This is a genomic window from Peribacillus sp. Hz7 (assembly GCF_042136355.1).
GTDB lineage: Bacteria > Bacillota > Bacilli > Bacillales > DSM-1321 > Peribacillus > Peribacillus asahii_A.
Genome location: NZ_JBHHJV010000014.1, coordinates 1 through 57,671 on the forward strand (window position 1 = coordinate 1; position 57,671 = coordinate 57,671).

46 protein-coding genes, 1 rRNA gene and 1 pseudogene (1 of these 48 running past the window's edge) are annotated in these 57,671 nt (G+C 37.7%); 7 read left to right on the forward strand and 41 right to left on the reverse strand.

The window, feature by feature from the left end; genetic code table 11:
* From ACE199_RS16600 to ACE199_RS16645, 10 genes and pseudogenes are all read right to left on the reverse strand, one after another.
* Nucleotides 1-103, reverse strand: a 16S ribosomal RNA gene (locus tag ACE199_RS16600); the annotation flags it as partial.
* Nucleotides 104-703: 600 nt separating this feature from the next.
* The gene (locus tag ACE199_RS16605) at nt 704-1,555 is read right to left on the reverse strand and encodes a VOC family protein (RefSeq protein ID WP_375350814.1); all 852 of its coding nucleotides are present in this window, start codon (nt 1,553-1,555) and stop codon (nt 704-706) included.
* Nucleotides 1,556-1,738: 183 nt separating this feature from the next.
* The gene (locus ACE199_RS16610) at nt 1,739-2,641 is read right to left on the reverse strand and encodes a cadherin-like beta sandwich domain-containing protein (protein WP_375350816.1); all 903 of its coding nucleotides are present in this window, start codon (nt 2,639-2,641) and stop codon (nt 1,739-1,741) included.
* 176 nt (nt 2,642-2,817) lie between these two features.
* Nucleotides 2,818-2,919: pseudogene (locus tag ACE199_RS16615) on the reverse strand (SEC-C metal-binding domain-containing protein); the annotation flags it as partial.
* Nucleotides 2,920-3,608: 689 nt separating this feature from the next.
* Nucleotides 3,609-5,483 (reverse strand): sigma-54-dependent Fis family transcriptional regulator, encoded by a 1,875-nt coding sequence (locus ACE199_RS16620; protein ID WP_375350817.1) that lies wholly within the window; start codon nt 5,481-5,483, stop codon nt 3,609-3,611.
* A gap of 252 nt (nt 5,484-5,735) precedes the next feature.
* A complete protein-coding gene (locus ACE199_RS16625) occupies nt 5,736-6,512 on the reverse strand; it encodes an acetoin reductase (RefSeq protein ID WP_375350818.1) in 777 nt (258 codons plus the stop codon).
* A 31-nt stretch (nt 6,513-6,543) separates the two neighbouring features.
* The gene (gene lpdA, locus ACE199_RS16630; RefSeq protein WP_375350820.1) at nt 6,544-7,923 is read right to left on the reverse strand and encodes a dihydrolipoyl dehydrogenase; all 1,380 of its coding nucleotides are present in this window, start codon (nt 7,921-7,923) and stop codon (nt 6,544-6,546) included.
* 18 nt (nt 7,924-7,941) lie between these two features.
* A complete protein-coding gene (locus ACE199_RS16635; RefSeq protein ID WP_375350821.1) occupies nt 7,942-9,171 on the reverse strand; it encodes a dihydrolipoamide acetyltransferase family protein in 1,230 nt (409 codons plus the stop codon).
* Nucleotides 9,172-9,232: 61 nt separating this feature from the next.
* Nucleotides 9,233-10,267 carry an alpha-ketoacid dehydrogenase subunit beta gene (locus ACE199_RS16640; RefSeq protein WP_375350822.1) on the reverse strand — a complete coding sequence of 345 codons (1,035 nt, stop codon included), beginning with the start codon at nt 10,265-10,267 and terminating at the stop codon, nt 9,233-9,235.
* Between the two features lie 23 nt (nt 10,268-10,290).
* A complete protein-coding gene (locus tag ACE199_RS16645; RefSeq protein WP_127758926.1) occupies nt 10,291-11,283 on the reverse strand; it encodes a thiamine pyrophosphate-dependent dehydrogenase E1 component subunit alpha in 993 nt (330 codons plus the stop codon).
* 355 nt (nt 11,284-11,638) lie between these two features.
* On the opposite strand from ACE199_RS16645, the gene ACE199_RS16650 reads away from it, so the two are divergent.
* Complete coding sequence (locus ACE199_RS16650) at nt 11,639-12,598, forward strand: bile acid:sodium symporter family protein (protein WP_375350823.1); 960 nt, start codon at nt 11,639-11,641, stop codon at nt 12,596-12,598.
* A gap of 54 nt (nt 12,599-12,652) precedes the next feature.
* Here the strand turns inward: ACE199_RS16650 and ACE199_RS16655 are convergent, their stop codons facing one another.
* The 3 genes from ACE199_RS16655 to ACE199_RS16665 are packed head-to-tail and all read right to left on the reverse strand — an operon-like array spanning nt 12,653 to nt 14,316.
* A complete protein-coding gene (locus ACE199_RS16655) occupies nt 12,653-13,453 on the reverse strand; it encodes a DUF4097 family beta strand repeat-containing protein (RefSeq protein WP_375350825.1) in 801 nt (266 codons plus the stop codon).
* Nucleotides 13,446-14,000 carry an HAAS signaling domain-containing protein gene (locus ACE199_RS16660; RefSeq protein ID WP_375350826.1) on the reverse strand — a complete coding sequence of 185 codons (555 nt, stop codon included), beginning with the start codon at nt 13,998-14,000 and terminating at the stop codon, nt 13,446-13,448. Before ACE199_RS16660 ends, ACE199_RS16655 begins: the two co-directional genes overlap by 8 nt.
* Nucleotides 13,993-14,316: a PadR family transcriptional regulator gene (locus ACE199_RS16665; protein WP_119115954.1), complete on the reverse strand. Its 324-nt coding sequence runs from the start codon at nt 14,314-14,316 to the stop codon at nt 13,993-13,995. Before ACE199_RS16665 ends, ACE199_RS16660 begins: the two co-directional genes overlap by 8 nt.
* Nucleotides 14,317-14,506: 190 nt before the next feature.
* Between ACE199_RS16665 and ACE199_RS16670 the strand changes: the two genes are divergently transcribed.
* The 4 genes from ACE199_RS16670 (at nt 14,507) to pepT (ending at nt 20,143) form a co-directional block, all read left to right on the forward strand.
* Nucleotides 14,507-15,571 carry a DUF2157 domain-containing protein gene (locus tag ACE199_RS16670; RefSeq protein WP_375350828.1) on the forward strand — a complete coding sequence of 355 codons (1,065 nt, stop codon included), beginning with the start codon at nt 14,507-14,509 and terminating at the stop codon, nt 15,569-15,571.
* A complete protein-coding gene (locus tag ACE199_RS16675; RefSeq protein WP_375350829.1) occupies nt 15,561-16,103 on the forward strand; it encodes a GDYXXLXY domain-containing protein in 543 nt (180 codons plus the stop codon). Before ACE199_RS16670 ends, ACE199_RS16675 begins: the two co-directional genes overlap by 11 nt.
* Nucleotides 16,104-16,424: 321 nt before the next feature.
* Entirely contained in the window at nt 16,425-18,686 is a 2,262-nt protein-coding gene (locus ACE199_RS16680) for an SH3 domain-containing protein (protein ID WP_375350831.1), read from the forward strand.
* Between the two features lie 221 nt (nt 18,687-18,907).
* Nucleotides 18,908-20,143, forward strand: a complete 1,236-nt coding sequence (pepT, locus tag ACE199_RS16685; protein WP_252292813.1) for a peptidase T — start codon at nt 18,908-18,910, stop codon at nt 20,141-20,143.
* 58 nt (nt 20,144-20,201) lie between these two features.
* Here pepT and ACE199_RS16690 read toward each other — a convergent pair whose 3' ends face one another.
* From ACE199_RS16690 to nirB (ACE199_RS16745), 12 genes are all read right to left on the reverse strand, one after another.
* Complete coding sequence (locus ACE199_RS16690; RefSeq protein WP_375350832.1) at nt 20,202-21,746, reverse strand: diguanylate cyclase domain-containing protein; 1,545 nt, start codon at nt 21,744-21,746, stop codon at nt 20,202-20,204.
* Nucleotides 21,747-21,994: 248 nt separating this feature from the next.
* Complete coding sequence (gene nadD / locus ACE199_RS16695) at nt 21,995-22,693, reverse strand: nicotinate (nicotinamide) nucleotide adenylyltransferase (RefSeq protein ID WP_375350833.1); 699 nt, start codon at nt 22,691-22,693, stop codon at nt 21,995-21,997.
* 19 nt (nt 22,694-22,712) lie between these two features.
* On the reverse strand, nt 22,713-24,182 hold the full coding sequence (locus ACE199_RS16700) for a nicotinate phosphoribosyltransferase (RefSeq protein WP_375350834.1): 1,470 nt from the start codon (nt 24,180-24,182) through the stop codon (nt 22,713-22,715).
* A 22-nt stretch (nt 24,183-24,204) separates the two neighbouring features.
* Entirely contained in the window at nt 24,205-24,756 is a 552-nt protein-coding gene (locus ACE199_RS16705; protein WP_375350836.1) for a cysteine hydrolase family protein, read from the reverse strand.
* 103 nt (nt 24,757-24,859) lie between these two features.
* Nucleotides 24,860-25,657: an NUDIX domain-containing protein gene (locus ACE199_RS16710; RefSeq protein ID WP_375350837.1), complete on the reverse strand. Its 798-nt coding sequence runs from the start codon at nt 25,655-25,657 to the stop codon at nt 24,860-24,862.
* A gap of 170 nt (nt 25,658-25,827) precedes the next feature.
* The gene (locus ACE199_RS16715) at nt 25,828-26,937 is read right to left on the reverse strand and encodes a CaiB/BaiF CoA transferase family protein (protein ID WP_375350838.1); all 1,110 of its coding nucleotides are present in this window, start codon (nt 26,935-26,937) and stop codon (nt 25,828-25,830) included.
* A gap of 274 nt (nt 26,938-27,211) precedes the next feature.
* Nucleotides 27,212-28,264: an anthranilate phosphoribosyltransferase gene (locus ACE199_RS16720; protein ID WP_375350840.1), complete on the reverse strand. Its 1,053-nt coding sequence runs from the start codon at nt 28,262-28,264 to the stop codon at nt 27,212-27,214.
* Nucleotides 28,265-28,311: 47 nt separating this feature from the next.
* Complete coding sequence (locus tag ACE199_RS16725; protein WP_375350841.1) at nt 28,312-29,070, reverse strand: sirohydrochlorin chelatase; 759 nt, start codon at nt 29,068-29,070, stop codon at nt 28,312-28,314.
* Nucleotides 29,067-29,852: a uroporphyrinogen-III C-methyltransferase gene (gene cobA, locus ACE199_RS16730; protein ID WP_127758912.1), complete on the reverse strand. Its 786-nt coding sequence runs from the start codon at nt 29,850-29,852 to the stop codon at nt 29,067-29,069. Before cobA ends, ACE199_RS16725 begins: the two co-directional genes overlap by 4 nt.
* Nucleotides 29,853-29,865: 13 nt before the next feature.
* A complete protein-coding gene (locus ACE199_RS16735; protein WP_375350842.1) occupies nt 29,866-30,714 on the reverse strand; it encodes a formate/nitrite transporter family protein in 849 nt (282 codons plus the stop codon).
* A 42-nt stretch (nt 30,715-30,756) separates the two neighbouring features.
* Nucleotides 30,757-31,080, reverse strand: coding sequence for a nitrite reductase small subunit NirD (gene nirD, locus ACE199_RS16740; protein WP_127758910.1), 324 nt, complete (start codon nt 31,078-31,080; stop codon nt 30,757-30,759).
* Nucleotides 31,081-31,100: 20 nt separating this feature from the next.
* Nucleotides 31,101-33,515: a nitrite reductase large subunit NirB gene (nirB, locus tag ACE199_RS16745; RefSeq protein WP_375350844.1), complete on the reverse strand. Its 2,415-nt coding sequence runs from the start codon at nt 33,513-33,515 to the stop codon at nt 31,101-31,103.
* 340 nt (nt 33,516-33,855) lie between these two features.
* On the opposite strand from nirB (ACE199_RS16745), the gene ACE199_RS16750 reads away from it, so the two are divergent.
* On the forward strand, nt 33,856-34,185 hold the full coding sequence (locus ACE199_RS16750) for a MerR family transcriptional regulator (protein WP_375350845.1): 330 nt from the start codon (nt 33,856-33,858) through the stop codon (nt 34,183-34,185).
* Nucleotides 34,186-34,546: 361 nt separating this feature from the next.
* Nucleotides 34,547-35,746 carry a nitrate/nitrite transporter gene (locus tag ACE199_RS16755; RefSeq protein WP_375350846.1) on the forward strand — a complete coding sequence of 400 codons (1,200 nt, stop codon included), beginning with the start codon at nt 34,547-34,549 and terminating at the stop codon, nt 35,744-35,746.
* Nucleotides 35,747-36,007: 261 nt separating this feature from the next.
* On the opposite strand, the gene ACE199_RS16760 is transcribed toward ACE199_RS16755, so the two are convergent.
* The 16 genes from ACE199_RS16760 to ACE199_RS16835 all read right to left on the reverse strand — a co-directional run.
* A complete protein-coding gene (locus tag ACE199_RS16760; RefSeq protein ID WP_375350894.1) occupies nt 36,008-36,163 on the reverse strand; it encodes a hypothetical protein in 156 nt (51 codons plus the stop codon).
* 296 nt (nt 36,164-36,459) lie between these two features.
* On the reverse strand, nt 36,460-38,595 hold the full coding sequence (gene nasC / locus ACE199_RS16765; RefSeq protein ID WP_375350847.1) for an assimilatory nitrate reductase catalytic subunit NasC: 2,136 nt from the start codon (nt 38,593-38,595) through the stop codon (nt 36,460-36,462).
* 59 nt (nt 38,596-38,654) lie between these two features.
* Nucleotides 38,655-41,012, reverse strand: a complete 2,358-nt coding sequence (gene nirB, locus ACE199_RS16770; protein WP_375350849.1) for a nitrite reductase large subunit NirB — start codon at nt 41,010-41,012, stop codon at nt 38,655-38,657.
* 253 nt (nt 41,013-41,265) lie between these two features.
* Nucleotides 41,266-42,039, reverse strand: coding sequence for a PepSY domain-containing protein (locus ACE199_RS16775; protein WP_375350850.1), 774 nt, complete (start codon nt 42,037-42,039; stop codon nt 41,266-41,268).
* Between the two features lie 12 nt (nt 42,040-42,051).
* Nucleotides 42,052-43,392 carry a sensor histidine kinase gene (locus ACE199_RS16780; protein WP_375350851.1) on the reverse strand — a complete coding sequence of 447 codons (1,341 nt, stop codon included), beginning with the start codon at nt 43,390-43,392 and terminating at the stop codon, nt 42,052-42,054.
* Between the two features lie 3 nt (nt 43,393-43,395).
* Nucleotides 43,396-44,085, reverse strand: a complete 690-nt coding sequence (locus ACE199_RS16785) for a response regulator transcription factor (RefSeq protein WP_252282928.1) — start codon at nt 44,083-44,085, stop codon at nt 43,396-43,398.
* A gap of 11 nt (nt 44,086-44,096) precedes the next feature.
* The gene (locus ACE199_RS16790; RefSeq protein WP_375350852.1) at nt 44,097-45,548 is read right to left on the reverse strand and encodes an SLC13 family permease; all 1,452 of its coding nucleotides are present in this window, start codon (nt 45,546-45,548) and stop codon (nt 44,097-44,099) included.
* A gap of 5 nt (nt 45,549-45,553) precedes the next feature.
* The gene (locus ACE199_RS16795) at nt 45,554-46,732 is read right to left on the reverse strand and encodes a glycerate kinase family protein (protein WP_375350853.1); all 1,179 of its coding nucleotides are present in this window, start codon (nt 46,730-46,732) and stop codon (nt 45,554-45,556) included.
* Between the two features lie 308 nt (nt 46,733-47,040).
* Complete coding sequence (locus ACE199_RS16800; RefSeq protein WP_375350854.1) at nt 47,041-47,964, reverse strand: AEC family transporter; 924 nt, start codon at nt 47,962-47,964, stop codon at nt 47,041-47,043.
* Between the two features lie 160 nt (nt 47,965-48,124).
* Nucleotides 48,125-49,417 carry a CitMHS family transporter gene (locus ACE199_RS16805; protein ID WP_127758899.1) on the reverse strand — a complete coding sequence of 431 codons (1,293 nt, stop codon included), beginning with the start codon at nt 49,415-49,417 and terminating at the stop codon, nt 48,125-48,127.
* Between the two features lie 226 nt (nt 49,418-49,643).
* Complete coding sequence (locus ACE199_RS16810) at nt 49,644-50,330, reverse strand: response regulator (protein ID WP_127758898.1); 687 nt, start codon at nt 50,328-50,330, stop codon at nt 49,644-49,646.
* Nucleotides 50,323-51,918, reverse strand: coding sequence for an ATP-binding protein (locus tag ACE199_RS16815; RefSeq protein ID WP_375350895.1), 1,596 nt, complete (start codon nt 51,916-51,918; stop codon nt 50,323-50,325). Before ACE199_RS16815 ends, ACE199_RS16810 begins: the two co-directional genes overlap by 8 nt.
* Before the next feature lie 774 nt (nt 51,919-52,692).
* Complete coding sequence (locus ACE199_RS16820; protein ID WP_375350855.1) at nt 52,693-54,081, reverse strand: L-cystine transporter; 1,389 nt, start codon at nt 54,079-54,081, stop codon at nt 52,693-52,695.
* Nucleotides 54,082-54,310: 229 nt separating this feature from the next.
* Nucleotides 54,311-54,667, reverse strand: a complete 357-nt coding sequence (locus tag ACE199_RS16825; protein ID WP_375350857.1) for a PqqD family protein — start codon at nt 54,665-54,667, stop codon at nt 54,311-54,313.
* Nucleotides 54,657-56,549: an OPT family oligopeptide transporter gene (locus ACE199_RS16830; protein ID WP_375350858.1), complete on the reverse strand. Its 1,893-nt coding sequence runs from the start codon at nt 56,547-56,549 to the stop codon at nt 54,657-54,659. Before ACE199_RS16830 ends, ACE199_RS16825 begins: the two co-directional genes overlap by 11 nt.
* 514 nt (nt 56,550-57,063) lie before the next feature.
* Nucleotides 57,064-57,671, reverse strand: partial view of an amino acid permease gene (locus ACE199_RS16835; RefSeq protein WP_375350859.1) — the 3' end only. 766 nt of this gene lie beyond the right edge of the window; 608 of the gene's 1,374 nt are visible here — the last part of the coding sequence; its start codon lies beyond the right edge, outside the window; the stop codon is at nt 57,064-57,066.

Here is a 57,671-nt window from a genome sequence, read left to right on the forward strand (position 1 = left end):
CGCCGCTAATCTCAGGGAGCAAGCTCCCATTGATTCGCTCGACTTGCATGTATTAGGCACGCCGCCAGCGTTCGTCCTGAGCCAGGATCAAACTCTCCGATAGAATTTGACTTGCTCATGTTGTACTTTTTTATAGTGTGTACTCACTTTAAAAATTAACGTTGGCGTTTCTGTTTTGTTTAGTTTTCAAAGAACCATGTCTTAACGACGTTTCAATATCATAACATAACGTTTCAATATTAGTCAACATCTTTTTTTGTTTTTTATTTAACAATCAAAGCAACTTAAACATTCATTTTTGTTGACTCACAACCCCTTAACGGGAATTACAATATTACTATCTTAATATAAAGAAGTCAACATCTTTTCAAAAATGTTTTTTCACCACACAACCAACCATAAAAAACACCTTAATTAAAACTAATTTCTCTACAGCCTATTAAAAAGAACTAATCTGCTTGTTTAGCACTCCTTAAAAGGAATTATAATGTTACTATTTCGATATAAGAAAGTCAATATCTTTTTATGAATAACAAGAAGAACAATCCTAATTGGACATATACCATAGATAAAAGGTTCAAAAGCCGAGGGCTTTTGAACCTGGATTTGATGAGTATAGGACCTGCATACAGGGATATCCTTTTTCTCAAAAAACTTTTGATAGAACACTGTTAATTTTTCGCCTAACAATGCTGATTTATCCCTACACTAATAAATGAACCTTGTTTCCTGAGGGATCTCTCGTAATTGTAATACCGTTCTTTTCTACGACATACGCACCTAACTGCTGAAGCCTTGCTACAGTCGCCACTCGTGCCTCTTCATTTGGAAGAAGCAGTGTAAAATACTTCATCCCGACACTATTTGGCTTTGGAGCCGGAGCACCAACACCATTCCAAACATTTAAGCCGATATGATGATGATAACGACCTGTAGAAGTAAATAATGCTTGTGGGCCATAACGAAGAACAATATCGAAACCAAGAGCCTGTATATAAAACTCTTCTGTTGCCCGTAAATCTGCCACATGTAAATGGATATGTCCCATAACTGTCTCTTTTGGCAGACCAGTCCATACTTCTCCCTCTGCTTCTGCTAATAAACTCTCAACGTCTAGACGTCTTGTATCCATAAACACTTGATCATCTTGCCAATTCCACATATCAGCTGGACGATCTCGATAAATTTCAATGCCATTTCCATCCGGATCCGCTAAATAAAGCGCCTCACTAACGGAATGATCAGAAGCACCTTGCATCGGGTAACGATTTTGTAACAGATGCAGAAGTGCTTTCGCTAACTCTTTTCTATTAGGTAAAAGAAGTGCAAAGTGGTATAACCCTGTTGTACGCGGCTGCTTCGGCTGCACCCCCTCTGGCTGCTCAATTGTTAATAGCGGTGTTGTTCCATCTGCCGTTAATACTGCCTGATTCTTTGTTTGCTCTAATACTTGAAAACCAATCATTTCTTTATAAAATGTGATGCTCCGTTCTAAATCACTCACTAATAAATGCACTTGCCCAACATACGTATGAGGCTTGCTATGAAAGTTCATTCTATATTCCTCATTTCTTTTTAGTTACTTTATGTAAGTTAGTATATAATAGTTCGTTATTAATTTCAATAAAAAATCGTCTTCTATATTTTTCGTATTCATCCTGCATGTATGTAAAAAAGGTACAAAGAAAAACAGAAACTGTAAAAGCCCCTGTTTTTCATAATAAATTCATCCTTTATTCTATTGAAATATTGAACGAAAAAATGATTGAACCCTCCCTAAAAACGAAAGAGATTCCGTTGACTGTGTTTCAATTATTTGCCGACTATTGCTTCTTAAATTATTTATGGATGCTCTATCACTCGAAGTCGTCTCTAAAGCATTGGTCTCTTCTGCTTGCTCCGTTTCAGCTGCTACATCACCAACCGTTTCTTCCTCATCCATTTCAACATCGATATCTTTTTCAAAGATCAACACGTATGTTCTTCGATTATTATCCTTTGTCACACCAACCGATATCGCTATTTTTGCTTTGTCTTTAATTTTGACCGTGGCACTACTTTCCCCTTCATACTCAATCGTTGCTCCACCGACACTTGCTGATTCATCTTGTACTTCTGGTGTCACTGTCAATGCATCTACTTCATTCGCTACAGTCATTTTGTAAGACGTTAATTTATTATCAAAAGAAAGGAACCCTTTTGATAAGTTAAGGTTCTTTAATAAGGCGTTGTCACTTTTTTCTCTCTCCACTTCTACTGTATACATTGTTTGCGAATCTTCATCGTCACTAACTGTAATCGTAAAAGTATTTACACCCGTTTTGAGTAAGAAAGCTTCTGACTTTCCGTTTGTTATTTTTGTATCGTTTATCGTAACGACTGCATCACTATTTTCACTTGCTGTAAGAATTTCGATTTCTTCAACATCATAGTCTACCGTTTCTTTATACATCAATGCTCCTGAAGATACATCTAGATTCTTACTCCCCACTTTCAATGTAGATAATACTTGACTGACATTAACTTGCTCACTCTCTTCAACTGCTTGTACAGCAGGAATATATGTAAATAACGACATTCCTATTAGTGAACAAGCAAGCATTACTTTTGCAGCTGATCCTACAGATTTCTCTGTAATCAATCTACCCCCTCCTACGCCTTCTATCTTTCATATCTTTCACTTTAACAAAACAACCTTAAATTTTACTTAAGTTGAAATCCTTTAACCTATTGATATTAGATATGGAGGAGGCTCATTTCTTCACTTAATAAAGTCCATAAAAAAACAGAAACCCTAAAGTTTCTGCCTCACCTCTTTTATGCTTTGCCACAGCATTTCTTATATTTCTTTCCGCTGCCACATGGACATGGTTCATTTCTGCCTGTTACCTCTCCATTAACGACCGGTTGACGTGCAGCATTCGCTTGGTCAACAATGATTTGTGTTCCTTTTTCTTTCATCTGAGCATAGCGTACTTTAAATAATTCAATAGCATCTTTGCTATATTTCAACGTATCCTCAACAATTTCCGTTGCCTTCTGCTTCGAAAAATTATAATCTTCAATAACAAATGATTCATCTGCAAACGAAATCCGCACCCCAAAGTGCTGAACAGCTGTTTGTTTCCCTTTCTGTTCTTCTAGAAACTCTAGATACACTTCATCACACTTACAATTCGGGTGCATGCAGTAGTAATCGTAAATCCAATACGTTTTTCCCTCATATTTACTCTTAAGCGCGATATCATTTTGCACACCAAAGACATCCAAATACTTAATCGCTTTTCCATCTAAAATTTCAAAAGAATCAATCGTTCTCATCTATTAGCACATCCTATTTCAACAATATTTCGCACCCTTTATCCCACACTTAACAGGCAGTAAGACCCCCGCCTCAAGCTTATGAGAAACCAAAGAAGGTGAGTGGGGGACAACTGCCCGTAAAGGTCCGATTGGTTCAACTAACCATCAGTGGGGGATGAAGGAACTCCCCCACTGATAGAAGTTTCACTTTATTGTACACGCTAAAAATCTAACCGTCACTTACAATTACACAATGTTAAAAAGCCGTAATAAAGTTCATTACGGCTTTTTACTCTTCCATTATTCTACAGACCATATTTTTGGAGTCGTTTATAAAATGTACTTCTTGGGATATCTATTAATTTTGCCGCTGCTGTAACATTTCCTTTAGTTCTTTGCAACGCTTCAAGCATTAAGTCTCTTTGGATTCTCTCCCGGATGGTTAGCTGATTTTCTAAGTCCAAAAACTCCATCGAGACTTGCTCCTCTACTTGTTGCAGGATACCAAGTGAATACATAGAATGGATTAATTCCCAATAATCAACCCCTTCATCTAAAAGTAAAATAGATAATCGTTGCAGAACATTCTGCAGTTCCCTTATATTCCCTGGCCAATGATAATTTCGCAATTTATCTAATAATTCCTCTGTTAATGGGAGGTTCCAATTATTTTGTTGACAAATGTAAGAAGCGAGAAGAGGCAGATCCTCCCTTCTTTCCCGCAAAGAAGGAATATATATAGGATAGACATTTAAACGATAATATAAATCTTGGCGGAAGGTTCCCTCGTTAACTAATTCATTCAGGTTACGATGTGTTGCAGTAATAATCCGAATATTTAAAGGGATTTCTTTATTCCCTCCAAGCGGAACTACCTTTCTTTCCTGCAACACGCGTAATAACGCCACCTGCATAGCTGGCGGAATTTCACCAATTTCATCAAGGAACAGAGTCCCTTCATTCGCCTGTTCAAACTTCCCTTTATATCCTTGACGCTTCGCACCTGTAAAAGCCCCTTCCACGTAACCAAACAGTTCACTTTCCATTAAATCCTTTGGAATAGCTCCACAATTTAACGCAATAAACGGCCCATTTTTACGTGAACTATTTTCATGAATTGCTCTAGCAACAAGCTCTTTGCCCACACCTGTTTCTCCGTATAAATAAACGCTAGCTTCTGTCGGTGCCACTTGTTTTACTTGTTTGATTGTATTTTGAAAGGTTTCACTAATTCCCGTCTCCCCTTCAAAATGAAATGTTTTAGCAGAAAACAGCCTATTTGAAGCACTTGCCTCTTTCTCTACTAAAAACAAGCATTTTCCTGATACTTCTATACCTTCTGTGAGAAGCGACGTACTTTCTAACTCGATTTGGTATCCATATTGTAAGAAGTCTTCAAGTCTCATTCCAATGGATTTAGGAACCTTTTGTCGAACTAGTTTGCTGGCAGAAACAATCATTTCGTTTTGATCACAAACAATAAAATGACGATTACAATAATAATCTGCCAATTTGATAGCGTGCTGGATAAAGGCTAATTCATTTCTATAGGAGCGTATTTTAATCTCCTCTTCAATTGTGTACGCCATAGATGCAACCGTCCCTAGCATATACGGGTGGGAATGAGTAATAGGGCATGAAAGGTTGACAAGCCCCATCACAATGCCCTTTTCATTATAAATGGGCATAGCTGAACAACTCCATTTATGAGAGGCAATAGCATAATGTTCCATCCCATTGATCATCACTGCTTCTCCTGTTTGCAAGGCTGTTCCAATTGCATTTGTTCCTACTTCTTCCTCTGTCCAGCGTACCCCTTCCACAAAATTGATTTTTCTCGCATCGTCCAATGTTTTTTCATTTCCTGAAAGAGATAAAACATATCCATCTGAATCAACTAATAATGCTATCATTCCAGATTCCTTAATCAACGGGTTCATTCTTGCCAAATGAGGTAACGCTATTTCCATAAGCAATGCGTTTTTTTCTCTTTGTACGGTTAGTAACTCATTTGTTAAAACAGAGTTACCTTCCCTTAAATATGGATTCACTTGTTCTTGTCTGCAGCGGTACCAGGATTCCTCAATTTGCTTATTTAAACGTGCCGAATCGAGAACCCCTTCACTAATGAAACGTTTCCATGTACTCAAATTATTAAAAGTAGAAGTAGATGCTAGCATATATCCTCCTCTAATCATTTGATAAACGTTCACAATACGAATTGAGTGGTATTATTTAATGCAAAAATATGGAGTATAAAATGAATATTTGTTATAGAGGCTTATTCTAATATTATATGAGATTATGTACATACCTACAATATTTTACCAGTTCAATTCAAAAGAAGTTCATAATAAAAAGCTTCACGTAAAAAAATTAAACGCGAAGCTCTCTATGAAAATACAAGTTTGATTTATACTATTTTTATTTTTCTATGAAAAAATGACTCCTCCGTCAATCATAACAGCTTGCCCTGTCATGTAATCCGAGTCTGTTGAAGCAAGATAAGACACAAACTTTGCAACATCTTCAGGTGTCTCAGGTCGCCCAAGTGTAATCGATTCAGAAAACTTTTTAAATGCCTCTCCTCTTTCCAGCCCCATATAATGTCCCATTTTCTCATCGATTAAATCCCACATTTGTGTGCCGACAATTCCCGGACAATAGGCATTCACTGTAATCCCAAACTGTGCCAACTCTTGTGCTGCAGCCTGCGTAAGACCTTTAACAGCAAATTTAGTAGCCGAGTAAGTACCTAACAGGCTGAATCCTTTATAGCTCGCAATACTAGCTGCATTAATGATTTTTCCGCCTTTTTGTTTTTTCATCTGTTCTGCAGCAGCTTGAAGACAATATAGAACACCATTCACATTTATATTAAATATTTGATTCAAATCCTCTTCCGTTACCTCAAGTAAAGGTTTGATTTGGGCAATTCCTGCATTTGAAACCATAACGTCCAATTGTCCAAAACGCTCGACAACTTGATTAACCATATGAAAAACTTCATTTCTGTTACTAACATCAGCTTGGACAGCGAAGCTTTCACGGCCAAGTTCCTTGATTTCACTTACTACAGATTCAGCGTTGTCTAAATTAACATCGTTGATGACCACATTTAATCCATCCTGAGCTAGACGTAACGCAATAGCACGACCAATCCCGCGACCTGAGCCAGTCACAATTGCGATTCTTTGACTAGTAACCATATAAATTCCCCCTTAAAATAATGATTATCAATCAAACATGTACAGCATTCCCGCTCGTACTAAGCAATGCTTCGTGAATTGATTCGGACAATGTAGGATGAGCCATTATAAGGTTTTCCAACACATCTGTCGTGATTTCGGCATGTAACATAATCGTTCCTTGGCCAATTAATTCCGTTGCATGAGGACCTACAATGGAAATGCCAAGTATCTCATTGTATTGAGGCTCTACTAAAACCTTTACTTTTCCAATCGTTTCATTAGAAATTCGTGCTTTTCCATTTGCGGAAAACGGAAATTCTCCTATTTTAATATCTCCATATTGCTGTTTCGCCTGTTCTTCCGTCAAACCTACACTAGCAATCTCAGGAGAAGTATAAATACAGCGAGGGACTGCACGATAATTTACTATTTCAGCTTGACCGCAGGCATTCAGAGCTGCCACTCTACCTTCGTGAAAAGCGACATGTGCAAGCTGAATTCCACCGATCACATCACCGCAAGCATAAATAGAAGGAATGTTAGTCTGCATATATTCATCGACAGCTATTCCTTGCTTAGAGAAATCCACCCCAATTTCCTCCAAACCTAAGCCGTGTACTCTTGGTTTCCTTCCAATTGCAACAAGTACATAATCTGCCTGCAACTCTTGAATAATACCATCCTGAAGTTGTATAAGGACTTGCTTTTTATCCACGTTCAAATCCGTTACAGAGGTGGAGGTATGAACCGTAACACCTTCATCCGCCAATTTCCTATGTAATATTTCAGCAATATCTCGATCTTCACTCGGTAATAGTTGTTTTCCCATTTCAACTATCGTAACCTTCGTTCCCATCCTGCTATAAATACTAGCAAACTCGCAGCCAATTACACCTCCTCCAATAATCAAAAGAGAGGAAGGAATCGATGGAAGCGACATCGATTGACCACTATGAATCACCCACTCTCCATCAAACGGTGCAAACGGTAAAGAGATTGGTTCTGACCCGGAAGCAACAATGACTTTACTTACTTCGATTTCTTCTTGTTGTTCACTATTGTCAATCCTTAATCGTTGATTCGTTATGAAAGATGCGCTTCCTTGAATAACGCGAATTTTATTCTTTTTCATTAAATATTGAATGCCTTGAACAAGCGTTGTAACAATTTCTTCTTTCCTTTGTTGTACGACATTCCACTCTATCTCAATGGAAGAAGAAAGACGAATTCCTAAATTCTCTGCGTTTTTGACCAATTCATACGTATCGGCACTTTCCAATAAAGCTTTAGTGGGCATACACCCCTCATTTAAACAAGTTCCTCCTAGCGGCCCCTCTGTTATTAACAGTACATTTTGTCCCTGCTGGGCAGCAGTAATTGCTGCTACATACCCAGCAGGTCCCCCTCCTATAACGGCTATCGGTTTCACAGAATTGCTTCCCCCTTTCTATAAAAGCATCGTCAATGGCTGTTCTAAGTATCGTTTCACTGTTCGGAAAAAGGCTGAAGCAGGCGCTCCATCCAGTACGCGATGATCGAACGTTAAGCTAAGCGGCAAAAGAGTTCTTCGCTTCAATTCTTCTCCGATATAAACAGGAGCATCATAAGCAGCTCCTACACCTAGAATTCCTGTTTCAGGTGTATTCAAAATTGGAGTAAAGTGCTCAACACCGTATGAACCAAGATTGCTAATCGTAAAAGTAGAACCAGTCATTTCTTCGCTAGGAAGCTGCCCTTCACGAGCACGCTTAGCAAGTTCCTTCCCTTTTTTCGCTAGCTGTCGAACTGTACAAGCTTCCGCATTTCTTATCACTGGAACAACTAACCCTTTTTCTAAAGCAACAGCTATACCAATATGAACAGACTCAAACAAATGAATTGTTTCATCTATATAAGCGCTGTTCATTTGCGGATGCTCTTGCAATGAAAGTACAACTGCTTTAGCAATAAAGTCTGTGATAGTAATTTTATTTTCATCATCGGTTTGAATGATTTTTGCAGATTGCTTCTGTAATTGAATTAAATCTGTTACATCAGCTTTTAGCGTAATCGTTAATTGAGCACTATTTTGTAAGCTATCCTTCATACGTGCAGCAATGACTTTACGCATGCCGGTAACAGACATTTCTTTTCTCTTCTCTACAGATGCTTGGGGAGAAATCGTTCTTTCTTGTTGAATTAGGGGCTCGGACTCTAGTTTCTTAATGGCTTCCTGTACATCTTCTTTCGTAATTCGTCCTCCTGGTCCAGTACCTTGAATCTTACTAATATCAAGATTAGCGGCCTGTGCAATTTTCCGGGCAACCGGGGAAATCTTCACGCGATCATTCGTTTTACTAATCGGAAGACCTGATAGCTCTGAAGTGTTGGATATTTCAGTCTGTTCCGTTTCTACTTTATTTGTTTGAGTATCGGACTCCTTCGTCACTATTTTTTCATTTGTATTGCCGATATAACAAATTACCGTTCCAGGCGGAACACCTTGCCCTTCTGGTACAGCAATATTTAGTAATGTTCCTTCTGCCGGGGATTCAATATCCATTTCTATTTTTTCGGAATTAATACTAGCAATTAATTCACCCTTTTCAACAGAATCTCCCACTCCCTTATTCCATTCGGAAACGACGCCCTCTTTCATAGCCATACCTAATTTGGGCATTACTACTTCTACTGCCATACTGCATTCCTCCCTTTACTTAGTCATAAGGCACTAACAAGTTAGTGCCTTATGTTTTTTCTTATACTCCAAGAATTGATGGTTCTCCTAATAACTCTGATACAACCTTGATCACTTTTTCTGGTGTTGGTAAATAAATATCCTCTAGCGGTGGAGAAAATGGTACCGGCGTATGTGGTGCAGTAATTCGTTTGATTGGAGCATCGAGCGTATCAAAGCCTTTATCCGCAACTAATGCTGCAATATCAGTAGCTATACTGCACCTTGGGTTCGCCTCGTCTATCACAATCAATCGATTTGTCTTTGCAACAGAAGATAGAATCGTATCTTCATCTAAAGGTGATAAACTGCGCGGATCAACGATTTCCACTTCAACCCCTCTCTTAGCCAGCTGTTCTGCAGCCTGCTGAGCCGTTTGAACTTGCTTTCCAATTGCAACGATAGTCAAATCTGAACCTTTCCTCTTGACCTCTGCTTTTCCAAGCGGAATTGTGTAATAGCCCTCTGGTACTTCACCCACTGCATTATAAAGCGTCTTATCTTCAAAAAAGATGACAGGATCATTATCCTCAATTGCTGCAAGTAACAACCCTTTCGCATCATAAGGTGTAGATGGTACAACTACTTTCAATCCTGGTATACTCGTAAACAATGCATATAAGCTTTGTGAATGTTGAGCGGCTGCTCTAAACCCGGCACCGTGCATCGTACGGACTGTAACCGGCACCTGTGCTTTCCCTCCGAACATATAGCGGAACTTGGCGCCCTGGTTTAAGACTTCATCCAAACAGCTCCCAATAAAATCATTAAACATAAGCTCAGCAATCGGACGCAGCCCAGTAGAAGCAGCTGCCATCGCCGCTCCCATATAGCCTGCTTCCGCAATCGGTGTATCTAAAATTCGCTCTCGACCAAATTCTTGCACTAACCCCTTTGTAACTCCTAATACACCACCCCATGCTTCATCGTCCTGTAGATGATCGACTTCCGCACCGCCAGCTACATCTTCTCCCATGAGAATGACATCTTCATCCCTTCTCATCGCAATCGCCATCGCTTCATTAATCGCTTGAGACATACTAATTTTTCTACTCATTCCCCATTCCTCCCTTTCAATGTTTAATAGGATACATATACATCTTTTAGTAAATCGTCTGCCTCTGGATAAGGACTTTCCTCACTGAACTTCACCGCTTGTTCAATTGCTTTTTCTACTGAACTTTCAAGAGAAATCAATTCTTTTTCAGATAAGAGCTGCTGATCCAATAAATAGTTTCTAAATTGTACAATGGCATCTTTCTCTTGCTTATGTTCTTTCTTCTCTTGGTCTACTTTATATTTCTGAGCATCTCCCTCGAAGTGGCCATAATTTCGATAGGTTACGCATTCAATTAATGTAGGTCCTTCTCCTCTTCGCGCTCTTTGAACAGCCTCTTCCGCCGCCTTGTAAACAGCCATGACATCTTTTCCATCCACGCGAACACCAGGGATATTATAGCCAATCGCCCGGTCAGCTATCGTTTTACAACTAGATGCATAACTGAATGGAGTGGCTTCTCCATAGCCATTGTTTTCCGCAATAAAGATAACAGGTAGTTTCCAAATCGCCGCAAGATTAATCCCCTCATGGAAAGTCCCGTGGTTATTGGCACCATCACCAAAGAAGCAAACGCTTACATTGTCAGTCTTTTTATATTTAGCCGTTAATGCTGCACCGCAAGCAAGAGGAAAGCCTCCTCCAACAATGCCATTCGCCCCTAACATTCCTTTATCTAAATCAGCAATATGCATGGAGCCGCCTTTTCCTTTGCACAGCCCGGTTACTTTGCCGTAAATTTCAGCCATCATCCCATTTAAATCACATTCTTTTGCAATACAGTGACCATGACCCCGATGAGTACTTGTAATACTATCTTTTTCATTAAGGTGGGCACAAACACCAACAGCTACAGCTTCCTCTCCCGCATATAAATGAACGAAGCCTGGTAAAATCCCTTTTGCAAATTGCTCATGAACTTTATCTTCAAATTGACGGATTTCCAGCATTTTTTTATACATCCAATACGCTTTTTCCTGAGATAACTTCACTTCTTTATTTTGGATCGTTTCCATTTTCCAGCCTCCTTAATGTTGATTCATTAAAGATTAATGCAAATAATGTGCCAACGTGAAAAAACTTGAAATCAAAGAGGAATGTATTTTTTAATAAAAACAAAGTGAGACAAAACGGGACAGTTGTCTCGTTTTGTCTCACTTTGTTTCCCTTTTTGCTATTCCTTTGATTTTTCAAACATTCTCTGGAGACAGGACTACAAAAATAACAAGCAGGAAATAATTCCACTCTCACTAGCTGCTATTCTGACCTAGCATTATAAGATGGGTATGGTAAACTTGGTCTGAAAGAAGAAATATTTCACGAAGGCAACTTCCTTTTTTCTTTATATATACTGTCAGGGGTGGGACTCGCTTGTTACAGAATTTAAATCATTTTCTTGAAAAAGCGATGCCTATTATTACGCCAGCTAGTGTTGTACTCGGTGTAATCTTCGCTTATTATTTAGAGTCCTATGTCTTCCTCGTTCCTTGGGTTTTTGCCTTTATTACATTCACGGGAAGTCTAGGTTCTAATTTCAAATCATTAAAGAACATTGCAACTAATCCAATGCCGATTCTTGTTGTGCTCGGAATTCTTCACGTCATTATGCCTGTTTGGGCATGGGCACTTGGACATTTAGTGTTTCCTGGAGATTCCTTGACGGTTACAGGATTAGTGTTAGGTGTTGTCATTCCAACTGGAGTAACTAGCTTACTTTGGGTCACCATTTACAAAGGAAATGCAGTTTTAGCGCTTACGATTGTGTTAATTGACACTTTATTATCACCAATTATCGTTCCATACAGTGTCGCTTTCTTCAGTGGTACATCAGTCGAAATGGATACGATGACTTTAATGAAAGGGCTAATCGGCATGGTCGTTATTCCTTCTGTGATTGCCATGCTGCTCAACCAAGTCACCAAAGGGAAAAGCAAACCAATACTCGGTCCAAAGCTAGCCCCTTTTTCAAAAATGGCTATCGGTGTTTGTGTGACGTTAAACAGCGCAAAAGTAGCTCCTTATTTAAGTAAAGTCGATGCCAAGCTTATCAAAATGGCCATCATGGTCTTTCTTATTGCCTTTTCAGGTTATCTTCTATCTTGGATGATTGCTAAGTTCTTAAAATGCGAGAAGGAAGAAATTATCAGCGTTATGTATACAGGCGGCATGCGAAATATCGCAGCAGGAGCTGTTCTAGCTGTTGCCTATTTCCCAGCTGCTGTCGCTGTGCCTGTTATTCTCGGTACTCTATTCCAACAAGTTTTAGCATCCTTTTACGGAGCATGGCTTAACCATTATTATCATAATTCCACGAAACAAAAAGCCGCATAATGAAAAAACCGACCTTCATCGGTCGGTTTTTTCGTCTAAAAATGATTACCTATCTCATTTCGCAACTGTAATTTCACCAGTAGTAGTCCTTAATTTTACAACATATTTCCCTTTCCCAATTACCGTAGATCCTTCATATTTATCGAGAATATTAATGTCTCCAATAGCAACATCCACATCAAATGTCGTGTTGGTCGGTTCCTTTTCTGTTCGAACGATAATCTCTCCGTTCGCAGTTGTTAATTGCATTCTGCGATCCAAGTCTTTCGTTTCAACTAAAATTTCACCATTCGTTGTAGATCCAATAATATCTCCTTCTACACCTTGTAAGTAAATTTCACCGTTCGCCGACTCAACGTTCACACGCTTAGCCATAATCGTATCTAATTCTATCTCTCCATTTGCTATTTTCACTTGTAGATTATTTACCCTCATTTGATCGATTTGAACTTCACCATTTCCATTCTTAATGTTAAAATCTTCATATTGTTTTTCCGGTAAAAAGATTTTTAAATGCTGTGATTGGGTATGAAACCCAAAACGAAACAACCATTTTTCTTTTAATTTAAATGAAACGGAAAGGGTGTCTCCTTCTACTTCTGTTGTAAAAGTTGATTCGCTCCCTTTGTATCCTTTCGTCACGAGCTCTATCTTAGCTGCAGAATCTTTTGTAGGAATAATTTCTACTCTTGCATTGTCACTATCTACCTTCAAGGCCGTAAATTCCTCTTTAATAATTTTTTCTTCCATCGTTGCATCCGCTTCAATCGTTGAAGGATAAGTGAAAAGACCTCCGACAACACCAATTGCTAACAAAATAAGAGCGATAATCGATAATTTTTTTATATTAATCATGCTTTAGCCCTCCTTTTACAAGCGATACATTAAATTGCAAATAGCGAATAAACCCTTTGGTTAACGCCTTTGTTGCGAATAACATTCCAATTCCAACAAAAATACCGATTCCACATAATCCGATAGCGCTAAATACATCAAACAACCAAAAATCACCCATTATCATATTAAACAACACACCTAATGGAGAAAGAATGAACGATAAAGAAACAACCCAGCCAGCAAAAAGAAGAGCTAATAACCCAATAAATGGACCCAATACAATCACAAGGTTAAAAAAGCCTAACCCGATCACCGCCCAAACAGCACGCATAATATTTCCGGCAGATGCTGAATGCTCCACTTTTTCAATACGCGCAGAAGCTACTAGCTCTTTCGCGATTTGCTTAGGAGAACCAAGTGCCTTTGAAATTTCCTCTTCAGTCTTTCCTTCCTCTAAACCAATTGCAAAATATTCCTCATAATCTTGTAGAATCTCTTGGCGCTCCTCTACCGATATATTCCTTAAAGACAACTGTAATTGATGTAAAAACTGTTCTTTATTCATGATTTACACCTTCTTTTATTAATTGATTCACACCATTTGAAAATTGAACCCATTCGGCCAAAAGTTCGTGAAGATAATTCCTGCCTTTGTCGGTTAACGCATAATATTTACGCGGCGGACCTTCTGTCGATTCCTTTAAATACGTTGTGAAATATTCTTCTTTTGTTAATCGTCTTAACAATGGATATACCGACCCTTCGGAAATTTCGATTTGATCGGAAATCTTTTGCACCAGCTCATAACCATAGCAATCTTTTTTATCCACTAAAACAAGGACACATAGTTCCAAGACCCCTTTTTTAAACTGAACGTTCACAATCTCACCACCTCTTTCTTTAAACCCTTTAGTACTATTCATTGTATAGTACCTTTCAACATCTTATACATTGATTTTAATATATCATACGCTACTGTTCATTACAAGGTACCATTTTATATTTTTCCAAAAATGAACTATTTTTACAAAAGAACCGATATACTAATTAAAGATGAAAGGAGTGAATGATGTGGTCAAAAAAGCTGTAAAAAAGAAGGACTATGAATTTCTATCACATGAAATGCACTACCTTGAAACAGCAGGAGTGATTTCATCTGAAGAAAAAGAGAAAATCTTAAACACGTATGAAATAAAACCGGGATCAAGTTTTATTCAGATTGTATTAACAATCGGAGCCTTACTTCTAGGAATCGGAGTTTTAAGTTTCGTTGCCAGCAATTGGATGTATCTCCATAAAGGAATTAAATTCTTCTTAATTATTGCTGGTATCATTGGGTTTCAACAAGCTGGACTTCGTCTTGAAGCAACCTATCCCAAAACAGCTCGAAGCCTCCATTATATTGGACTATTAATTTTTGGAGCGGGCATTTTCCTTGTAGAACAAATGTTTAATCTTAGCATTAATTTTAATAACTCCTTTCTCCTATGGGCACTGGGAACAATACTTATTGGTTATTATTTAAAAGATGTACTCATTTTACTTTTTACAACACTTTTATTATTCATCTATATAAATGGCAGTATGTTTTTAGACGAAACAGCTTATCCATTTGCCATTCTGATTTTTTTACCGGCTCTTTACTGGATGTTAAAAGAGTTCCGTTTCCCAAAACGTTTCACCTTCTCTTTAAATGCACTAGCGATTAATACAATTATCTTATTGTTATTCGAATTCGTGCCGAAAATAATTAATGCTTATGAGGAAGAAATTGTTCTTTCAATTTTATTCGTACTCGGATTAGCCCTAGCCTATCTGCCTGTTCCAGAACAAGTACAAAAGATGACCCACTTACAAGGTCATCTTTTACACGGCATAACAGCGTTGTTTCTTACGTATCATTATTCGATTATCTTTGCGATTGCCTACCTTATTTTCCTTCTATATCTTGTGAATAAAGGAAGCTTAATTAGCATTGCAATCATTTGTGCACTAATCTTACGCTATTACATGGATTTCTCCTTTGATTTCTTACCAAAATCACTTGTTTTTATCATTGCCGGCATCATTCTAATCGGTTTTGGCTTCTTCTTTGAGCATCAGCGAAAGAAAGGAGAGACGAATCATGAAGAATAACCTTTTCATGCGAATACTAGTCTTTTCGATTCCTGTTTTACTCTTAATTGGATTAGCAATTCCACCTACATGGACCTCTTTAACAGGAGAAGAAATTCAATTAAAAACTGAGCCTATCGATCCGACCGATTTGTTTCGCGGCAGTTATGTTACTTTGTATTATGAAATTGAACAAGTAACACCAGAACAATTATCTGACTCTGTTGTGAAAGAAATCAAACGTAAATCAGAAGGTGATATACTTCCTGTGTTTGTTCAATTAGAAAAAGGAAACGACGATATTTACAACGTCAAAAAGGTTACAAACAAAAAACCAGCAAGCGGCGTTTATCTAAAAGGCACCTTAAATATTCCGTATGAAATGGAAGTTGCGCCTTCAGAGTCATTTCATATTCAATACAATCTAGATAATTACTACGCTCCAAAAAAAGAGGCGGAAGAAATCGAAGCTGTGACCTCCACTAAACCAGCAGTGGCGATTGTCAAAGTAAAAAACGGCCGTGCTATCTTAATAGATATTATTGTTCCGTAACAAAGCCATTATAAAAAGAGGGTGAATCAAAAGTAGATACTTTTGATTCACCCTCTTTTTTACCCCTATTCATCCACCTCTCTATGATTGTTAAAAAACAGTAAATTTTTTCATAAAACTAGTAACCAAAACCAAAGTTTGGTAACTTAATAGAAAGAACGAATTTAATCGAAACAATACCTGCTCTTTGTCTTCTATATTGCTATAGAATAGGTCTTACTATCTATACAACTTCCGCTAATAAGTCCGAATTATTATATATACGCTATTTTTCAATCATTATGACCGAAGCAAGATTAATATGAAAGCAAGGTGAAAAGAATGAAAAAACTAGGAAAAACACTTATTTTATCAACAAGTATTTTGGTAGGCGTACCAACTGTCTCTATGATGCCACTAGGAATAACCACAGTTGAAGCTAGTTCTGCTGAAAAGATTAGTAAAACCTCCTATCAAACAACAGCTAACTTAAATTTACGAGCTGGGGCCAGCACAAAAACGAAACTCATCCTTACGATTCCAAAAGGAAAAATAGTCACGACTACTGAAAAGAAAGGGACATGGTCTAAAGTATCTTATACATACAAATCGAAAGGGAAAAATATAACGAAGGCAGGCTGGGTCAGCAATAAGTATTTAAAAGAACATTATCAATATTCAACGATCAAAACAGCCTATTTTTTCACTCAAAAACGAACAAGCCTATACTCCACACCTGACACAAAGAAAAAACAAGTGGCAACCGTTTCAAGTAATAATGGCTTTTATTCGAAACAAAAGATCATTAATAGTACGGGTCAAACATGGTATCGTATTGCCTATAAAGGAAAAACCATGTACGTAAATAGCAGCGATGTGAAGAAAAACACCTTCACCTCTTTTTCAGAAAAAAAATACAAGGCAAAAAAAGACACATTTTTGTATGAATTTTATGGAAATGCCCATAAAAAGCTAGTTCAAGTCCCTAAGGATGCCATTATTTCCTCTAGTAAGAGAATTGGAGATTGGTATAGTGTAAGATATGCTGGAAAAACAGGATACGTCTATATTGGGGAATTTTCTGAGTACGCTGATGAAATCACCTATACGTATACGGACACTAGCGAAACTTTCTACATAACAACAAAAGAAGCTAATCTATATGCCGCTGCCGACTCTACAAAGGAGAAAATAGCTACCATTGCTGCCAATAATAGATTTGCTTCTACGCAGAAGGTAGAGAACAGTCTTGGCGAAACATGGTATCGTATTTCGTATAATAATCAAGATGTATATATCAACAGCCAAGATGTACGTACCGATTCCTCTTCTGACATAGACATAACAGAAGAAATAATCCCAGAAACTACATTTGTCACAACAATAGATGTAAGCTTACATCAAAAGCCTGACGCAGCTTCATCTGTTATAAATACGATATCGAAAGACACAATCATTGTCGCAACAAAAAAAACATCTAATGGATGGTATCAAGTAAACAACGCAGGAAATATAGGTTATGTTTCTAGCGATATATTAAAACAAGTGAGAACGGGTGATCCAATGAACGGTAGAGAAGGTTATCAATTCATAGATTTACGTACAAAATCGCTCGTTACAGCCAAACAAATTGATGACTATATTGAAAAAAATTATACATCTCATGGACAAGTCAGTGTGTTAACAGGAAAAGGTCAAGTATTCATTGATGCAGGAAATAAATATGGTGTGAATGCTCTTTACCTAGCTGCTCATGCAATCCATGAAAGTGCTTTTGGTACCTCTCAAATTTCGTTAGGCAAAAATAATTTATTTGGTTTTGGTTCATATGATGCCAGTCCATATATCGCATCGTATCGCTTCCCTTCCATCGATGAGAATATTATGTACATTGCACAACAAATGAAAGCTACGTACTTGAATGAAGTGTCTGGAGGCTTCCGCTATAAAGGGGCTTATCTCGGTTTCAGTACCAAGGATTTGAATAATAAACGGTTAGATGCTAATAGTGAGGGAATGAACTTCTATTATGCAAGTGATCCAAACTGGGGAAAAGGAATCGCAAGACATATGCAAGCAATTTTGCCATATGATAAATCCTATTACAGCAAAGCAGCAGCTGATAAAGAGATTCAAACATCACCACCCACTCCGATTGGCAGTGATATTTTCCCGGACAACATCCAAGCAAAAGCCAATCAAGATTTAGTCCTTTCTAGCAGCAAAGGGGCTAATGATCGTGCATTAACACTAAAGAAAGGCTCTACTTTTACTTTACTTGAAAAAGCAAATGACTATTGGGTGAAAGTTATGGTAGAAGATAAGATTTACTGGACCAAAGATATTAACTTTGTAGAGTATAAAAAGTATATCTCTGTTCAAAACTTAGGTAGAACAACGGCAAATGATCTAAAAGTCAGAAAAGGTGCAAGCACTTCAACTGATGTCATTACTGCACTAGATATGAATACGTATGTCCACTTAGTGCTTAATGAAAATGGAACTTTAACGATGGACAGCTCAAATAAATGGTATAAAGTCGAATTGACGGATGGCACAATTGGATGGGTACATTCTTCGTATATTGCAAAAGAATTAAATTAATGATGGACAGGCAAAAAAATCCGAAGAGAATGTAAATTTCTCCTCGGATTTTTTTCATTAAACAATATCGTTAATGAATTTCATGTATTAGGATAAATATTCTCTAAGATCTACATTACAGAATCCACTTGCTCCCATCTTCACCGTACTGCTCCCCGTCGCTTATAATCTATCACCAAACGTGGTACTATAAACACATGAAGGAAAAAGGAGGAAATAACTTGAAAGCTGAAATAATCGAACGATTCACTTCCTATGTAAAAATAGACACTCAATCCAATGAAGCAAACGCAGCATGTCCATCTACTCCAGGACAATTAATCCTTGCCAATCAATTAGTGGAAGAGCTAAAAACGATTGGCATGGAAGACGTGACTATTGATACAAACGGATATGTGATGGCCACACTGCCTTCTAATACAACGAAACAAGTACCAACGATTGGATTTTTAGCCCACGTGGACACAGCCACTGATTTTACAGGGAAAGATGTAAAACCGAAAATTGTGGAAAACTACGACGGCAAGGAGATTACCTTAAATAAAGAACTCTCTGTCGTTTTATCTCCGAAAGAGTTCCCTTCACTCTCTCAGTATATCGGACATACACTCATAACAACGGATGGAACAACACTTCTTGGAGCCGATAATAAATCCGGGATTGCTGAAATTATGACCGCTATGGACTATTTAATAAAACATCCGGAAATTAAACATGGAAAAATCCGTGTAGCTTTTACACCTGATGAAGAAATCGGTCGAGGCCCTCATAAATTTGACGTAGATGCCTTTAACGCCAAATTTGCCTACACAGTTGATGGCGGTCCTCTCGGTGAATTAGAATACGAAAGCTTTAACGCAGCGGGTGCTAAGATTACGATTAAAGGGACGAATATCCACCCTGGAACAGCGAAAGGAAAAATGGTCCACTCTTCCAAAATTGCGATGGAGCTGCATAGCAAACTGCCTATAGCCGAGGCACCTGAATATACAGAAGGATATGAAGGTTTCTATCATCTTCTCTCTTTCAACGGAGATGTGGAAGAAACAAAATTATCCTACATTATTCGCGATTTTGATCGAAATCAATTTAACGAACGAAAACAGTTCATTAAACAGATTGTAGATGAGTTGCGTGAAAAATACGGCCAAGATCGTATTCTTCTTGAGTTAAATGATCAATATTATAATATGAAAGAAAAAATCGAACCCGTTAAAGAAATTGTCGACATCGCCTCTCAAGCTATGAAAAATTTAAACATCGAGCCAAAAATTTCACCTATTCGCGGCGGTACAGATGGTTCTCAATTATCTTATATGGGACTGCCTACACCAAATATATTCACAGGCGGCGAGAACTTCCACGGAAAATATGAATTCATTTCCGTCGATAATATGATAAAAGCAACCTATGTCATTATTGAGATTGCAAAGCTATTTGAAGAAGCAGGAGAATAATAAAAAAGTGCCAGATGCCTTTTCATAAGATAAGGCACACTGGCATCTTTTCATGTTATCACAATGATTGTTGGCTTCTTTCCTTTTCCTCTAACGCGCCGTAATACATATACATATTTTTACCCAATGATTTAGAATAGTACAACGCATCATCAGCATGCTTATAAAGTGCTTCTAAATCTGTTCCATCATTTGGATATAACACACCGCCCACACTAACCGTAACGTTCTTGCTATGAAGGATTTTATTCCCTTGTGAAAGTAACTCTGATGTGCTATCACAATCATTTATCCACGGTCTATTGAAGGCTTCTATAATAGAGCAGGCTATTTTTTGAAGTTCTTCCTGATCACTTATATTTTCAATGACTATAGCAAACTCATCTCCACCAAACCTAGCAATAAAAGTACCTTCCGGCAAAGTCTGTTTCATATACGCAGCCACGTACTTTAATAAAATATCTCCTTTATCATGACCCAGTGCATCATTAACTACTTTAAAATTATCCAAATCTAATAACAACATTCCAAATTTCTTTTTATGCTTCATTAAAACTTCATTGACTTCACTTTCAAATGCCGCTCGATTTTTTAAACCCGTGAGTCCATCATGAAAAGCTAAATACATCGGTTTTGCCACCATTTTTGTTATTAAAAAGGCTAAGATAATGGCTAAGATTAAGGTCCCTACAAACTGAAAGATAAATGCCAACTTATTTTTTGACAATTCCTCTTGTACGGCATCTTCATTGTATACAATCTCTACTAAACGAGTTGTGGAATGACCTCTGCTCTCAGCCGAATGATATTTTACATATTTATAGACAACATCTTTACCCTTATATGTATCGCTAAATAGTAACGTATCTTCATCATCTTCTAGCCACTCTAAATATTTTCTACGATCCACACCTAATCGATTGCCTTCTGGTGAAGATTCTCCTATTAAATATCCATCATTGTTATAAATCGCTATGTTCTCAATAAATTCATACTTCTCTTTCAACTCTTCAATTGTTTTTAGAAAATTAAACTTATTAAAAATTTCATCATTTTTTAAATCGTATCCTAATTCAATGATATATTGCTGGTCTTTTGTCGGCAGATAACTAAATTTTTTCAGTTCTCCTGTTTTTTGCTGAATATCCACTCCATCATGTGTAAATCCTCCGTTTATCCTCCTATCGTCCAATAATTCTGAAAATTCTTTGCAACACTGACTAAAATTAATACCGATATCCTTTTGAAAGCTACTATGAATAATGGTATTTTCATTATTAATAATATATACATCCATACCTAATTCATTTTTTAATGCCTTGAAATTCCACTCATTAAAGTTGCTATTCTTCTCATATTGTTCTAATAACTCAATTGAGTTGTTTTCCATAACCTTTGCAATGCTATTATCAAATATTGCATAGGCTTGATCTAAATCTTTTAAAACCTGAACAATATTCATTTCTACCAATTCGATTTTGGTCTCATGATCCTCTATTAATTCCTGGCTCATTCTATTCATATTAACCAATGATAATAACAAAATAAGAAGGACTGAAAAGAGAGTCATCATCATTAATAATTTCCATCTAAATTTCTTCAACAATAGTACCACGCTCTTTTTAAATTTAATAACAGAGTAGTTATACAAGGTGCTGATTTTAGTAGAGTAGATTTATTTCTAAACATATATTACCTAAAATATATAATAAATACCTTTATTTTGATATCATACCATAAAAAACATTCGGTTTATATGAATTAATCCTAACACTTTACCCCACCCGAAAAATAAAAAAATACCAGAAACCCCAAAGGTAATCTGGTACTTTTGTTATTGATAGCATTCATTTACCTCGAAATTTCGCGGTATAAATTGTGCTCCTTTATATAGGAATAACACTCATCTGGAAGTAAAAACTCCGGGTCACCATTTCTTGCTAGTTCTTCTCGGATATAGGTAGAACTAATTTCCATTGCAAGGCCTTTATCTAAAAATTGAAATCTTCCATCATCATAATTTCTTAGCAAAGCTGACGAACTAATCGTTTTTAATATATCAATTCCATTTCTAGCCATCACAATAAATTGATTATTGGCAATTAATTTTTCATCCATCCTCCATTTCCCCTCAGCAATATCGACTAAAAGATCCGCCCCCATAATGAAAAAAAGATCTGCTTTAGGAAAGGTTTTTTTGAAATATTCCATCGTATAGTACGTATATTGCTTCCCAGGTAAAACATGTAATTCATACGTATCTAAAAGGAAGGTCTGTTTATTCTTAATAGCTAAACGGACCATTTCTTCTCGATGTTGATCAGATGTTTGCAATTTCTTATCTACTCGTTTATGAGAGGAAGGCAAAAAGATGACAAAATCTAACTTTTTACGATGACGAACTGTATTCGCGGTCCATAGATGCACATTCGTAATCGGATCAAAGGATGAACCATACACGCCAATTCTGGCTCCCTCTTTAAATAACGCATCGACATCCTTACCTGGATTTAAATTTTCAAAATATAATTTAGTTGCTGCTGGACTCATCCTTCCCCCTCCTTATCCTTTATGTTTCTTTCAACTTAGCTACTTTTTCTTGCACAGCAGCAATGTGCTGCATTTTATTTTCCCAACACTTTGTACTAAGATCTACCGGATATTCTTCTGGATGCAAAATGCGTTTATATTCGTCCCATAATAACTGTAAGCTGTCTTTTGTATATTGTTGAATGTCATAAATATCAGGTAATTCATATACTAATGTTCCATTCACAAATATGTCATGATGCAAGTTTCTTGCTTCAAAATTCGTAACAAACTTACTAATATAAGGATGGACTGGATGGAACATTTTTAATTTTTCTTCTTCTTGAACCTGTTCTTCTTCTAAAGCAATATAATCTCCCTCAGAGCGTTTATTAGCTTGATTAATAATTCGGTACACTTTTTTCAGTCCGGGTGTTGTAACTTTTTCAGGATTAGCAGAAATTTTAATCGTATCTACCATGTTTCCAGATTCCTCTTCAATTGAAACTAATTTATACACAGCTCCAAGCGCCGGCTGGTCATACGCTGTAATAAGCTTTGTGCCGATTCCCCAGCTATCAATTTTTGCTCCTTGAGATTTTAAGTTCATAATCGTATATTCATCTAAATCATTAGAAGCGATAATCTTCGCCTCTGTAAAACCAGCATCATCCAACATTTGTCTAGCTTGCTTAGAAAGATAAGCCAGGTCACCGCTATCTAGCCGAATGCCGATAAAATTAATTTTATCTCCTAGCTCTTTGGCTACTCGAATAGCAGTTGGAACCCCTGACTTTAACGTATCAAAGGTGTCTACTAAAAATACACAATCTTTATGACAGCTTGCATATTTATGAAAAGCTATATATTCATCTCCATATGCTTGAATCATTGCATGAGCGTGAGTACCTGAAACAGGGATTCCAAATAATTTCCCCGCTCGAACATTACTTGTCGCGTCAAATCCCCCTATGAAAGCGGCTCTTGTGCCCCAGATTGCGGCTTCCATCTCTTGAGCTCTTCTAGTTCCAAATTCCATAGCTATTTCATCGCCTACAACTTGTTTGATTCTAGAAGCTTTCGTTGCGATTAATGTTTGGTAATTGACGATATTAAGCAAGGCTGTTTCAATGAGCTGTGCTTCTGCCAACGGTGCTTCAATACGCATAATAGGCTCATTTCCAAAAACTAATTCCCCCTCCTTCATTCCCTGAATGGTTCCTGTAAATCTTACACTGCGTAAATATGTTAAAAACTCTTCATTATATCCTAATTCATCGCGTAAATATTCAATATCACTATCACTAAAGGCAAACTGATTGATATACTCAATTACTTTTTCTAACCCCGCAAAAACAGCATAGCCATTTCCAAAGGGAAGTTTTCTAAAGTACAGCTCGAATACAGCCTTCCTTTGATGGATGCCATCACTCCAATAAGCTTGTGCCATATTAATTTGATATAAATCGGTATGAAGAGCTAAACTATCATCTCTATATGATCTTTTCATCATCTTCTCTCCTTTTACTTATTCAATTTGATCGAATTTCAGCACCTAAACTATTTGCAAAGTGCGTTAATGCCCATTTATGTCCCTCTTCGTTAAAACTAGCCACTGCTTTTTCATGTACGACGATATGATATCCAAGATTATAAGAATCTACTGCTGTATGCAGCAGACAAATGTCTGTACAAACCCCAACTAAATGAACTTCTGTTATTCCTCTCTCACGAAGCTTCAGATTCAAATCCGTTCCTGCAAAAGCAGAATATCTTGTTTTATCCATCCAATATACATGGGCCTCATGTTGATGCTGTTCGTATAGCGATTGCAAATGTCCGTATAATAATCTGCCCGGTGTTCCTTTGATATTATGGGGTGGAAATAAACTTGTTTCCGGGTGAAAAGGATCCTCTTTCTCATGGGCATCAATCGCAAAAACAACAAAATCACCTTGTTCTATAAACTCTTTTGTTAGACTAACAATCGTTTCTTCAATCTTTTCTGCTGGCTCTCCTACCGGCAAAGCTCCATTAACAAAATCATTGGTGTAATCAATATTAATCAATACTCTTTTATTCATTTATACCCTCTCCTCTTACTTTTTATATTAATGATTAACTAAACGTTAATTATTTTTTCAAAAAAAGAGAAACAACTCGGCACATTTTCTCTTTTTCGGAAGCTTATTTATAAATACTCTTCACAGGTTTTTGATCATTAAACCGATAAAGCTTTGTTTTAAACTTTGAATTTCTTTGAGTTGTTTTTGGATTTCCTTCTTTATCACACACTAATTCAATAAACGGTAATTTAGGTGCTTTTCTCCAAAAGAATGGTTCCGATTTTACTACTTCATCCACTATATCTTCCGCGACAGATAAAATAACGCTTCGCAGCTCTGACAATGTAAATTCTTCAGGTAAGAACTCCCTGGCCAACGTTGTTTGAACCATATCTAATTGAATGATAGTTAAGGCATCTTTTATAATCTTTTGATGATCAAAAGCCAAAGGTAAGGTAAAGACTTCTTCTATAGTAAACAATTCCACTTCAGCGGCATCATCTCCTGCTTTGCGCATAGATAATAAATACTCTGGCACGACTGCATAATGAGAATTCGTAATAATCCAACCTCTGGGATCTCTTCCTTCCTTATCATATACCCCAAAATGTTTTACGTGAATATTAGTCACACCAGTTTCTTCTTCAAGCTCTCGCCGAGCAGCTTCATATGCCGTTTCTGTACTATCAATAAAGCCGCCAGGTAAGGCCCATTTCCCTCCTTCAATATTCGGCTGCCCTTCACTATTTTTTAAAGAACGTTTGATTAACATCACCTTTAACGTCCTTCCATATACCGCCTCTTCATCTTGAACAATTGTAAAAATTACGTTATCACTCGTATAGCCATCAGGCGTCTTATATTGACTTACCTTATATTCTTTAAGTGCTTCCTCAGGTCTTACGAACTCCTCCGACATACCTTTCACCTCATAACAAACATTCAAACTTTTTATACATCCGTTTCATTTATTAATGTTTAACTAATCGTTAATCAAATTATATAACATATACAATCTTTTTGCAAGCCCTTTTATAAAAAATGAATAAAAGCCAAGTTCTGCTTTATGCAGTAACCTGGCTCTTATGCTTACGCTTTACTCTTCCACTGTTCTCCTAAAATCTTCTCATTACTTGCTCCTGGACTCAGCCCAGCATATTTATAATTCGGCGTAAAGTTTGAGAATTTAATCGGGCACGCTATCTGCCTTTCATTTCCTCCATGGACATTCGGAACATCGACAAGCATGCCGCGCGCTTTCATATGAGGATGCTCACAAGCTTCTGCAAAGGTTAAAACGGGCTCGACACATGCTTCAATTTCTGTAAAAATATCATTCCACTCGGCAAATGTTTTTGTTAGGAACGCTTCTCGAACGATTTCTTTAAACTCTCGAATTTGTTCCGGTTCCTGACTCATACTCATTTCAAATAGTTCAGGACGCTCGATGCCTTCGCACAATCGTTTCCGAAATACAGGCTCTAAACTGCCAACTGAAACATATCGGCCATCTTTGGTTTCATAAAAATCATAGAACGTGCCACCATTTAACAGCATGTCCTCTGGTTCCAAATCGATTCCATCATTTAAATACGTGGGTGCAGATAATGCATTTAATGTAAAGCTGCAGTCTGTCATACTAATATCAATATATTGACCTTCTCCCGTTTGCTCCCTATATAAAGCAGCCGCTAAAATGCCCGCTACTGCATGCATTGAACCACCTGCGATATCAGCAATTTGGGTGCCATTCTTCGCTGGCCCTTCTTTTTTCGTGCCAGAATAGCTCGATAAACCAGCCATGGACACATAGTTAATATCATGACCTGGGCGATCTTTATAAGGACCTGTTTGTCCAAACCCTGTAATTGAGCAGTAAATTAGACGCGGATTGATTTGTTTCAAAGTTTCATATCCTAGTCCTAAACGCTCCATCACACCTGGTCGAAATTGCTCTAGTATAATATCATATTCTTCCACTAATTTTTTAACTGCTTCAATCGATTCTTGCTTTTTTAAATCTAACGTAATAGACTGCTTAGAACGATTTAAGTATGGATCCATTGCCCACGCTTCTACACCAGAAGGCCTTTCAACCCGAATTACATCAGCTCCCAAATCAGCTAACAGAAGCGTAGCAAATGGCCCCGGCAGCAATGTTGAAAAGTCTAATACTTTTAAATTGGATAATAGTGTCATTACCTTCTCCCTCTCCGAAACATATTCCATATTAAAAACTAGCTTTTATATAGTTTCTATATTTATACAAATTATCCTTTTAAAACCACAAGAATAACTGATAATCCCCTCTAAATCTAGGATATTTTGTAGAAATATAAGGAAATAAGAAACATATTCCCTCATGGGTACTAGTCTCTTTCCAAGAATGAGAAGATGAATGCATTTTTTAATCATGTTAAATACGAATATAAAAAAGTAGCCGGCTCCAAACCTGCTGCTTTTTTATACCCTTTTACTCTAAATGAGATTGTGACACACAAGAGTCCTTCCACTTTTGCAATTGCTTCATTCCCCTTTGAGAACGCAACTGCTCTTTGGCCAGCGCAATTCCCTCTTCAATCGTCGGGGCAGCACCAAAAAGATAATAGCGAATACCTGTATTAAAGAGAACTTGCTTGTAATAATAATTCAATTGTTCCGATGTCTCGCCGCTTAATAAAGCGAGAATAATATCAGCTTGTTCTTTACGAGTCAGCTTTTCCTTCTTTTCTTCCTCAAACAGACCATACTCATCAGGCTTGACAATGAAGGAATCCAACTCATTATTCTTTAATGTATAAATAAAACTGTTGCGATGAACAGGCAAATCTTCAGAACCCTCTACCCCTTGAACAATATAAACATTTTCATAAGGCAGGCTAGCAAAAATCGGGGCAATCTTGACAATCGCTGTTCGATGAAATGCCCCCATCATCAACGATTTTGCATTGGATATATTCAAAAGCTTCTCCACTGTGTTCATTAAAGTACGAACACCCAACTCTTCACGAATGGAGCGCAATTGTGCTAAAGACGGACAAAATCGATCTGCCCAAGCAAATCCAATGTTAGCAGAATCGATGGTTTCAGAAAGAGATTGGACATCTCGATTCGTGTTTACCCCTAGTTCTTCCACAATTTCCTTAATAGACGTTCCATACCTTGGCGGTAATGATTCACTACTATGCAAAAAAGCTGGAAGACCACTTTCAGCTAATAAAATAGAGGCTGGTACTGTCGCTGCAAATAAATTTCTGCCTGTATACGCTCCAGCAAAATCGACTATACGATCACGGATAGACTCTTTTATAGTTAGCTTGTCCGTATTCTCTTGAAAAGTCTGAACAAATGCCAGTAACTCTTCTGGAGACTCCATCTTAATGCGCTCTGCAATAAAATAAGCTGCAATTTGAGCATCTGTTGCTTTTCCTTCTACGATGAAACGCGCAAGCTCTCTCGTTTGTTCATAGGAAAGATCTTTTGCACCACGCTTGCCTCTGGCTACTTCTTTAATCCATTGTTGCAATGTATTTCACCCTCTTAACTTAAACATATTCATCACTCTGTATATAATCAAGCATACTGGGCTAAAACCATTCCTTCCTGTTGTAACGCTTCATTCACTCGGTCTGCCAAAATTTCTCTAAGGTATGGATGGAATCCCAAGTAATCACATAGAGTAATATCCTTATCTGATTGTACCATATCAATTGTTTTTTCTATACCTTTAATTAGCAGACCTGTAAATAGTAAATACGGAATGACTATAATGGAATCTACATCTCGTGCAAGGGTTTCTTCTAACAAATCTTCAAAACGAGGCTTGGCTGCGGCTAAAAAACATGGCGCCACATAAGAGAAGTTAGTTTTATTGTGGAAAAGGTGAATAATTTCTTCAAAATTTCGAATTGTATCTGCATCACTACTTCCGCGTCCTACCAATAGAATTGCTGTATTCTCGTCTATGACGGTTGTCTTTTCTTGAATTCTTTCTAATAAAATATCCACAATTCTTTCATGAACGCCAAAAGGCTTGCCAAAAGAAATTTTCACATGGGGGTGACGAGCTTGTAGAACTTCTAGTTCTTCTGGTATATCCTTTTTAACATGTCCCGCCGCTAATAAAAGAACAGGCATAACCGCTATTTCTGTTGCTCCTTGTTCAATACATCGGGTAAAGCCTTCTTCTATTGTCGGATGAGCCAATTCTAGAAAACTAATTTCTTGAATCGGCACTGACACTAATTGTTGCGTTTTTTGAACAAATTCAATGGCTTGCTGACATCCTTCCTGTACTCGACTGCCATGGCATACATATAAGACCGCCTTCATACGCTTTCCCCTTCTAAAAACCATTTAGATTCCACTAAATTAGCTTCCTTAAACCAAGCAATTTTCTCTCTTACTTTCACTACTTCTCCAATAATAATCATACTCGGATTTTCAATCTTTTTCTCTTTCACAACTTCTACAATCGTACTAAGTGTACCCGTTACCGTACGCTGTTCCGCCTTTGTTCCCCAATGAACTAACGCGATTGGCGTATCAGCGCTCTTTCCATTATTAAGCAATGATTGACAAATATATGATAGATTGCCGACTCCCATATAAACCACGAGAGTATCTACCCCTTTCGCCAACCCTTCCCAATTGATATTGGTAGGCTTTCCTTTCACACCATGACCCGTTATAACCGCAAATGAATTTCCATACTCGCGGTGTGTAACGGGAATTCCCGCATAAGCTGGTGCTGCAATTCCTGATGTAATACCTGGAACAATTTCAAAAGGAATACCATTCTCCACTAACGCCTCGGCCTCTTCAGCCCCTCGACCAAATACAAAAGGGTCACCACCTTTTAAACGGGTGATAACTTTATCTTGTTTTCCGCATTGAACTAATAGAGCATTAATCGCTTCTTGTTTCATCGTATGATTATTCGGAAGTTTACCACAATAAATAAGTGTGGCATCCGGTTTCGCTTCCTCTAATAAACATTTATTAACTAGACGATCATATAAAATAATATCCGCTTCTCGAATACACTTTAATGCTTTAATCGTAATTAAGTCAGGATCTCCAGGACCCGCTCCAACTAAGTATACTTTTCCCATCTGCTGTCCCTCCTTAGCTTACCATTCTCTCTCGCTTGCCTTTATCGTTCTTCACCCGTTCCTTCCCTTTGTTCACTTCTCTGCTTCGGTATGTGACGTATAAAGCAAGTCCAGTAAATAACAAACCACCAACAAGGTTCCCAAGTAACACTGGGATTTGATTCCATATCCACCAATGAGACAGCGTAATATCCGCGCCTAACATCATTCCAGCGGGTATAACGAACATATTGACGACCGCATGTTCAAATCCTTGAGCAAAAAACAGTAAAATAGGCAGCCACATCGCAACGATTTTTCCAAGAGTTGCTTGTGATGTCATGGCCATAACAGCTCCTAACGCCACCATCCAGTTACAAAGAATTCCCTTTACAAAGACAATAAGCAATCCTGCAGTCCCTAACGCTGAATAGCCTAGCGTTTTTGCTTCAGCAACCTGAATAATCTTTTGGGCTACAGCATGGTCCGTCACATGCCCCAAATGAGTAGCGGCAATCACATATAACATCGCATAAAAAGAACCGCCAATAACATGACCAACGATTACCCAGAACCAGTTGGTCAGCATTTCTTGCCACGTTGCCTTCTTTTCTAAAACAGCTAAAGGAATTAAAGCAAAATTCCCTGTAACCAATTCTAGTCCAAGCAGAATAATAATTACAAAACAAGCGGGGAAAAGCAGTGCACCTACAATCCCCATTTGTGTTTGTGTTTCTGCAGTAAAGGCTAGAGTGGTGCCAAAGCCGAGAAGTGCCCCGGCTAACGCCCCTCTTATTACAAGGTCTCGAACGGGAAGCTTTGACTTAGCAGCTCCTGCTTGAACCATATTTTTCACAACTTGTTCTGGCTGTACGTACGTCATCGTGGACTTCCCTCTTTCCTATATTCCTATCTGTCTATATTACTATTTATCTAGAACAATATAAACATCTTCATTTTCTATTTCAACCTTAAATGTATTTACACATCCTCTATCCGGTTTTTGAACTTCCCCATCGCAAACATTGATTTTCCAATCATGCATTGGGCAAAAAACATGCTCTCCGCTTACCATTCCTTCCGCAAGCACGCCCCCTTTATGAGGACAACGATTTTCAATCGCTCGAATTTTACCATTTGCTAAATGAAAGAGCGCAATTTCGTGAGAACCGACACGTACCGTCTTCCCAAGATCTTTTGGTAATTCACTCACTGTTGCAACCTTGATTCGTTGAAGGGTTTTTTCCATAGTCATTTCCTCCTCATTTTTCATTTGACTCCCGCAGGCACTTTCACACTTTGATATAAATCTTTTAAGATTCTATCGCTGTTAAGCGCTTCTTTCCATGGATCTTGTAATACAGATAATGCCTCATTTAACCGTTGGTTTAACTCGATTCGGTTTTGTTTATCTTCAATAACGGCTCTGATAGAATCAAGACCCATTCGCTCTACCCATACAGAAGTTCTTTCTAAATAGACAGCCGTCTCACGGTAGTATTGGAAATAGGCACCTGTTATTTCAATCACTTCATCACTTGTTTTTACTTTACATAATAGATCCGCTGCTCTTAAATGCGTACCGCCGTTTCCTCCCACATAAATTTCCCATGCACCATCTACACCAACAACACCAAGATCTTTAATTCCTGATTCTGCACAGTTACGCGGACAAGCGGAAACAGCCATTTTAAACTTATGCGGTGTGCCTACACGCTCGAATTTCTTTTCTAAAGCAATACCTAAGCCCATAGAATCTTGTGTACCAAAGCGGCAGAAGCTTTCCCCAACGCAAGTTTTCACTGTTCGAAGTGTTTTTCCATAAGCATAACCAGATGGCATATCAAGATCTGCCCAAACCTTTGGAAGGTCTTCCTTCTTCACACCAAACATATCAATTCGCTGTCCACCGGTCACTTTTAATAATGGAACATTGTACTTATCCGCAACATCTGCGATTTTTCGTAATTGATCTGAATTTGTAACGCCTCCATACATTCTTGGTACAACAGAGAATGTACCATCCTTTTGAATATTGGCATGAAGACGCTCATTTACATAGCGAGATTCTCTTTCATCCTTATATTCTAGTGGATTAACCATACCTAAATAATAATTCAAAGCTGGTCTACATTTAGAACACCCTTCACTCGTCGTCCATCCTAGAACACTCATCACTTCACGAGTATGAGTCAAATTCTTTTCGCGAATTTCAGCTATAACGTCATCTCTAGATAATGTTGTACAGCTGCAAATTGGTTCCTTTTGATTTGATTTACTAAATGCATCCCCTAACGTACATTCCAAAAGATCCGCAACTAACGATTTACAGCCCCCGCATGACCTCGAAGCACTCGTACAGCCTTTGACTTGTTCAACACTCGTTAACCCTTGAGACTCGATCGCTTGAACAATATCTCCTTTTGTAACACCATTACATCCACAGATGATTTCCTCATTAGGCATTGTAGCAACAAGACTAGCACCTGCTTCTTCCCCTTTTTCCGCTTCCAAATATTCTGTAACGTCTGCACGTTTATTAATGAAACTTAGTAATTTATTGCCTTCCTTTGTATCGCCGAACAAGACGGCCCCTATTATTTTCCCATCTTGAATAAGGACGTTTTTATATGTTCCCTCCCAATCATTAAAAGATTTAATTGTTTTTGTCTGTTCATTTTCGAAAATTTCCCCCGCCGAAAAGACATCCACACCTGAAACCTTTAATTGTGTAGAAAGCACTGTTCCTTCATATGGATCTCCTTCTATGCCACAAATTCTTTTCGCTAATACCTTCCCTTGTTCATAAAGCGGAGCAACTAATCCATACACTACACCACGATGTTCCGCACATTCGCCCACTGCGTAAACATTCGGGATGTTTGTTTCCATATAATCATTGACGATGATTCCTCGATTAACTGGAATCTCACTATTTATAGCAAGTTGAATATGCGGCTTAATTCCAACCGCCATTACTACTAAGTCAGCTTTAATTTCTTCCCCATCACTAAAACGAAGCCCCTCAACATGTGTGTTACCAATGACTTCTTGCGTATTTTTTCCAAGTAAAAAGTTCATGCCTTGACCTTCTAATTCCTTTTGCAGCAATTTACTAGCTGCTGGATCCAACTGTCTATCCATTAAATAATCAGAAAGATGAACTACGTCAACCTCCATCCCTAAATCCAACAGTCCTCTCGCCGCTTCAAGACCTAACAATCCCCCACCAATTACAGCTGCCTTTTTATATTTATCAGAATATTGCATCATCTTTTCGCAATCTTGAATATCCCGAAAACCAGTCACTCCTTCTTTATCCACTCCCGGAATCGGAAGAATAAAAGGAAGCGACCCTGTAGCCAAAATTAATTGATCATAGTGAACTTCGCGATTTTTATCGGAATAAACAACTTGTTTCGCGGTATCAATATGTGTCACTGTTTCACCCGTATATAATTGAATACCGTTCTCCTCATACCAATTCCAATCATTTAAGGTAATATCATCAATCGTCGTATCACCTTGTAATACTTTTGATAATAGGATTCTATTATAATTCGGATGAGGCTCACTTCCGAAAATGGTTATTTCAAAATGGTTTGGTTGAATTTTCAACATTTCTTCGATACATCGAACTCCGGCCATACCATTCCCGATTAATACGATTTTTTGCTTTGACATGTAAAGTCCCCCAATCAATTTAGGAAATGAATATAGTCCAAATTATAAACAGTTCAGCAAGAATGTTCCACAGTATTGTCAGTAAATCTAACATCATTTTTTAAAGTACTCTCTTTACAGAGTACCTCTTACGTTAAACAAGTTGGTTCCCCACAGAGATTTCTAAATATAAACTCCCTTCTATATAAAATAGGTATTTTTTATGAACAATGTACCAAATTTCTCGTTACGTTATATTTAATGACACAATTACGTAATAATTAGTGTATAATTTATTTAAATCTGAAAAATTGAATAAGTTTGAAGAATTAAATAATTATTCTTTTCGAGGTGAATGAAGATGGATAAAGATATATCCTATAAAGATAAAAAGGTTATTTCTATCGGAGTTATGCGTGAATTAACAGGTTTATCAGAAAGGCAAATTCGGTATTACGAGGAAAGAAAACTTATTTTCCCTGAAAGATCAAGCGGCGGGAACCGTAAGTATTCTTTTTCAGATGTGGAGCTATTAATGGAAATAGCCGATAAAATCGAAGACGGTGTCCAAACATTTGAAATCCGACAAGAAATAGTAAAAGAAAAGAAAAAAGAAGAACAAAAAGCTATTCGCAAGAAAATGTTGCAAGGTCAATTAAACGCACAATTTGGTATTAGAAACTATAAATGAAGGTTCTATCCATATGAAACAAACGATCTCCTTATATATCGACACCAGGATTACCACTATCCATTTTAATTTATTGGAAAATCGAAATTATTCATCCATTTACTTATTCTAGAGTTTCAGCATGTTTCTCCTTGTAACCTAAATAATGAACCTAGTACCTTTACTGGCCTATTTTCATGCAAGGCTCTGATAAATAATAAACATCGCATAAATCGACAATATCCATAAATATAGCCAGTATAAAACGAGCAAGATGTGTACCTTCAAAAAAGATGTTAGATTTCCTTACACAAGTATAGCAGACCCTTATACCAAACTATATACTTGCATTAATCATTATTTGAAAAGGAGAGACTAACACATGAAATTATCCAGTTTAACAAAAAATGGTCACGCACCTTCCTTGCTCGCTTCATTTTTGTATTTCGACATTAGTTTTATGATTTGGGTGTTACTCGGTGCACTCGGTGTGTATATCACCGAAGATTTTAATTTATCTCCCGCTGAAAAGGGAATGATTGTAGCAATTCCTATTCTTGCTGGTTCTTTCTTTCGATTAATACTCGGTGTCTTAACAGATCGGATCGGTCCACGCCAAACAGCAATCGGCGGAATGCTTGTGACTATGGTCCCTCTATCATGGGGATGGTTATTCGGAAACTCGATGTCAGAACTTTACCTTATCGGAATATTACTCGGTGTTGCTGGAGCAAGCTTCTCGGTAGCACTTCCAATGGCAAGCCGCTGGTACCCTCCTCACTTACAAGGATTAGCAATGGGGATTGCTGGGGCAGGGAATAGCGGAACAGTTCTTGCCACATTATTTGGCCCACGCCTAGCAGAACACCTTGGTTGGAACGGAGTAATGGGAATTGCCTTAATTCCACTCACACTCGTTTTAATCACCTATATATTCATTGCGAAGAACCCGCCTACACAACCTGAACCACAACCACTTAAAAATTATTTAACTGTTTTCAAATTAAAAGACACTTGGTATTTCTGTCTTCTCTACAGTGTAACATTTGGTGGATTCGTTGGATTAACTAGCTTTTTAAGCATCTTTTTTGTCGATCAATACGATTTATCAAAAATTCGAGCAGGAGATTTTGTTACATTATGCGTAATCGCCGGTAGCTTTGTCCGTCCGATTGGTGGTTTTATTTCTGATAAAATTGGCGGGGCGAAGCTATTGAACTTCTTATTTATCATTCTTGCTTTATGTATGTTTGGAATCAGCACACTTCCATCTCTTACGATTGTTACGATGTTATTATTTTTAGGCATGATGTGTCTCGGAATGGGAAATGGAGCAGTTTTCCAAATAGTGCCTCAGCGCTTTCAAAAAGAGATTGGCGTTATTACCGGTATTGTCGGGGCAGCAGGAGGCGTAGGCGGATTCTTCATTCCAAATCTACTCGGCTCACTAAAGCAAATCACCGGCACATATGCAACTGGATTCGCTGTTTATGCTTGCATCGGAATCGCAGCTCTTATTCTGTTAACAGTTGCACAAATTTCATGGAAAAAAGCGTTAGCTCTAAAAGAAAAAACGGCTTAATTATCAAGAAAGGTAAAACAAATAAGGTAACTTATGAGGGGTTTGGGTCTTCATAAGTTACCTTATTTCATTCTATTAATTTTTAACTTATCCAACTAGAAAACAAGCAAGTAAGTCAGGATTTTCTCTTATTCGTTCATCCCCTAGACAGCTCTATCCTTTGCAATTTATGGCGGTTTGCTCGGTTCCTTCGTCAGAATAGCGATCTAAATTCCATACGTTACAAATAGCATCTAATAACTCCTCATCTATCGCTTCACTTCAAATTAAACTTTTTAAACCAAATCCATCGGAAGTAAATAAACAAGTATAAAACTGTCCATTTGAAGATAAACAGGCGCGTGTACAGGAAGAACAAAATAACTTAGAGGCAGAGGTAATAAAACCGACCTCAACTTTCGCTGTCTTTATATTAATAACGCTTCACCACTTCTCCAAAGCCCCCACTCTATAGGCTCTAACTCCTATTCTATACTCAGTTGTTCATCCATTTCTTTTTTAGCATCTTTATAACTTACCAGCGTAATCCCACGCTCTTTAAAAATAGTTTTTCTATTATATGTCTAGACTATTATGACATCCCTCATCTCCTACCCACAGGCGGAATAAAGTTCACAAGCCCCATTCATTAATACGCTTCCATAAAAAAAGAAGACTTCGGCTATCAGCCTCCATCTTCTTTCCTCATGGTCCTTTTTCATTCTAGCTTCTATTTACACAACTGGAGCTATCTTTACTGCACTCACTTTAAAGCCTGGCATCCTGCATGTAGGATCTAATTTCTCCGAAACAAGACAATTCACATTTTGCGAATCAGCCCAATGAAATGGTACAAAAACGGTATCAGGCCGAATTGTGTCTGACCATTTACTTCTAACAATAATGCTTCCTTGCTTAGATTCAATCTTCACTAAAGATTGATCTTGAATATCATACTCCCTTGCGGTATTTGGATGGATTTCCATATAAGATTCGAAATTCCTAGCTGAAAGCGAAGAGCTTTTTCTCGTTTGTACACCTGTTAAATAATGAGACATCACCCGTCCTGTTGTTAAGTACAATGGAAATTCCTCAGTTAACTGTTCTTTTGGAACTTGAGGGCTATTTGGTACAGACACCATAGATGCTAAACCGTCAGGATGGGCAAATGATTGTTCAAATAACCGATCTGTTCCTTTATGATCAAGTGTTGGACATGGCCATAAAAGGCCGCCCTCCTTCCTCAAACGCTCATACGTTATTCCATAATAATCTGCTATTCCTCCCCGACTCGCTACTCTTAATTCATCAAAAACTTCCTCAGCAGATGAAAACGAAAAATACTCCCCTTTTCCAAGCACACGGGCAATCTCACAAATAATTTGCCAGTCATGCTTTACTTCTCCCGGAGTCGGCCAGCTTGCTTCTCGCAATGTAACTCGCCCCTCTACATTTGTCATCGTCCCCTCATCTTCTAAATAAGACGAAGTAGGTAAAATTAAATCTGCCAATCTAGCAGTTTCTGAAATAAACATATCTGCTACCACAAGAAACTTTAACTTATTTAATGCTTTTTTCACGAAGTTAGCATTAGGATTGGAAACAATCGGATTTGAACACATTAAAAACATTCCTGTAATCTCACCATCATGAACTTTCTCCATCATTTCATAAGCGGATACACCTTTTCTAGGTATCTCATCTTGATGAATTCCCCATACACTTGCAATATAGGCTCGATGTTCCTCGTTCTCAATCGAACGATATCCTGGAAGTTGGTCTGCTTTTTGACCATGTTCTCTCGCTCCCTGACCATTGCTCTGTCCAGTAATCGCTCCATAGCCGCAGCCCCATTTTCCAAGTTTACCTGTAGCAATTAGAATATTTAAGAAATTACGAACAGCAATAGATCCATCCGTTTGTTGTTCAACCCCTCTTGCTGTAAAAATCATGCCCGTTTCTTTTTTTCCAAACATCGTAGCAGCCTTACGGATGTCAGCTGCAGGAACTCCCGTCAGTTCTGAAATCTCCTCCAAGGTAAAAGAAGAAACATGCTCCTTTACTTCCGTAAAACCTTCGGCTCTTTCTTGAACGAATGTTTCATCCACATAATTTTCATCAATAATCACTTTTAATAAGCCATTGACTAAAGCAGCATCCTTTCCTGGTTTAACCTTCAAGTGTAAGTCTGCTATTTTCGTTGTCGCCGTTTCTCGCGGGTCAATCGCAATAATAAACGCGCCATTTTCTTTCGCTTTTTCAAAGTAAGGCATGATAGTCGGTTGACATTCAGCAATATTTGTCCCCGCTAAAATGATACACTGTACAGATGGAATTTCTGATAAACTGTTCGTTAATCCTCTGTCCAGCCCAAAGGTTTGACTAGCAGCAGAAGCTGCGGCTGACATACATAAGCGCCCATTATAATCAATATATTTGGTCTTTAACGCTACGCGTGCAAACTTCCCTAATAAGTAAGCTTCCTCATTTGTAATCGACGCGCTGCCATATACACTTAGTGCATTCATTCCATCTTCAGACTGAATTTTCGTGAAATTTTCTTTAATATGATTTAACGCTTCCTCCCAAGAAATGCGAGTAAATTCTCCATTTACTTTTAATAAAGGATATTTAATTCGCTCATGATGCAAAGCATGCTGATGAGCATTCATTCCTTTTATGCATAAGCGTCCTTGAGAAGTCGGATTGTCTTTTCCAATAGTCATATACTTTTTTCTTGTGACAATCGTTTGTTCGATAAATTGCATTTTACATTGCATACTACAGTATGGACATTGAGTATCATATAGCTTTTCCGACTGCACTTGTTTTTGTTGATTGCGAAAGTATTTTAATAACATTTCAGTCATAGCGTCTGCTCCTTTTTTACTGATATGATTGCTCTTTCAACTGTAAAATCCATCGCTCCTCAATGACTTCTCATTAAATTGGGTTTACGTTGAGAAATATCAAATTCTAATCGCTGACAGAGTTGATTGCGAAACTCTCTTGCAAACAACACTTCACGTATGTGTATTAAACCAATTCGATCAACCCACTGTCCTATATATTCTAAATAATTAGCCGTTTCACGATAATATTGAACAAAGGCACTAATCATCTCTTGTGCTTCCTCGCTTGTCTCGGCAACATATAATAATTCGCCAACACGCCCATTACGCCCGCTATTTCCACCAACATACATTTCCCATCCTCTATGAATAGGAATAAATCCTATATCTTTTGTTAACGCTTCTTCACCGTTATGCAGGCAAGAAGCGATACTCACCTTCACCTGATTAGGCGTTTTTAGAAATTCTAATCTCTTGTCTACATCAATAGCCAATTGAAAAGCTGGATGTTGATTACATTGACATGTACCTTCGCCTAACTCTACTTTTACATTTTGGACTGCATGTTGATCAATAGAACGTAACGACATATTCAATTCTGCACAGACATACGGCAGCTGCTCCTTCGTTATTCCGGTTAAATGAATTCTTTGTTCACTTGTTACAGCAACGTTTGGTATTTGATACTTCTCTACAATGTCTGCAATTTTTCTTAATTCCTCTGCGGTTGTCATCCCCCCATACATTTGCGGGGTAACAGAGTACGTACCGTCTTGTCGCAAAGTAGCATTCATATGATCTGCTATAAACAGAGCTTCTTGTTTACGCTCATATTCTGGATAAATCATGCCTAAATAATAATGTAATGCGGCACGGCATATAGCACATCCTGCTGAATGCTCCCAATTCAATCCATCGGTTACTTCTTGTATAGATGTAAAATTTCTCTGCTGTATTTCCTGCACCACTTCATCTTCTGTTAATGATGTACAAGCACACATAGTCTTTTGTTCGATCACTTCATCAAAGGAATCACTTTGAATATACGCTAGCAATTCCGCTACTAACGGTTTACAGCCTCCACAAGAACCCGAAGCTTTTGTACATGTTTTCACTTGTTCAACCGTTGTTAATCCTTCCTTTTGAACCGCTTCAATAATCGCTCCTTTTGACACACCATTACATTGACAAATCATATCGCCATGAGCCATGGAAGCAACTTGACTTTCACTTCCTTCAGATGATTGAAACAGAGCGACTTTTTCCATCTCAGATACATCTCTTTGTTCAAGAATCATATCTAGCAGCCTTGGTCCGTCACTTGTATCACCAAACAAGACGGCCCCAATCATTTTATTATCTTGAAGGACAATCTTCTTATATACTCCATCTAGCTCATCAAAAACTGTAATAGATTTCGTCGTTTCACCATCAGTAAATTGACCAACCGAAAATACATCCACACCGGATATTTTTAGCTGTGTAGAGAGTACAGAGCCTTGATATCCTTCACATTGTATACCGCAAATCTGCTTTGCTAGTACTTTACCTTGCTCATAAAGAGGTTTTACAAGACCGTAAACCAGCCCTCGATGTTCCACACACTCACCGACAGCGTAAATATCAGGTATATTCGTCTCTAAATAATCATTGACGACGATTGCACGATTTGTTTCGATTCCACTTTCCTTCGCTAACTGAATATTTGGACGAACACCCACAGCCATCACAACTAAGTTAGCTTCTACTTCCGTTCCATCTTTAAAACGTAAACCTTCTACACGGTCGTTACCAAAAATCTCTTGAGTCTCTTTTTCTAACAGAAAATTCATCCCTTGAGCTTCCAATTCCTTCTTCAGCATATTGGCCGCTGTTGAATCAAGCTGCCTCTCCATTAGATGACTTGCAATATGAACAACACTCACTTCCATCCCAAGGTTCAATAACCCTCTTGCCGCTTCTAACCCTAATAACCCTCCGCCAATTACAACGGCTTTCTTATAGTGCTTCGATCCTTCCATCATTTTTTGACAATCTTCAATTGTACGAAATGTCATAACTCCTTCTTTATCTGCGCCTGGGATAGGGATAAGAAATGGAACAGAACCAGTTCCGATAATAAGCTTGTCATAATCTACTTCTCTTTCTTTATCTGTTTTTATCATTTTTTTCTCTATATCAATCTGTACAACTGTTTCTCCGGTAAACAGCTGAATATGATGCTCTTCATACCAATCGCGGTCGTTTATTGCAATATCTTTAAATGACGTACTGCCCTGTAATACAGTCGACAATAAAATTCGATTATAATTAACATGCGGTTCGCTTCCAAAAACCGTAATATCATAAGTATCGGGGGCATTTTTTATAATTTCTTCAACACAGCGTACGCCCGCCATTCCGTTCCCAATCAACACCAGCTTCTGTTTATGCATTCTAAAACCTCCAGTAAAAAAAGATGATACCAACCAACAGATATTTTTCTTAGCCTACCACAAAATACAATTTTAAAAATTAAATATGTCATGTTTTCTCACACGAAATATATGATAGCTAGCCCTATCATTTTGGCCAAAATAAAATAGCCCAAGTTCTCGATTTAGAACTCAGGCTTAAATGTCACAGTGACTTTTTCGTTTGTGGATAACTTGTGGATATTTTTGTGGACAAATCTATTTTTATTTGAATTTAATCGTCGTCGTCATCTTCATCATCTTCATTTTCATCTTCGTCGTCGTGGTCGTCATCCGCTTCATTAGCTTCATCTTCATCATCGTTGTCATCATCTTGCTTAGAGTTAACCGAGATAGAGGATACAACTCCTGTATGTCCCTGCACATAGACATTAGCATCTGCCTTTTGACCATCAATGGTTACTTTATAGTGTGTACCTGTTGAAGTTTCTACTGTAGATATCTTCGTAACTTCACCTTTAAATTGTTTCAATGCGATATCTTTTGCTTCTTGTTTTGAAATAACAGGTGTTTCCACTTGCTCCTTCACTTCATGATTAGCTATTATCTTTTTTTCATTTAAATCATACTCAATCTGATAGTATTTTTGATCTTTCTCCACAATAGCTTCTACAAAAGGTCGGCCTTCCTTATCCACTTGTTTAATCTCCTGTACGCGGCCGTTTAGTTCATTTTCTATATTCCTTTTTGCCTCATCAACAGTTAATGCGATTTCCTTCTTCTCAATAAGTCGGACATTGCTAACTTTCTCCGTTTGCCCATTCACATACAAATTATAGATTCCTTGATCGTTTTCAAGCGAAATTTGATAATTGTCCTTTTCAGCATCTACTGTTGTATTTAACACCTTTCCACCGTATAGTTTCGTTGCAATTTGTTCAGCATCTTGTTGAGAAATCATCTTAGGAGAATCTTTTATAAAAACTTGAAATAAAGTAAATGACAACCCTAAAGCAATAAACACAATTAGTACAATCTTCACTTTCATTATCCACACCTCCTATTTGGGCAAGATAATCGTAAAGGTCGACCCTTTTCCTTCGACACTTTCTAAGGTGATATGCCCACCATGCTGTTCAACAATACGTATCGCAATCGATAACCCTAAACCAGACCCTCCCGTTTTACGGCTTCTCGCTTTATCTACACGGTATAATCGATCGAAAACATGCGCTTGAGCTTCTAACGGAATTCCAACGCCCTTATCCGTCACACTAATGTTTACACTGTCTTTCCTGTCTTTCAATTCCACAGTAATATGATCATCGCTATATTTCTTCGCGTTATCTAATAAAATAACGAGTAATTGAACAAAGCTTTGTTCATGTATTTTCATTTGAATGGTCGATTGCTCATTCCTTATATAAATGCCATGCGCAAAAGCTTGCTGCAATCGTTGAATCGTTGTTTCGACGATTGGTACGATGTTCATTACTTCTTTTTCATTTTCAATAACTTCTTCGGATTTCGCTAATTGTAATAATTGCTCAGTTAAATACTTCATTCGATTCGCTTCCGATCCAATCGACTCAATCGCTTCTTCCAATACATCAGGACGCTCTTTCCCCCAGCGTTTCAATAATTTCACATAGCTATCAATAACCGTTAAAGGAGTCTTAAGTTCGTGTGAAGCATCTGATACAAATTGTTCTTGCTTTGTATAGCTTTCTTCTAACTTACTAATCATTCGATTAAATGTCATAGCCATTTCCGTTAATTCATCTTTTGTACGATTCGTGATTGTAATTTGTTCAAACGAGCCTTCTTCTTCAATGGTTTTCATCGTTTGCGTAAGACGTTGAATCGGTAACGAAATCACCCGGCCTAAAAAACCACTTGTTACAAATAATATAATAATGACAATAATCGTTGCGAATACTAATACCCATTTCAACTCATGAATCGTATCAAACAGAAAATCAACATTTTCGACTATTTGTAAATTAATAACTTCTCCATTTTCATCGATTGTAGGAATGGAGACACTTACAAACATAGATTCTTCATAGGAAAAAACATCTTCAATTTGATCATCATTATACATACTCTTTATATCCAAATAATCATCATCCGTTGTCACTTGTCTAATCGGATGACCCTTTCTATCGACGGTACGAATAATACCATCGCTTATTAAATACGCCTCTAATACTTGTTGCATAGAGGCATCTTTATTTGTATTTAACTCTTCTATAATATTATGGGAGGTATTTACTAAACGATTGTGCTCCGACGTAATTGCCCTATTTTGAAAAATCAAATAAATCGACGTATTCGCTATAATAAGTAAAACAATTAACACAACAGTTGTTGATAACTGTATACGAGTTCGTAATTTCATACACTAATCCTTAATCATATAACCGACACCGCGAACAGTATGAATCAACTGCTCTTCCTTCGAGTCCGTTAATTTTTTTCTTAAATAACGAATATATACATCTACTACATTTGTATCTCCATAGTAGTCAAATCCCCATACTTGATTTAAAATTTGTTCTCTTTCAAGCGCTCTATTTTTGTTTGTCACTAAATAAAGCAGAAGATCATATTCCCGTGGTGTTAATTCTATATTTCTTTCACCTTTATATACTTCTCTCGTATTTGTATGAATAGCAATAGAATGACAATGAAGGATATTCAACTCTGATTGGGAAAGTTCACTTTTATGCTTAAAACGTAGATTAACCCGAATTCTAGCAAGCAATTCTTCAATTTCAAATGGTTTTGTCATATAATCATTCGCGCCTAAGTCCAGTCCATTCACCTTATCGTAGACAGAGCTGCGTGCCGTCAACATAATCACAACGATTTCATTGCTCATATGACGAATTCGTCTTAATACTTCCATGCCATTTAACTCAGGAATCATCACATCTAAAATGACTAAGTCAATCTCTTTCTGCTCGACAATAGACAGCCCTTCTCGACCTGTATGGGCAACACTTACTTTATAGCCTTCGTATTCTAATTCTAACTGAATCACTCGTGCAATTTTTTCATCATCTTCAATGATTAATATATGATGGTTCATTCCTTCACCTCTTATAAATGCATCCCAGCCCACTGCCAATAAGAAAAGTAAAACATCATCGTAATTAAAATATAAAGAGGCATTAGAACCGCACTCACTTTAACTAAATGTTTCGCATCATACGAAATGTCCCCTTCTTCATAAAAAAGTAACAACGCTTTCGAACTAACAGGAAACGTCACACAATAATTCATGCCTATTAAGCCTAAAAAAACAACTGTCGCAGCATTCACTCCGATTGTTTCACTAAAAACTATTAAACTCGGAATAAAAACGACAGCACGCGTTGTATGGGACGTAATATATAAATGACTGGTCACCGTTACAAGTAAAATAACAAACACAATCAACCATTCTGGTGCATCCACAAACAGATGCAGCATACGAAACATCTTTTGCTCGATCCAATGAACGACCCCTGTATCTACTAATACTTTTCCAAGTGCAGTTGCAGCCGCGACAAATATAATCAAATTCCAAGAGACTGATTTCATCCCTTGTTTCCAACTAACGACACCATAATTCGGCAACATAAATAGAACAGCGCCAATCATCGTAATCAATGCAATACCATACCCATGAAGACTTTCTGTCACCCAGCCTATAATTAAAAACAAGATTAACGTCACAGTCTTTCTTTCACTTTTATTCAAAGGCTGTCTCAATACAGGAATTTCCTGTATTTTTACGTCTTCCATCTCCTTTGACCCATCTTTCGGCCACCACATCCATTTTATTATAGTAAATGAAATAAGTGTAATAAATAGAGCGAATGGCCCACCCCATATCAACCATTGTATATATGAAATCGATTCGCCAACCGTATTTTCAAGCAAACTAATTCCAATAATATGAGATCCTGCACCAATTAAAGTAGCCGATGTACTCATTAATATAATAACAGGCGTCATAATCGCCAACACGCTTTGTTCTTTCGGAGAAAATTTCGAATGAAGTTGTTTGATAATGGGCATCGATAAAGCTGCTCTTCCTGAAGTAGACGGAATAAAAAAAGCGGATCCGAACAAAATCGAAGTGATACCAAACAGTGCATGACTTTTTTGTTTGGAACGGCTCAATAAGTACTGGCTGTATCGTTCAGCTAACCCCGACTGTTTCACCGCTTCCCCAATAATAAACGAGCCAATCATTAACCACACTACTTCCTCCGCGAGCGCATTATATAATAATTCCGGATTTCCTGCCTTTAATAGGATAATGAATAAAATAAGCACAATGGCTACAAAACCAGCAGGAAACTTCGTCACAATCCACAAGGTCATTGCTGATAAGAAAGCAAATAAGGATACTTTGGCACGGTAATCTAGCTCATCAATCAACACAATAAGCACTAAGAAAAAGACATGTACACTTACTATAGCTAAAAGCTTGGTAGATACGTGATTGAGCCACGTATAGATTTGCTTTTGTTTCGATACGTATTTATCCATTCTCGTAATCATATTGACTAAATCCTTTCTCTAATCAGCTTCTTCTCAGCCATTTCTAAGCCAATGACGATTTGTCTTAACACGGACTCTGTACTTTCTTCAATCCATTCCGGAGCTTTTATCATCGCCTTTTCTAAAGATGTCGGCTTTTGAATAATGCTTAAATAAGCGTCGATACCTGCCTCATAGTTTAAAGCGGCTCCTTTACCAATCGTACCGGTGATAGCAATGACCGGGATGTTATGTTTTTTAGCAATTCGTGCAACCTCTGACGGAATCTTTCCATTTGGCGTTTGAAAATCTAAACTTCCTTCCGCTGTCATGACCACATCTGCCGTCGCAATTTTTTCTTCTATATGAATGTAGTCCATAATAATATCAAAGCGAGGGTGCAATACAGCACCTGTAAAAGCAATCAGTCCTGCTCCTAGCCCACCCGATGCTCCGCTCCCTGGAAGTAATCGGACATCCATCCCTAACTCTTCTTGAATTAAAGAAGCATAATGCTCTAACGCTGATGATAATTGCTCTACTTGTTGGGATGTTGCTCCTTTTTGAGGACCGAAAACACGTGCGACCCCTTTCTCTCCGCATAACACGTTCTGCCAATTACAAGCAACATCGACGGTCACATTCCCTAGCCGTTGATCTAGCTGTGTTGTGTCAATCGAATCGACCTTTATCAAATCCTCTCCACCATGGACTTCGATTATTTGTTTGTCCTTATCTAAAAATCGAATACCTAGTGCTTGAGCTAATCCTGCTCCTCCATCGGATGTACCTGAGTCACCGCAACCGATGAGAATATGGTCGACACCAAAATCGAGGGCAGAACGAATCAACTCTCCTACACCATATGTTGTCGTTTTTAACGGATTCCTTTGATTGCGCGGCACCAACTTTAACCCTGCAACAGCAGCCATTTCAATCACAGCCGTTCGTCTATCACCCTCCACAAAGATTCCAAAGTAACTGATAATCTTCTCTCCTACCGGACCCGTCACTTCTCTATAAATAAGCTCCCCATCTTTTAAATTCACAATTGTTTTGGCAAACCCTTCTCCTCCATCAATCATCGGAACAACTTCTAAATCAAACGTTTGATTAAATTTTCTTGCCCCTCGCTCCATCGCTAACGCCACTTCCTCCGCATCCAAACATTCTTTAAATCCTGACGGAACCATTACAATTCTCACTCAACATTCCTCCCCTAAAAACCTTTCATTACTTTATAAGATATGGCCAAAAAGCTAATAGAAATTTAGAGAAATGTTAAGAAATGATTAGAAAGTGAATGAAAATCAATTAGCTAACGAAACATATGAGCCCTTCCCATACATTCGTTAAAATCGAAAATATCAACAATATTCATTAACCTAGCCAAAAGTTTATACGAAAAAAGGGTAGATAATCGCTAATATCATTCACGATTATCTACCCTTCTCTTATTCTTCATATCCGTTTTATCAAATTCTGAAACTAGTAAAGTGATAAAAAACGCGCTCTAAAAAAGGATTTTGGCTAAATAGATAACAATCGCTACAGTAATACTACTAAGGATAGTTGTAAGCAGGACAGCCTGCGAAGCGACATTTGGATAATTATCATATTCAAGTGCTAGCAGTGCACTGTTTCTTGACGTCGGAAAGGCACTAGCAATAAAAAGTGCCTGCGCAATTGTACCAGATAAACCAAGTCCAAAAATAACTAACCATGCAATACAAGGAGAAAGAACAAGACGGCCAATGACTATCCACACAATTGGTCTAGAAATACGGGTAATTTTTAAATAAGCTACTTGGGCTCCCAGTGTGATAAGAGCAATGGCCGAAAAAGCATTAGATGTATTTTTAATTGGTTTCCATAAATAATCAGGAATATCAACATGCATCCAGCGCAGTAAAACAGCAAGTAACAAGGCATAAATAACTGGTAACTTGAGAATTTTCCAGACAATATCCTTCCCGCTGCTTTGAGCGGAAACTGAATTATAAAACCCATATGTAAAGGTAAGCAAATTTTGAAATATAGAAACGATGATTTGGATTGCCATACCGGCCGGATTAGAAGAAAAAACAAGTTCACTTACCGGTAGACCATAGTTTCCTGAATTGCTTAAAACAAAACTATTTTTAAAAGTAGATGACAACTGGCGATCGAATCGATTTACTTTAGCAAGCAGACTGCTAATCATTATAAGAAGTAAATTAAAAAGCAATAAAAATAAAAGCGTTTGACCAATTAAATTTCCAGATATATCACTTTTGTAAATATTAACAAAGCATACAGCTGGGAGCAAAACATAAATCGTTAACGTTGATAATGTAGATAAGCTGAGTTTCAATAAACGATGCAGACATATCCCTACCCCAATCAACGCGAATAATGGAAAAATAATATGTAATAAAATTTGATAAAAAATTCCCACTCCGCTCACCTTTTTCTAAAACATATAATAGAATACTGAACCGTTTTTTGTTATAAACGACCGAATCAACGAGTTATTTTTCTTATGTTGCAATGAAAGCAAAGAAGCAAGCGATTGTCACCGCTTGCTTTTACTCGATTGACCTTCTTCATCAACTATTTTATAAAGGAATTATCCCTAATACGACCGCAACCACCATCATGACAATGGTTGATCCGCACGCCCATTTTAAGAAAGAACCTTGAAGTTTACCAAAATCCTCCCCTACCATCCCAACTAATAAATAGGTGGACGGAACAAGAGGACTTAATAGATGAACCGGTAAACCAAAAAGAGAAGCTCTCCCAATTAAAGCAGGATCAATCCCGTATGCAGCCCCCGCCTTGGCAAGTAGCGGCAGAACACCATAATAAAAAGCGTCATTGGACATAAAGAAAGTAAATGGTGCACTAATAATCGCAGTGATTACAGCAAAATGCGACCCCATTGCGTCCGGGATATGCTTAATCAACGAGTTTGCCATAGCATCTACCATTTCAGTTCCTGCAAGAATTCCAGTGAAAATTCCAGCTGCAAAAATCATCGAAATAACTGATAAAGCATTATCTGCATAATTCGCTACACGTTCCTTTTGATCACTCATTTTTGGATAATTAATTGTAATGGCAATCGCAAAACCAATCATGAACAATACAGCTGACGGTAATAACTCCATAATGAGCGCTACCAAAAGAACTACTGTTAATACATAGTTAAAAACGATTAATTTAGGACGTTTAAGATGCGCATCCTCTACTGCAGCGGCATGTTGAGCCGCAATCTTGTAGTCAAACTCTATTACACCAATTCTCTTTCTTTCCTTTCTACCAAGAACAAAAGCCATGAAGAGAACAAATAAAATACCGCCAATCATAGCAGGAATAACAGGTGTAAAAACATCAGACATTTCAAGATTCAAAGCTGTCATCACTCGTGCTGTCGGTCCTCCCCAAGGAAGGAGATTCATGACTCCTGAGGCTGAAACAGCAATCCCTGCTAGAATAAGTGGTTTCATGCCAATTCTTTTATAAAGAGGAAGCATAGCAGAAATCGTAATCATGTAAGTCGTCGTTCCGTCCCCATCTAACGAAATAAGAAGAGCCAAAACCGCTGTTCCGATAGCAATTTTTACAGGATCACCTTTTACAAGCTTAAGGATTGTCCTTATAATTGGATCAAAAACTCCAGCATCAATCAAAATACCAAAGAAAAGAATAGCAAATAAAATCATAATACCTGTTGGGGCAACGCTTTTAATCCCTTCTAGCGCCATAGGCCCCATTTCACTGCCAAATCCACCTATAAGAGCAAAGACAATTGGTACGACAATTAAAGCAATCATAGCCGAAAGTCGCCCTGTCATAATTAAAATCATAAATACTAAAATCATTAAGTACCCTAATAAAGCGAGCATTTTGATCACTCCTTATCTACTAATTTAGATAAATTGTAATCTATGAGACTCCATTTGTAAGCGTTTGCAATTTACTGTTTATTAAAACTATTACGTTAATTTTGTTCATTATGTTCACGGAAAACTTTAACAGTACTATCATAAGGCAATGTTTAGTTTTTGAGCTCATTTCATAAAAAAGAACAGCCAGCAGTCCTTCATGAAGGACTGCTTAGCCATTCTTTCATCAAATCTTATAATATCTACGCTCAGGCCTGCCTACTACACCGTATACAACTTCCGCTTTACATTCCTGCACAGAAATCAAATATTCCAAATAGCGCCTTGCTGTCGTTCTTGAAGCACCAATCTGTCTGCTCACTTGTTCTGCTGATAATCCAATAGAGCTTTTCTCAAGTACTATTCTTACTTTCGATAAAGTAATATCATCGACTCCCTTTGGTAAAGAAGTCTCCTTATTTACTGCGCTTGGAGGCGTGCCTTTTTTAAAAATACGATCAATAAATTCCTGATTAATTTCTTGGTCAGTTTGCATAAGATGGTATTTATTAAGATATTCTTCAATAATTTGCTGAAAATGCTCTATCTTTACTGGTTTTATCAAGTAATACTCCACACCATAGCGAAGTGCCTTTTCAAGTATTTCTTTATCGGTTGCTGCTGTAATCATAATAATATCGATATGCTTGTATTTTTGCCGAATAATCGGAAGCAAATCAGAGCCAAGTTGGTCTGGCATATATACATCAAGAAGAAGGAGATTAGGTTTCTTTTGCTCCAAAATTTCAATAGTCTGTTCTGCATTCAAAGCTTTACCAACCACTTCTATTTCTTCGAACCTATCAAGAAACTTCTCATGAATATCTGCTACCCGAAAATCATCTTCTGCAATGACCGCTCTTATTTTAACCATTTTTCTTCACCTCTCTGTTCTTAGGAAGATAAACTGTAAATATGGTATTTTCTTTTTCGCTTTGTACCTCGATAATACCACCTAGCTCTTTTACTGCATGGTCAACGTTTGAAAGTCCATAACCCCTTGGAAACTTACCCGTTTTCGAAGTGAATCCCCTTTCAAAGAGAAGCGAGATATCTTTTACGTCTATTCCCTTTCCATTGTCACTAATTTCAAAGATAATATCCTCTCCGATATCAGTGGCAAAAAATGTTACAATCGGTTCCTCAATGCCAAAAACAGCCTCAAAGGCATTATCTATGATGTTACTAAGGATTAAAGTAAGCTCGGATAATGTTATATGAGTCGGCAATGCCTCTAAATAACTTTGCGTATCGATTTCAAAAGTGACTTTCTTTTCCGATGCTTTACCTAACTTTCCTAATAAAATAGCCTGAACCTTTGTATCTTTTATCTGTTCGAATACAATTCGGTTTAAAGATTGAAGTTCGGACGTCTCACTCTGTATCATATCTATAGCCTCTTTATATTCCCCTAATTGTATTAATCCAGATAGCACATATAATTTATTCGTAAACTCATGTGTCTGCGCTCTTAAATCCTCTGAATATACTTTAACTTCTGATAATGTATTAACCATTTGCTCTATTTCTGTTTTATCACGAAACGAAGCAACTACACCACTTACATGTTCACCATCAAAAATGGGCGTGCAATTGACAATAACCGTTTTATGCTTCCACGTCATTTCTTTATCGATTTGCGGCTCTGCTGATTTCAACACTTCGTACAAATAAGTAGAAGGAAAAAAACCATCCACTTTCAAATCGCGGACAGAACCTTTTATATCTAACAGTTTTTTGGCTGGTTGGTTCATAGATGTAATTACTCCATTTCGATCAATGGCTAAGATTCCCTCTTTCACAGAATGGAGTACAGCATTTTTTTCTTTATATAAGTTAGCAATTTCCATTGGCTCTAATCCTAATGTATCTTTACGTATACTTCTGGCAAGCATATAACTGCCGATTATAGATAAAAGAAGCGCTATGACTGATACAACAATTTCTTTAGACACATCTTCAAAGATTTGTTCACGAACATCTTCCACTAAAAATCCGACTGAAACAATTCCGATTATATTGCCATTCTGATTAAAGATTGGTGATTTTCCACGCATAGAAAGTCCAAGGGAACCTCTTGCTTCTGAAATATAATACTCACCTTTTTGAATGGCTCGTTCATTATCTCCACCTATCATATGTTTTCCTATTTCTGATGCTAGCGGATGGGAATAACGTATTCCATCTACATTTCCTACGACGATAAATTCGGCACCCGTTTCATGACGGATTTTTTCTACAATAGGTTGGATCTTCTCGGATGGATTGTTTGATTCAATGGCCTCGATGATAGTCGGCATAAAAGAAATAGTTTTAGATAGCTCTAAGGCTAAGCGACCTTTATCTTCTGCTATTTGCCTTCCCTCCATGTAAGTAAAGAAAGTCGTTAATAGGAGGATTAGAAATAAGCTTAATGATAATACTAACCCAAGAATTTTGGTTTGAAGCGATACTTTATGCATGTTCAACAGCATCCTCTTTTTTTATCTTTTCCCGACAGAAGACCCCCATCCTCAAGGGATATGAAGGGCAATAGCCCAATGAGTAGGTGGGAGATGAATGTCGGTTGGCGGTAGCCAAAACACTTGTTTGTATGGCAGAATATTCCTGTAAGTTGTTCTTTGAAAACTGAAGATAGGAGGTTGTGACAGGAAAAACGTCTGTCGCGTAAAATCTTCAACGTTCTAATCGCCTCCACACGCACCGAAGTAGCGAAAACCAAGCAGAGTAGGGCGTGTGGCGAGTTCAACGTACAAAATAGCAACACCGCGCAGGAGGCTAATAAGCCGTCTGCACTGCTAACTGTCGGTGCGACAGGGTTAGCCTGCTAAATAACTAGTGGATACACTGGTGTTCGCAGGAATCCTCCACTTCAAGCTTTAGCTAAGTGGTGGGTAGTTCAATCTTATCTTGTTTGGAATTTAGCTTAATTGTGACAATAAAACCGCCCCTTCTACCATCTGAGTGATGAGGAGTAAAAACAGAAGAAATCCATCTGTTCAATAGCATTGCGGACAATATGTGAGATTTGATTTGTGGGCACTGTATATTCAACATCTATTGGTAAGGTCAGTTGGTCGGTATTATACTGAATAATCATAAAAGAATGGCTCCCTCCCTTAAGAGGCATCTTGCTAAGGTGACTAAATTATATCAAAAAAGGACCAGTCTTTTTATTTTTTGTAAAAAAACAAGAGACTGCTCAAAATGATTTATTTTGAGACAGTCTCTCTAGTTTAAATATCTGCTTCTAATGCTTCCGCTTCAGAATTATATTTTTCCTTATCTAAATCGCTAGTTATGCGACTAGTCAGTACACCTGATGTCATACTTCCGCTGACATTCAAAGCAGTGCGTCCCATATCAATTAGCGGTTCAACCGAAATTAATAAGCCAGCTAAAGCAACAGGTAAGTTCAATGCTGATAGTACGAGAAGAGCTGCAAAAGTTGCCCCTCCACCAACGCCTGCAACACCAAATGAACTAATGGCAACGACTGCAATGACGGTCGCAATAAACGATGGTGTAAACGGATCGATTCCAACAGTCGGAGCAACCATAATAGCAAGCATCGCTGGATAAATACCCGCACAGCCATTTTGTCCAATAGACAAGCCAAATGATCCTGAGAAGTTCGCAATCCCATCTGAAACACCCATTTGTTTCTGCGTTTTAATGTTCATTGGCAGTGCCCCTGCACTTGATCTAGAAGTAAAAGCAAACATAAGAACTGGGAAAGCTTTCTTTAAGTACTTTATCGGGCTTAACCCACCGATAGCTAGTAAAATCAAGTGGATGAGGAACATCACAAGTAAAGCCACATAAGAAGCAACAACGAATTTACCTAGTTTAACGATTGCATCAAGATCACTTGTTGCCACCGTTTTAGTCATAATCGCTAAAATTCCGTATGGCGTCAATCGTAAAATTAATGTCACGATTCTCATAATAATCGAATAAAACGCCTCGACAATTTTAGCAAATAACTCCGCTTGTTCCGGTTGTTTTCTTCTCACACCAAGGTAAGCAAAGCCTAGGAATGCAGCGAAAATCACAACTGAAATAGTCGATGTTGGACGAGCTCCTGTTAAATCCAAAAATGGATTCGCCGGAATGAGTTCAAGAATTTGCTGTGGCATCGTTTTCCCTTCCACAGTTGTACCATATTTCTCTTCAAGCTCTACGCCTCGTACATTTTCTGCTTCACCTTGTTCAATTTGAACAGCTTCTAAATCAAAAACAAAAGTAGCTGTAATCCCTACAGCAGCTGCAACCGCTGTTGTTCCAATTAAAATTGCAAGAATCAACGAACTAATCTTTCCAATATTGTTAGTCAGTTTTAATTTTGTAAATGCCGATAAAATCGAAATAAATACAAGCGGCATAACAATCATTTGTAAAAACTTCACATAACCGCTACCGACAAGATTGAACCAATCAACCGTCGTAAGCAGCGCTTCTGAATCAGGTTCAGTGAAATATTGAAGAATAAATCCGTAAATAACCCCAATTCCTAAGCCTGTAAACACCCTTTTTGTAAACGAAATATGCTTTCTTTGCATAATAAATAGAACAAGAATAAATATTAGCATCATAGCAATATTAAATAAAACAAACCCTGTCATATCAAAAATTTCCTTTCATTTTTAAAATATATTTTAAACTTATGTGTTAAGTCGGTTTTTATATATTACTATATTATTTATTTTTTGTCACTTTGAACACATTATTAGTTTGTGAATACTTCCTTCTTCTATTCTTTAAATAAAAAATACCCTTGCAGAAAGCACTCTTTACAAGGGTTCGAATTTATATCTCTTTAATTTATCCACATTTTATCCACAACACCTAAAGTCACTGTGACTCCCATGTAATCCAATTTTGCACCTCGAGGATTTCTAGAAATTTAGCTAGACGTGGTAGGGCTGGTTCAGCCGCTTCTCCAAAATGAGTAACCATTGCTTCAGAGATGTCATGGACATTTTTACGTTGTTCGATTTGCTGAATAACAAAAGCCCCGAATTGATCAAGCTTAATTCGACGAACAGCAGGCTGTTTGAAGAAACGAATAGAAAATCGTTCCAAAGCATTTGTCCGCTGAATGATTAAATAACTCCCTTTAACATTATCTCGTTCTAGGCTAACGCTTTCTTTTAAAAGAGGAACCATTGTTAACAGGTTCCTCTTTTCAGATTGGCGCTTATGAAACATTTCGTTTTTTCCCTTTATTCGATATATACCAAAGCACTCCGGCGAGCACAAGGAATAATAAGAATGGGAATAAATCACTTGCAATCACAACGGCATCCGGCATTTGAAGACCAAACGCAATTAAAATTGCAATCAGAACACCAACTAACGATTCCCCAGCAATTAAACCGGAAGCAAATAATGTTCCTCTATCTACACGTTCTTTACGTACTTCTTCTGTTTTCGCACGACGTTCAACAAAGTAACGGACAAATCCACCAATCATAATCGGTGCACTCGTATGAACCGGCAAGTAGATACCGACTGCTACAACTAATGAATTTAACCCGCAAAATTCTAATGTAATCGCAATAGCTGCACCAATAAAGATTAACGTCCATGGTAAGTCTCCGCCAAGAACACCTTCAGCCAAGATTTTCATAAGGGCTGCCTTCGGTGCAGGAAGTGCTGCAGAACCCATTGTGTAGGCTCTATCCATGAGAATTAAAATAAACCCAATAACAGAAGCAGAAGCCAAAACTCCAATCATCATAGCGATTTGTTGTTTCCATGGCGTTCCACCTACAATATAACCTGTCTTTAAATCTTGTGAGATATCCCCCGCTACCGCAAGTGCTGTACAGATAATAGCCGCAACTGTAATGGCAGCGATCATACCGCTTGTCCCCGTAAAACCAGTTACTTTATACGTAACAGCAACAATTAATAAAGTAGCGATTGTCATTCCAGATACAGGAGAGGATGAACTCCCGACAACCCCAACAACTCGAGAAGCAACCGTTACAAATAAAAATCCAAAAATAGCAATGGCAACTGCCCCAATAATCCCTACATCTGTTAGAGGGCTAAAAGCAATAACTAAAATGACAATAATCGTTCCTAACCAAACATATTTTGCTGGCATATCTTGTTCCGTACGAAGAGGACCTGCTGTCAATTTTCCTTTATTAGCTTGTAAACTTTTCGCAGTAGCAAACAAAGAACTAAATAGAATCGGTAATGTTTTAACAAGGGTAATTAATCCACCCGTTGCTACAGCTCCGGCCCCGATATAGCGGATATAGGAATCCCAAATCCCCCATGCATCTAATTCGCCAATTGGTACATCAGAAGGGAAAATAGCGGTCGCACTACCACCTCCAAAGAAACTAATCATCGGGATAATGACAATCCAAGCAAGCAATCCGCCAGCAAGCATTTGTCCAGCAACACGAGGACCAATAATATAGCCTACTCCTAAAAGAGCCGGAAAGGCATCGAGTCCCACTACCGCATTTTTAAAATTCGTAATCCCTGTTTCTACTTCTGTTTTAAACAGTTTAAATCCATCGCCAAGCGCTTTAATAACCCCGCCGATTACTAAACCGATTCCGATTAATTTAGCACTTGTCCCACCTTTTTCACCTGATTTCAATACTTCAGCACATGCTGTCCCTTCAGGATAAGGTAATGTTTCATGCTCTCTTACAATTAAAAGCTGACGAAGAGGCACCATCATAAAGACGCCTAAAAACCCTCCGGTTAATACAATAAAAATAATAAACCCTTGCGTAATCTCCATATCCCACAAGAATAGTGCTGGAATAGTAAATACAGCACCGGCAGCAACTGCTTCCCCAGCTGTTGTCATCGTTTGTACGATATTATTTTCTAAAATTGATTTTCTACGAAAAATCCCTCTTAAAATCGCCATCGAAATAACTGCTGCGGGAATCGAAGCAGATACAGTTAAACCAATAAGCAAACCTAAGTAGGCATTCGCTGCACCAAATACAATCGCAAGAATAATCCCAAGAACAATAGCCGTAACCGTTAATTCTGGAAGAGATTTAGATGCGGGTACATAAGGTACAAATTTACTCTCTTTCGAATTATTCGACAACTTACTCACTTCCTATATTCACTTATAAAATCACGCATAATATTATATCACTGTAATTTATCAACTTACAAACACAACGCTTTTTTCACTTTATTCATACAATAACAAAAATTCAAATTGATAAATTATTTTATCTATATAATTAAACATATATTTCATATATCTATCCATATAGACTGATTAATTTGCTTGTATACAAAGCCACTCGTTGCTATCATTTCCTTCAGCTGTATGGAATGCTCCCCACTAAAATACAACGAGTTATTCTATTTTCTCTCATCTAGCAACCTTTATGTATAAAGTGAAACTTCCATCAGTGGGGGGGCCTTCATCCCCCACTGATGGTTAGTTAAACCAATCGGACCTTTACGGGCAGTTGTCCTCCACCTATCTTCTTTGTTTTCTCATAAACTTGAGGTGGGGGTCTTACTGCCCGTTAAGTGTGGGATAAAAATAAAAACAACAAAAAACGCATAGAAAACTAATGACAATCACTAGTTTCTATACGCCTTTTTCATTTTGATACTTTTTTATTCAACCTAAATCCATAATAGCATGCTACAAGCAAGATAATCCAAATTGGTCCAACAATCAGGGCAATTATTGTGTTTTTAGAAAACGCCATAAGAACGACAACAAGGATTAAAAAGGCAAGGGCAAAATATGAACTGAATGGGAACCACGGCATTTTGTACTCCAACCGCTTCTTTTCTTCTTTTGTCATCTTTCCTCTATAACGAAGGTGAGAGATTAAAATCGTCGCCCATGTCCAAATAGCTCCGAATGTAGCAATACTCGTTACCCAAACGAATACCTTTTCCGACACAATATAATTCAAATAAACACCTATCAATAAAGCAACTGCGGATGCGATAATCGCCATTCCTGGGATGCCTCTTTTAGTTGTACGTCCAAAGCTTTTAGGTGCTTCATTTTGCTGAGCGAGATTAAATAACATTCTTGCTGTACTGAAGATCCCGCTATTACAAGAAGAAAGGGCAGCAGTCAGAACAACAAAGTTAATGATTCCAGCGGCCTCTTTAATCCCAATCTGTTCAAATGTCATAACAAATGGGCTTTGCTTAGGACTTATCTCGTCCCAAGGATAAATCGACATGATTA

Excerpts from the sequence above, each read along its gene's own strand:
- ACE199_RS16605 (WP_375350814.1), bottom strand. The coding sequence starts at position 1,555 with ATGAACTTTCATAGCAAGCCTCATACGTATGTTGGGCAAGTGCATTTA.
- ACE199_RS16620 (WP_375350817.1), bottom strand. The coding sequence starts at position 5,483 with ATGCTAGCATCTACTTCTACTTTTAATAATTTGAGTACATGGAAACGT.
- ACE199_RS16625 (WP_375350818.1), bottom strand. The coding sequence starts at position 6,512 with ATGGTTACTAGTCAAAGAATCGCAATTGTGACTGGCTCAGGTCGCGGG.
- ACE199_RS16635 (WP_375350821.1), bottom strand. The coding sequence starts at position 9,171 with ATGGCAGTAGAAGTAGTAATGCCCAAATTAGGTATGGCTATGAAAGAG.
- ACE199_RS16640 (WP_375350822.1), bottom strand. The coding sequence starts at position 10,267 with ATGAGTAGAAAAATTAGTATGTCTCAAGCGATTAATGAAGCGATGGCG.
- ACE199_RS16645 (WP_127758926.1), bottom strand. The coding sequence starts at position 11,283 with ATGGAAACGATCCAAAATAAAGAAGTGAAGTTATCTCAGGAAAAAGCG.
- ACE199_RS16655 (WP_375350825.1), bottom strand. The coding sequence starts at position 13,453 with ATGATTAATATAAAAAAATTATCGATTATCGCTCTTATTTTGTTAGCA.
- ACE199_RS16660 (WP_375350826.1), bottom strand. The coding sequence starts at position 14,000 with ATGAATAAAGAACAGTTTTTACATCAATTACAGTTGTCTTTAAGGAAT.
- ACE199_RS16675 (WP_375350829.1), top strand. The coding sequence starts at position 15,561 with ATGAAGAATAACCTTTTCATGCGAATACTAGTCTTTTCGATTCCTGTT.
- ACE199_RS16680 (WP_375350831.1), top strand. The coding sequence starts at position 16,425 with ATGAAAAAACTAGGAAAAACACTTATTTTATCAACAAGTATTTTGGTA.
- nadD (WP_375350833.1), bottom strand. The coding sequence starts at position 22,693 with ATGAGTCCAGCAGCAACTAAATTATATTTTGAAAATTTAAATCCAGGT.
- ACE199_RS16700 (WP_375350834.1), bottom strand. The coding sequence starts at position 24,182 with ATGAAAAGATCATATAGAGATGATAGTTTAGCTCTTCATACCGATTTA.
- ACE199_RS16705 (WP_375350836.1), bottom strand. The coding sequence starts at position 24,756 with ATGAATAAAAGAGTATTGATTAATATTGATTACACCAATGATTTTGTT.
- ACE199_RS16710 (WP_375350837.1), bottom strand. The coding sequence starts at position 25,657 with ATGTCGGAGGAGTTCGTAAGACCTGAGGAAGCACTTAAAGAATATAAG.
- ACE199_RS16715 (WP_375350838.1), bottom strand. The coding sequence starts at position 26,937 with ATGACACTATTATCCAATTTAAAAGTATTAGACTTTTCAACATTGCTG.
- ACE199_RS16725 (WP_375350841.1), bottom strand. The coding sequence starts at position 29,070 with ATGAAGGCGGTCTTATATGTATGCCATGGCAGTCGAGTACAGGAAGGA.
- cobA (WP_127758912.1), bottom strand. The coding sequence starts at position 29,852 with ATGGGAAAAGTATACTTAGTTGGAGCGGGTCCTGGAGATCCTGACTTA.
- ACE199_RS16735 (WP_375350842.1), bottom strand. The coding sequence starts at position 30,714 with ATGACGTACGTACAGCCAGAACAAGTTGTGAAAAATATGGTTCAAGCA.
- nirD (WP_127758910.1), bottom strand. The coding sequence starts at position 31,080 with ATGGAAAAAACCCTTCAACGAATCAAGGTTGCAACAGTGAGTGAATTA.
- nirB (WP_375350844.1), bottom strand. The coding sequence starts at position 33,515 with ATGTCAAAGCAAAAAATCGTATTAATCGGGAATGGTATGGCCGGAGTT.
- ACE199_RS16750 (WP_375350845.1), top strand. The coding sequence starts at position 33,856 with ATGGATAAAGATATATCCTATAAAGATAAAAAGGTTATTTCTATCGGA.
- ACE199_RS16755 (WP_375350846.1), top strand. The coding sequence starts at position 34,547 with ATGAAATTATCCAGTTTAACAAAAAATGGTCACGCACCTTCCTTGCTC.
- nasC (WP_375350847.1), bottom strand. The coding sequence starts at position 38,595 with ATGACTGAAATGTTATTAAAATACTTTCGCAATCAACAAAAACAAGTG.
- nirB (WP_375350849.1), bottom strand. The coding sequence starts at position 41,012 with ATGCATAAACAGAAGCTGGTGTTGATTGGGAACGGAATGGCGGGCGTA.
- ACE199_RS16775 (WP_375350850.1), bottom strand. The coding sequence starts at position 42,039 with ATGAAAGTGAAGATTGTACTAATTGTGTTTATTGCTTTAGGGTTGTCA.
- ACE199_RS16780 (WP_375350851.1), bottom strand. The coding sequence starts at position 43,392 with ATGAAATTACGAACTCGTATACAGTTATCAACAACTGTTGTGTTAATT.
- ACE199_RS16785 (WP_252282928.1), bottom strand. The coding sequence starts at position 44,085 with ATGAACCATCATATATTAATCATTGAAGATGATGAAAAAATTGCACGA.
- ACE199_RS16790 (WP_375350852.1), bottom strand. The coding sequence starts at position 45,548 with ATGATTACGAGAATGGATAAATACGTATCGAAACAAAAGCAAATCTAT.
- ACE199_RS16805 (WP_127758899.1), bottom strand. The coding sequence starts at position 49,417 with ATGCTCGCTTTATTAGGGTACTTAATGATTTTAGTATTTATGATTTTA.
- ACE199_RS16810 (WP_127758898.1), bottom strand. The coding sequence starts at position 50,330 with ATGGTTAAAATAAGAGCGGTCATTGCAGAAGATGATTTTCGGGTAGCA.
- ACE199_RS16815 (WP_375350895.1), bottom strand. The coding sequence starts at position 51,918 with ATGCATAAAGTATCGCTTCAAACCAAAATTCTTGGGTTAGTATTATCA.
- ACE199_RS16820 (WP_375350855.1), bottom strand. The coding sequence starts at position 54,081 with ATGACAGGGTTTGTTTTATTTAATATTGCTATGATGCTAATATTTATT.
- ACE199_RS16825 (WP_375350857.1), bottom strand. The coding sequence starts at position 54,667 with ATGTTTCATAAGCGCCAATCTGAAAAGAGGAACCTGTTAACAATGGTT.